At 42.1% G+C, this 57,671-nt stretch carries 60 protein-coding genes (2 of these 60 cut by a window edge); 22 read left to right on the forward strand and 38 right to left on the reverse strand.

All coding sequences use genetic code 11. From position 1 onward, the window contains the following. Both V1500_RS21335 and V1500_RS21340 read right to left on the reverse strand, forming a co-directional pair. Nucleotides 1–1,937, reverse strand: partial view of a hypothetical protein gene (locus tag V1500_RS21335; protein WP_409302406.1) — the 5' portion only. It extends 28 nt beyond the left edge of the window; 1,937 of the gene's 1,965 nt are visible here — the first part of the coding sequence; its start codon is at nucleotides 1,935–1,937; its stop codon lies off the left edge, out of view. A 15-nt stretch (nucleotides 1,938–1,952) separates the two neighbouring features. After that, nucleotides 1,953–3,179 carry an acetyl-CoA carboxylase biotin carboxylase subunit family protein gene (locus tag V1500_RS21340; RefSeq protein ID WP_409302408.1) on the reverse strand — a complete coding sequence of 409 codons (1,227 nt, stop codon included), beginning with the start codon at nucleotides 3,177–3,179 and terminating at the stop codon, nucleotides 1,953–1,955. Between the two features lie 205 nt (nucleotides 3,180–3,384). Between V1500_RS21340 and V1500_RS21345 the strand changes: the two genes are divergently transcribed. From V1500_RS21345 to V1500_RS21355, 3 genes are all read left to right on the forward strand, one after another. Then, nucleotides 3,385–3,951 carry a GNAT family N-acetyltransferase gene (locus V1500_RS21345; protein WP_409302409.1) on the forward strand — a complete coding sequence of 189 codons (567 nt, stop codon included), beginning with the start codon at nucleotides 3,385–3,387 and terminating at the stop codon, nucleotides 3,949–3,951. 266 nt (nucleotides 3,952–4,217) lie between these two features. Continuing rightward, nucleotides 4,218–4,436, forward strand: a complete 219-nt coding sequence (locus V1500_RS21350; RefSeq protein WP_409302411.1) for a DUF3006 domain-containing protein — start codon at nucleotides 4,218–4,220, stop codon at nucleotides 4,434–4,436. 100 nt (nucleotides 4,437–4,536) lie between these two features. Further along, the gene (locus tag V1500_RS21355; RefSeq protein ID WP_409302412.1) at nucleotides 4,537–4,680 is read left to right on the forward strand and encodes a hypothetical protein; all 144 of its coding nucleotides are present in this window, start codon (nucleotides 4,537–4,539) and stop codon (nucleotides 4,678–4,680) included. Between the two features lie 159 nt (nucleotides 4,681–4,839). Here V1500_RS21355 and V1500_RS21360 read toward each other — a convergent pair whose 3' ends face one another. The 5 genes from V1500_RS21360 to V1500_RS21380 form a co-directional block, all read right to left on the reverse strand. After that, nucleotides 4,840–5,013 carry a hypothetical protein gene (locus tag V1500_RS21360; RefSeq protein WP_409302414.1) on the reverse strand — a complete coding sequence of 58 codons (174 nt, stop codon included), beginning with the start codon at nucleotides 5,011–5,013 and terminating at the stop codon, nucleotides 4,840–4,842. A gap of 186 nt (nucleotides 5,014–5,199) precedes the next feature. After that, nucleotides 5,200–6,453, reverse strand: a complete 1,254-nt coding sequence (locus V1500_RS21365) for a methyl-accepting chemotaxis protein (RefSeq protein WP_409302416.1) — start codon at nucleotides 6,451–6,453, stop codon at nucleotides 5,200–5,202. A 213-nt stretch (nucleotides 6,454–6,666) separates the two neighbouring features. After that, nucleotides 6,667–7,128 (reverse strand): GtrA family protein, encoded by a 462-nt coding sequence (locus V1500_RS21370; RefSeq protein WP_409302418.1) that lies wholly within the window; start codon nucleotides 7,126–7,128, stop codon nucleotides 6,667–6,669. Further along, nucleotides 7,082–8,044 carry a glycosyltransferase family 2 protein gene (locus V1500_RS21375; protein WP_409306072.1) on the reverse strand — a complete coding sequence of 321 codons (963 nt, stop codon included), beginning with the start codon at nucleotides 8,042–8,044 and terminating at the stop codon, nucleotides 7,082–7,084. The genes V1500_RS21370 and V1500_RS21375 overlap by 47 nt, the downstream gene beginning before the upstream one ends. Before the next feature lie 85 nt (nucleotides 8,045–8,129). Then, on the reverse strand, nucleotides 8,130–9,803 hold the full coding sequence (locus V1500_RS21380; protein ID WP_409302420.1) for a DUF6044 family protein: 1,674 nt from the start codon (nucleotides 9,801–9,803) through the stop codon (nucleotides 8,130–8,132). A gap of 359 nt (nucleotides 9,804–10,162) precedes the next feature. On the opposite strand from V1500_RS21380, the gene galU reads away from it, so the two are divergent. Beyond that, entirely contained in the window at nucleotides 10,163–11,023 is an 861-nt protein-coding gene (gene galU, locus V1500_RS21385; RefSeq protein ID WP_409302422.1) for a UTP--glucose-1-phosphate uridylyltransferase GalU, read from the forward strand. A gap of 34 nt (nucleotides 11,024–11,057) precedes the next feature. Here the strand turns inward: galU and V1500_RS21390 are convergent, their stop codons facing one another. The 4 genes from V1500_RS21390 to V1500_RS21405 form a co-directional block, all read right to left on the reverse strand. Next, on the reverse strand, nucleotides 11,058–12,260 hold the full coding sequence (locus V1500_RS21390) for an MFS transporter (RefSeq protein ID WP_409302424.1): 1,203 nt from the start codon (nucleotides 12,258–12,260) through the stop codon (nucleotides 11,058–11,060). Nucleotides 12,261–12,602: 342 nt separating this feature from the next. After that, nucleotides 12,603–13,397 (reverse strand): class I SAM-dependent DNA methyltransferase, encoded by a 795-nt coding sequence (locus V1500_RS21395; RefSeq protein WP_409302426.1) that lies wholly within the window; start codon nucleotides 13,395–13,397, stop codon nucleotides 12,603–12,605. Nucleotides 13,398–13,507: 110 nt separating this feature from the next. Further along, complete coding sequence (locus tag V1500_RS21400) at nucleotides 13,508–14,152, reverse strand: Type 1 glutamine amidotransferase-like domain-containing protein (protein ID WP_409302428.1); 645 nt, start codon at nucleotides 14,150–14,152, stop codon at nucleotides 13,508–13,510. A 349-nt stretch (nucleotides 14,153–14,501) separates the two neighbouring features. Next, nucleotides 14,502–15,323, reverse strand: coding sequence for an undecaprenyl-diphosphate phosphatase (locus tag V1500_RS21405; protein WP_409306073.1), 822 nt, complete (start codon nucleotides 15,321–15,323; stop codon nucleotides 14,502–14,504). A 150-nt stretch (nucleotides 15,324–15,473) separates the two neighbouring features. On the opposite strand from V1500_RS21405, the gene V1500_RS21410 reads away from it, so the two are divergent. The 3 genes from V1500_RS21410 to V1500_RS21420 all read left to right on the forward strand — a co-directional run bounded on the left by V1500_RS21410 (nucleotide 15,474) and on the right by V1500_RS21420 (nucleotide 19,061). Beyond that, nucleotides 15,474–16,202: a glycerophosphodiester phosphodiesterase gene (locus tag V1500_RS21410; protein WP_409302429.1), complete on the forward strand. Its 729-nt coding sequence runs from the start codon at nucleotides 15,474–15,476 to the stop codon at nucleotides 16,200–16,202. A 455-nt stretch (nucleotides 16,203–16,657) separates the two neighbouring features. Continuing rightward, complete coding sequence (locus V1500_RS21415; RefSeq protein WP_409302431.1) at nucleotides 16,658–17,944, forward strand: glycosyl hydrolase family 18 protein; 1,287 nt, start codon at nucleotides 16,658–16,660, stop codon at nucleotides 17,942–17,944. A 139-nt stretch (nucleotides 17,945–18,083) separates the two neighbouring features. Further along, nucleotides 18,084–19,061, forward strand: a complete 978-nt coding sequence (locus tag V1500_RS21420; protein WP_409302432.1) for a potassium channel family protein — start codon at nucleotides 18,084–18,086, stop codon at nucleotides 19,059–19,061. A gap of 7 nt (nucleotides 19,062–19,068) precedes the next feature. Here V1500_RS21420 and V1500_RS21425 read toward each other — a convergent pair whose 3' ends face one another. The 3 genes from V1500_RS21425 to V1500_RS21435 form a co-directional block, all read right to left on the reverse strand. Beyond that, complete coding sequence (locus V1500_RS21425) at nucleotides 19,069–19,473, reverse strand: YugN-like family protein (protein ID WP_409302434.1); 405 nt, start codon at nucleotides 19,471–19,473, stop codon at nucleotides 19,069–19,071. Between the two features lie 127 nt (nucleotides 19,474–19,600). After that, a complete protein-coding gene (locus V1500_RS21430; RefSeq protein ID WP_409302436.1) occupies nucleotides 19,601–20,953 on the reverse strand; it encodes a glucose-6-phosphate isomerase in 1,353 nt (450 codons plus the stop codon). Nucleotides 20,954–21,355: 402 nt separating this feature from the next. Further along, nucleotides 21,356–22,519, reverse strand: a complete 1,164-nt coding sequence (locus tag V1500_RS21435) for an iron-containing alcohol dehydrogenase (protein ID WP_409302437.1) — start codon at nucleotides 22,517–22,519, stop codon at nucleotides 21,356–21,358. Nucleotides 22,520–22,671: 152 nt separating this feature from the next. Here V1500_RS21435 and V1500_RS21440 point away from each other — a divergent pair, with 152 nt between their 5' ends. From V1500_RS21440 to V1500_RS21450, 3 genes are all read left to right on the forward strand, one after another. Beyond that, a complete protein-coding gene (locus V1500_RS21440) occupies nucleotides 22,672–22,905 on the forward strand; it encodes a DUF378 domain-containing protein (protein WP_409302439.1) in 234 nt (77 codons plus the stop codon). Nucleotides 22,906–23,197: 292 nt separating this feature from the next. Further along, nucleotides 23,198–24,637: an FAD-dependent oxidoreductase gene (locus V1500_RS21445; RefSeq protein ID WP_409302440.1), complete on the forward strand. Its 1,440-nt coding sequence runs from the start codon at nucleotides 23,198–23,200 to the stop codon at nucleotides 24,635–24,637. Then, nucleotides 24,634–25,200: an MFS transporter gene (locus tag V1500_RS21450; protein ID WP_409302442.1), complete on the forward strand. Its 567-nt coding sequence runs from the start codon at nucleotides 24,634–24,636 to the stop codon at nucleotides 25,198–25,200. The genes V1500_RS21445 and V1500_RS21450 overlap by 4 nt, the downstream gene beginning before the upstream one ends. A gap of 83 nt (nucleotides 25,201–25,283) precedes the next feature. Here V1500_RS21450 and V1500_RS21455 read toward each other — a convergent pair whose 3' ends face one another. The 4 genes from V1500_RS21455 to V1500_RS21470 form a co-directional block, all read right to left on the reverse strand. Further along, nucleotides 25,284–26,483, reverse strand: a complete 1,200-nt coding sequence (locus V1500_RS21455) for an ornithine--oxo-acid transaminase (RefSeq protein ID WP_409302443.1) — start codon at nucleotides 26,481–26,483, stop codon at nucleotides 25,284–25,286. A gap of 162 nt (nucleotides 26,484–26,645) precedes the next feature. Then, nucleotides 26,646–27,056 (reverse strand): S1 domain-containing post-transcriptional regulator GSP13, encoded by a 411-nt coding sequence (yugI, locus tag V1500_RS21460; protein ID WP_409302445.1) that lies wholly within the window; start codon nucleotides 27,054–27,056, stop codon nucleotides 26,646–26,648. 297 nt (nucleotides 27,057–27,353) lie between these two features. Continuing rightward, entirely contained in the window at nucleotides 27,354–28,622 is a 1,269-nt protein-coding gene (locus V1500_RS21465; protein ID WP_409302447.1) for a hypothetical protein, read from the reverse strand. Further along, nucleotides 28,615–29,172, reverse strand: coding sequence for an RNA polymerase sigma factor (locus tag V1500_RS21470; RefSeq protein ID WP_409302448.1), 558 nt, complete (start codon nucleotides 29,170–29,172; stop codon nucleotides 28,615–28,617). The genes V1500_RS21465 and V1500_RS21470 overlap by 8 nt, the downstream gene beginning before the upstream one ends. 942 nt (nucleotides 29,173–30,114) lie before the next feature. On the opposite strand from V1500_RS21470, the gene V1500_RS21475 reads away from it, so the two are divergent. Continuing rightward, nucleotides 30,115–30,963, forward strand: a complete 849-nt coding sequence (locus tag V1500_RS21475) for an alpha/beta fold hydrolase (RefSeq protein ID WP_409302450.1) — start codon at nucleotides 30,115–30,117, stop codon at nucleotides 30,961–30,963. A 41-nt stretch (nucleotides 30,964–31,004) separates the two neighbouring features. Here V1500_RS21475 and V1500_RS21480 read toward each other — a convergent pair whose 3' ends face one another. Further along, nucleotides 31,005–31,265 (reverse strand): DUF1871 family protein, encoded by a 261-nt coding sequence (locus V1500_RS21480; RefSeq protein ID WP_409302452.1) that lies wholly within the window; start codon nucleotides 31,263–31,265, stop codon nucleotides 31,005–31,007. A gap of 132 nt (nucleotides 31,266–31,397) precedes the next feature. On the opposite strand from V1500_RS21480, the gene V1500_RS21485 reads away from it, so the two are divergent. After that, nucleotides 31,398–32,567, forward strand: coding sequence for a MalY/PatB family protein (locus V1500_RS21485; RefSeq protein ID WP_409302453.1), 1,170 nt, complete (start codon nucleotides 31,398–31,400; stop codon nucleotides 32,565–32,567). Between the two features lie 44 nt (nucleotides 32,568–32,611). Here V1500_RS21485 and V1500_RS21490 read toward each other — a convergent pair whose 3' ends face one another. The 6 genes from V1500_RS21490 to V1500_RS21515 all read right to left on the reverse strand — a co-directional run bounded on the left by V1500_RS21490 (nucleotide 32,612) and on the right by V1500_RS21515 (nucleotide 37,040). Beyond that, entirely contained in the window at nucleotides 32,612–33,385 is a 774-nt protein-coding gene (locus V1500_RS21490; protein ID WP_409302455.1) for a TraR/DksA C4-type zinc finger protein, read from the reverse strand. Between the two features lie 103 nt (nucleotides 33,386–33,488). Beyond that, entirely contained in the window at nucleotides 33,489–33,734 is a 246-nt protein-coding gene (locus V1500_RS21495; protein ID WP_409302457.1) for a hypothetical protein, read from the reverse strand. Between the two features lie 439 nt (nucleotides 33,735–34,173). Continuing rightward, nucleotides 34,174–34,776, reverse strand: coding sequence for a hypothetical protein (locus tag V1500_RS21500; RefSeq protein WP_409302459.1), 603 nt, complete (start codon nucleotides 34,774–34,776; stop codon nucleotides 34,174–34,176). A gap of 297 nt (nucleotides 34,777–35,073) precedes the next feature. Further along, a complete protein-coding gene (locus V1500_RS21505; RefSeq protein WP_409302460.1) occupies nucleotides 35,074–35,688 on the reverse strand; it encodes a PH domain-containing protein in 615 nt (204 codons plus the stop codon). Between the two features lie 335 nt (nucleotides 35,689–36,023). Further along, nucleotides 36,024–36,239, reverse strand: a complete 216-nt coding sequence (locus V1500_RS21510; protein WP_409306075.1) for a hypothetical protein — start codon at nucleotides 36,237–36,239, stop codon at nucleotides 36,024–36,026. Between the two features lie 207 nt (nucleotides 36,240–36,446). Continuing rightward, nucleotides 36,447–37,040 (reverse strand): peptidylprolyl isomerase, encoded by a 594-nt coding sequence (locus V1500_RS21515; RefSeq protein ID WP_409302462.1) that lies wholly within the window; start codon nucleotides 37,038–37,040, stop codon nucleotides 36,447–36,449. Nucleotides 37,041–37,229: 189 nt separating this feature from the next. On the opposite strand from V1500_RS21515, the gene V1500_RS21520 reads away from it, so the two are divergent. Then, nucleotides 37,230–37,616, forward strand: a complete 387-nt coding sequence (locus V1500_RS21520) for a kinase-associated lipoprotein B (protein WP_409302464.1) — start codon at nucleotides 37,230–37,232, stop codon at nucleotides 37,614–37,616. 50 nt (nucleotides 37,617–37,666) lie between these two features. Here the strand turns inward: V1500_RS21520 and kapD are convergent, their stop codons facing one another. Next, nucleotides 37,667–38,290 (reverse strand): 3'-5' exonuclease KapD, encoded by a 624-nt coding sequence (kapD, locus tag V1500_RS21525; RefSeq protein ID WP_409302465.1) that lies wholly within the window; start codon nucleotides 38,288–38,290, stop codon nucleotides 37,667–37,669. Between the two features lie 401 nt (nucleotides 38,291–38,691). Between kapD and V1500_RS21530 the strand changes: the two genes are divergently transcribed. After that, nucleotides 38,692–39,903 (forward strand): MFS transporter, encoded by a 1,212-nt coding sequence (locus V1500_RS21530; RefSeq protein ID WP_409306076.1) that lies wholly within the window; start codon nucleotides 38,692–38,694, stop codon nucleotides 39,901–39,903. A gap of 38 nt (nucleotides 39,904–39,941) precedes the next feature. After that, on the forward strand, nucleotides 39,942–41,816 hold the full coding sequence (locus V1500_RS21535) for a transglycosylase domain-containing protein (RefSeq protein WP_409302467.1): 1,875 nt from the start codon (nucleotides 39,942–39,944) through the stop codon (nucleotides 41,814–41,816). A gap of 116 nt (nucleotides 41,817–41,932) precedes the next feature. On the opposite strand, the gene V1500_RS21540 is transcribed toward V1500_RS21535, so the two are convergent. Next, the gene (locus V1500_RS21540) at nucleotides 41,933–42,490 is read right to left on the reverse strand and encodes a DUF5366 family protein (RefSeq protein WP_409302469.1); all 558 of its coding nucleotides are present in this window, start codon (nucleotides 42,488–42,490) and stop codon (nucleotides 41,933–41,935) included. A 169-nt stretch (nucleotides 42,491–42,659) separates the two neighbouring features. On the opposite strand from V1500_RS21540, the gene V1500_RS21545 reads away from it, so the two are divergent. Then, nucleotides 42,660–42,872, forward strand: a complete 213-nt coding sequence (locus V1500_RS21545) for a DUF378 domain-containing protein (protein WP_409302470.1) — start codon at nucleotides 42,660–42,662, stop codon at nucleotides 42,870–42,872. A gap of 93 nt (nucleotides 42,873–42,965) precedes the next feature. Here the strand turns inward: V1500_RS21545 and V1500_RS21550 are convergent, their stop codons facing one another. Beyond that, entirely contained in the window at nucleotides 42,966–43,367 is a 402-nt protein-coding gene (locus V1500_RS21550; RefSeq protein WP_409302472.1) for a hotdog fold thioesterase, read from the reverse strand. A 125-nt stretch (nucleotides 43,368–43,492) separates the two neighbouring features. After that, nucleotides 43,493–44,995 carry a leucyl aminopeptidase gene (locus V1500_RS21555; RefSeq protein ID WP_409302474.1) on the reverse strand — a complete coding sequence of 501 codons (1,503 nt, stop codon included), beginning with the start codon at nucleotides 44,993–44,995 and terminating at the stop codon, nucleotides 43,493–43,495. Nucleotides 44,996–45,376: 381 nt separating this feature from the next. Here V1500_RS21555 and V1500_RS21560 point away from each other — a divergent pair, with 381 nt between their 5' ends. Then, nucleotides 45,377–45,853: a divergent PAP2 family protein gene (locus tag V1500_RS21560; RefSeq protein ID WP_409302476.1), complete on the forward strand. Its 477-nt coding sequence runs from the start codon at nucleotides 45,377–45,379 to the stop codon at nucleotides 45,851–45,853. A gap of 16 nt (nucleotides 45,854–45,869) precedes the next feature. After that, nucleotides 45,870–46,658: a cobalamin-binding protein gene (locus V1500_RS21565; protein ID WP_409302478.1), complete on the forward strand. Its 789-nt coding sequence runs from the start codon at nucleotides 45,870–45,872 to the stop codon at nucleotides 46,656–46,658. 65 nt (nucleotides 46,659–46,723) lie between these two features. Here V1500_RS21565 and V1500_RS21570 read toward each other — a convergent pair whose 3' ends face one another. The 5 genes from V1500_RS21570 to V1500_RS21590 all read right to left on the reverse strand — a co-directional run bounded on the left by V1500_RS21570 (nucleotide 46,724) and on the right by V1500_RS21590 (nucleotide 50,262). Beyond that, nucleotides 46,724–47,416: a 3D domain-containing protein gene (locus V1500_RS21570; RefSeq protein ID WP_409302480.1), complete on the reverse strand. Its 693-nt coding sequence runs from the start codon at nucleotides 47,414–47,416 to the stop codon at nucleotides 46,724–46,726. Between the two features lie 307 nt (nucleotides 47,417–47,723). Continuing rightward, nucleotides 47,724–48,050 (reverse strand): YuiB family protein, encoded by a 327-nt coding sequence (locus tag V1500_RS21575; protein ID WP_409302481.1) that lies wholly within the window; start codon nucleotides 48,048–48,050, stop codon nucleotides 47,724–47,726. A gap of 101 nt (nucleotides 48,051–48,151) precedes the next feature. Further along, nucleotides 48,152–48,274, reverse strand: a complete 123-nt coding sequence (locus V1500_RS21580; RefSeq protein WP_409302483.1) for a YuiA family protein — start codon at nucleotides 48,272–48,274, stop codon at nucleotides 48,152–48,154. 162 nt (nucleotides 48,275–48,436) lie between these two features. Continuing rightward, nucleotides 48,437–48,919, reverse strand: coding sequence for an NUDIX domain-containing protein (locus V1500_RS21585; protein ID WP_409302485.1), 483 nt, complete (start codon nucleotides 48,917–48,919; stop codon nucleotides 48,437–48,439). A 131-nt stretch (nucleotides 48,920–49,050) separates the two neighbouring features. After that, nucleotides 49,051–50,262: an NAD(P)/FAD-dependent oxidoreductase gene (locus V1500_RS21590; RefSeq protein ID WP_409302486.1), complete on the reverse strand. Its 1,212-nt coding sequence runs from the start codon at nucleotides 50,260–50,262 to the stop codon at nucleotides 49,051–49,053. 516 nt (nucleotides 50,263–50,778) lie between these two features. Here V1500_RS21590 and V1500_RS21595 point away from each other — a divergent pair. After that, nucleotides 50,779–51,780, forward strand: a complete 1,002-nt coding sequence (locus V1500_RS21595; RefSeq protein ID WP_409302488.1) for an NAD(P)/FAD-dependent oxidoreductase — start codon at nucleotides 50,779–50,781, stop codon at nucleotides 51,778–51,780. Nucleotides 51,781–52,362: 582 nt separating this feature from the next. Here the strand turns inward: V1500_RS21595 and V1500_RS21600 are convergent. After that, nucleotides 52,363–52,725 carry a HesB/IscA family protein gene (locus tag V1500_RS21600; protein WP_409302490.1) on the reverse strand — a complete coding sequence of 121 codons (363 nt, stop codon included), beginning with the start codon at nucleotides 52,723–52,725 and terminating at the stop codon, nucleotides 52,363–52,365. Between the two features lie 212 nt (nucleotides 52,726–52,937). Here V1500_RS21600 and V1500_RS21605 point away from each other — a divergent pair, with 212 nt between their 5' ends. Further along, complete coding sequence (locus V1500_RS21605) at nucleotides 52,938–53,642, forward strand: DUF2225 domain-containing protein (RefSeq protein WP_409302492.1); 705 nt, start codon at nucleotides 52,938–52,940, stop codon at nucleotides 53,640–53,642. A 213-nt stretch (nucleotides 53,643–53,855) separates the two neighbouring features. Here the strand turns inward: V1500_RS21605 and V1500_RS21610 are convergent, their stop codons facing one another. After that, the gene (locus tag V1500_RS21610; RefSeq protein WP_409302494.1) at nucleotides 53,856–54,095 is read right to left on the reverse strand and encodes a YuzB family protein; all 240 of its coding nucleotides are present in this window, start codon (nucleotides 54,093–54,095) and stop codon (nucleotides 53,856–53,858) included. 655 nt (nucleotides 54,096–54,750) lie between these two features. Here V1500_RS21610 and V1500_RS21615 point away from each other — a divergent pair. Then, nucleotides 54,751–55,818 carry an NAD(P)/FAD-dependent oxidoreductase gene (locus V1500_RS21615; protein WP_409302496.1) on the forward strand — a complete coding sequence of 356 codons (1,068 nt, stop codon included), beginning with the start codon at nucleotides 54,751–54,753 and terminating at the stop codon, nucleotides 55,816–55,818. Between the two features lie 445 nt (nucleotides 55,819–56,263). Here V1500_RS21615 and V1500_RS21620 read toward each other — a convergent pair whose 3' ends face one another. Beyond that, the gene (locus V1500_RS21620) at nucleotides 56,264–56,593 is read right to left on the reverse strand and encodes a YuzD family protein (protein WP_409302497.1); all 330 of its coding nucleotides are present in this window, start codon (nucleotides 56,591–56,593) and stop codon (nucleotides 56,264–56,266) included. A 143-nt stretch (nucleotides 56,594–56,736) separates the two neighbouring features. Here V1500_RS21620 and V1500_RS21625 point away from each other — a divergent pair, with 143 nt between their 5' ends. Then, complete coding sequence (locus tag V1500_RS21625) at nucleotides 56,737–56,973, forward strand: NifU family protein (protein WP_409302499.1); 237 nt, start codon at nucleotides 56,737–56,739, stop codon at nucleotides 56,971–56,973. A 102-nt stretch (nucleotides 56,974–57,075) separates the two neighbouring features. On the opposite strand, the gene thrB is transcribed toward V1500_RS21625, so the two are convergent. Further along, nucleotides 57,076–57,671 carry the 3' portion of a homoserine kinase gene (gene thrB / locus V1500_RS21630; protein WP_409306077.1) on the reverse strand. It continues 322 nt past the right edge of the window, so the window shows 596 of its 918 coding nt (coding positions 323–918); its start codon lies beyond the right edge, outside the window; the stop codon is at nucleotides 57,076–57,078.

Here is a 57,671-nt window from a genome sequence, read left to right on the forward strand (position 1 = left end):
CTTTCTCTGGATAATGCTTCTACCCTCTGCACCAGTTCATCGTCCACCATATACGTATCTCCCTGTTCATAAGGATTATAGTGGAAGGCGTACATCCTTGCGACGAATTGATGGAATGGCAGGGATGCCTCACCCTCTAATTCGCCATGGCCGGAAACGCTTGGTTCAATTTCCTGACCCCAATTCTGTCCGCTATCATTATTAGGATTATAAAAGTAAATGCGATATTCTCCATCTGAATCCAGATCAATTCGCTGAATAGATACAGCGTGCAGTCCCAGCAGCTTTCCGTGTACATTTGTAATGAAGATGCCTACCGGATTTGGATAGATGAGTTCATATCCTTCGTTATATTCTGGATGATGGGTCGCATAGAATAAACGGACAAAGGCTGGATAATCGGTAACATATCCAGTAACGGAATCAATCGCATTGAGAAAGCCGCGAGGAATCCATTCTCCGTAAAACTCGGGATTCACCCATTTATGGCCGTCCTCTCCGCGCAGGAGAGTCCTTTTCATCATTTCGTTATAAATTTTATCCAGATGCGGGACAAGTACAATTGAAACAGGATCCAGCTCTTGATGGATTTCCCCTCCGGCAACTCCGCCCTCCAGTTCAATGGAATGAATGACTTCTCCTTCAAACGTCATATCTACATCTTGGTCGCGTGCGGCCCGTGCGATATATTCAAGGAGCTGGCCGATTCCATGCTGTGCCCAAAGGCTGATGGCTCTAGCGGATTGGCATGTAGGGTTTAATCCCTGCCCGACTCCAAGAGGCTGGCCTAGAACACTTACTGTTCCAGCAACCAGAACACCGTTTGCTGTTATTCCGTTCCTCTTATGCTCAGGCTTAAGGAGTGCCTTTTTAACCGCCGGATGAATATCCAGATCCAGAAGCCTGCGGATGGCAGGAAGCAACGGCTCCTGTGTTAAAACTCCCCGGTCCAGCATATTGGCAAGTCCATAGACAGACTGGCATGTCTGTGGATGGATTGATAATTGTATAATGTCATGAATCAGATCTGTGTTTGCATTAAAGCTGGCTGTGCCGGTCTCGGATAGATTCAAGGCAACCGGGATCAAATCAGTATTAGCACGATTCAGGTACCGGATAAAAGTAGCGTGGAATGGAGAAACAAGGCCTGTTTCTTTCATGGACCTGGCAAACGATTCAGCCTCTTCCCTTAAATCGCTCTCCTCCACTTGTTTAAGAAAGCCCTGGTACTTCCTGAAGTCTTTAAATTCATTACTTAATTTTGTGGGAGCCGTCATGGCCCGTTCAAAAGCCCTTAGAGTTTCTTTTGTGTCGTTTTCGATATCAGACTCGACCATATTCTTAGCCATTTCAATCATCTTTTTGATGCGATCCACCATGATTGGCCTCTGTACGGTCAAACGTTCGATTTCCCCGACAATTTTATCAGAGATTGCGTTGTAGGAGAGCTCATTGCCTAAGTATTGAAACAGAAGCTCGGCTCGCTTAAGATGCGGGCCCGCTTCAACCCTGGCTTCCTCTGTTTCAGGAGGAAACAACAGGTCAAGATTAAGTGCCAGCACTTCATTCAAAAAGGAACGCGCATCTTCCTGGGAAAGGTCGCTGTGCTGATAATCCCCCTTTGCAATGGCGAGCATTCTCATTTCACTCAATATCTCGATAATGGAATTGACGCCCTTTAGCCGCAGCGATCCTCCCACAAACGGGGGTTGGAGTTTAGAGGCATCTTCCCATGGGCCGCCGTGGAATACGCCAATTTCATCGAATCTTGGGGCGTTTTCATATAGAACCTGCATCCCCTCTTCACTGTTAGCCAGTTCAATTGCCAGCTGGAACACATTTGTCTGATACATGCTTTTCGCAAATGGCTTGGCACTGTTTAGCGATTCGAGTGCCTGTTCAAATTTATCCTTCAAAGAAGCTGTTTCTACAACCATTATTTTCCCCACCTATCATTGATAAAAATCAAAGTCTTCATATTCTTTCAGCAACTCGCGCATTCTTTCACTGTCTTCTCCAAAGAAAAAGATGGTTCCATAGTGATTTCCAAAGCCAACACGCTCAGCTACCTTTGACGTAACCGGAATAAACATGTCATGCTTTTCGAAGTAAGGGTCGTTTTTCAATTCATCTGGAAAGTTCAGCTTTTCAATCAATTTAACTCGCGGATAAACCATTAGGCTGCCTGCATAGCCCTTTGCCGATGTAACCTCTTCAGGGAAAAATTGATCCAATTCCTCCTCGGTAGTATCAGGGTCACTGCAAAGAATTTGTGCCTGGAATGCACTGAAGCCATATGCCCTCTCAATAAGCTCGAAAATGTGTCCTCCCGGGACCCTTGCAGCGACTTCCCCAAAATTCAATGACCCATCAGGTGAAATGAAGTATTCGGGATGGATTACACCGTACTTTATTTCAAATGCATCGACCAACTTTTGGATTTCCTTCCTGATTTGCGGTCTCCACTCTTCCAGGGATGGAGAGGCCGGGATGAAATTGGAATGCCCTAGCTGTACATACTCCGTAATGTTAAGGAATTTAACCTGACCGTTATGGATAAAAGCTTCACAAGAAAATTCCTGGCCATCAAGATGGCTTTCCATCAGGCAAGGGAATTCCTGGTCACTCATCAGGTCAATATCTCTTGCATCACGAATCAGCCTGTGGCCTACTGTTCCAGCCTTGTTCAAAGGCTTCACATGGATAGGATCATTCAAGTCCCCATCTAATTTGATCAAAGCTTCATTAACTCTCTTTAAAAATCGGGAAACATCCTCCTTTGAGTACGCTTCCTCGAAGACCCCGACTTTGATTCCCGCCATTTGGGCCTTCCTTTTCATCAGTCCTTTATCGCGCAGCAAAAGAGAGCGGTTGAAAATGCGGGGATCATCATTGAATTTGGCATTCAGCACGCCTGCCCACTCTACAGTTTCTTCATAAATCGGTACAGCTACCTTTACATTAAGCTTGGCAAGCTTCTCATACAGCTCATCAGAAACCTCATTTAGGCGTTCAAACTGCCAAGCCACAAAATTTATGTCATTTTTATCTGCAAATTCCTGGAATTCTGGTGGTCCTACAACCACATAAGGCCGGTCTAATTTATCTATTGCTTCAATCGCTTGCAAGCTCCAGCCGAGTAATGCAGTTAATTTCTGTCCATTCGTTTCATTGACCATTTTTTCTTTCCCCGCCTTTTAATAGTTTAAAAGTTTCATAAAGACTGATTTAAATAAATCAGCTTTAACGAGATATATATTTCCTATTTTTCAACAATTCAAACATTTTCCGGAAAATTGGTAGTTTAAGATTCATTATTTATTGGTATTAATATGTCAGATAAGATAACCATCTCATCTATCTATTAAAAGGAGCTGCCAAAACATGACTGAATGGTACAGTAAGCTTACTTCTTACTTTCCACCTAGAGAAATGAAATCGAAGGAACATATGCAAGTACTCTTTTCTGAAAAAGAAGATACCTATAAACGGGACGAGGGTCCAGAATTCATTGTCGTTTATTTTGAAAATGATCACAGCATTTTCGTAGACTATATACTGATCAGCGGAAATAACAGAGGGTCAGGCATAGGAAGTGCCTTGATCAATCGACTAAAAAGAAAAAACAAACCTATCATCCTGGAGGTAGAGCCGATTACTGATAAAGACCCGGATTCAAAGAAGCGGGTTAAGTTCTACGAAAGAAACGGATTCCAAAAAGCGGATTCCATTTCCTATGTCAGAGAACATATGGTTACTGGAGAATACAACGAAATGGATATCTATTACTGGTCTCCAACAAGAATAACTGAAGAAGAAATCTATGAAAAAATGAGGCATATCTATGAAGAAGTACATGCCTATAAAGCTGAGAGCATTTATGGTAAGCGCTCTCAAACAGCGGATGAAGTTCTTGATTTCAGAAAGAAAAGAATGAGCCGTGCAAAATAAATCCTTTTCTGGTTAACAATATATGGAACATGGTTTAACAATCTCATAGTGACGGGAATATCAACTCCAAACAAAAAGACATTGTGTCCTGCCGAAAAGCAGGAGAGAACCATATTTTTGGGAGCCTATATGAGTCAGCATTCTGCCATATAAACTCCAAACAACTCTTTTTTTGAGTCATATTCTGCAGACCAGGAAGCTGGCATCGAAAGGACGCCAATGAACTTAAGCCTTTAGAAAATTTTCCAATTAGGAGTGGCTAAACTATGGGAGAAATACAGAAAGGAATCATCGACCGTTTTGAAGGTGAATATGGCATTGTTAATATAAAAGGAGAACATGAGGGTATACCTATCAATCTATTCCCTGCAGAATCCAAACCGGGAGACCTGATTGAAATTGACGGCACCATGATTACCATTATTGACAATGAAACAGAACGGCTCGCCGCAGAAGTGGAAGAGCTGCTGGATGATGTTTTATAGAAATACAGCCGGCTCTTGCCGGCTTTTTATTTTGTTTGTTTTATTACATGCATAAGGGGTATATGTACACTTCATGATCTTAAATAAGGAGGAAATGAAATTGAGCGAAAAGAATACGGATTATCAAGCAGAGAATATGACAGATCTTGTACAGCTTATTAATACTAATAACAATAGCGGGAAAATGAAAAAGATTATTGACGAACACAAAAAGGCTAAAGAACAAAAACGAAAAGAGAAATAAAAAGTGCGGCGGCAGCCGTATTTTTTATTTCCCTGGCTGGTTATGGTAATCGCTAACCATCATACCAGTTGCACGGCTCCTACTAAGCCGTTCGTAATAATTCTGCCCATCTTTATCGCAAGGTCTATCATATAAAAATCCCTTCAGTTCATCTAGCATTCAGGCTGCAATTCCGACCCGATTCCCTGTTGTCTGTAGTCTGACAGTACCTCTGGGAAGAGGAATATATGCTGAAAATACTCCATCACTTACAGCAGCAATGAAACCTGCCACCTGGTTCGCCTTTTGCTCTATCGCCGAAATTACCCGATAACTGTCAGGGAGCAATTTCAAATGCTTTTCCCTGGATGACGGCCGGGGCCATTCATCGAAGCATCCGGCAAGCATATCTGGCAGAATTCCCGCTGTTGAACCCCTTTACTCTCACACCAAAATGATAAAAACCATTAGATGGACAAAGCTTCAAGCTTCATCGCCTGTCAAAAAAAGCTCCGCATAAAGCAGAGCTTCTATCTTCTATTAAATTTTGAACGTATGGATGGACTCTTCCATTTCTGCAGCAAGCTTCGTCAGGGAGCTGGCAAATGCACTAATTTCTTGCATGGATGCTACCTGCTGTTCTGTTGCTGCCAGTACACTTTGAGTAGCAGCTGCCGATTCAGCCGCGATACTTGAAATATGGTCCATCGACGCGACTGCTGTCTTCGTTCCAGCGGTCATTTGCTGTATAGCAGCGGAAACCTGTTCAATCTGGCGGGAGACAGAATTTACCGAAAGCTGGATTTGGCTGAATGAGTCACCAGCCTCAGTCATAATTTCAATTCCTTCGCTTACTTCATGGTTTACTGCACCCATCGTATCGACTACTTGATGGGTTTCCTTTTGTATTTGAGAAATGATCCCACTGATTTGCTGAGTCGCATTCCCGGACTGTTCCGCCAGCTTTCTGACTTCATTTGCAACTACCGCAAATCCCTTTCCCTGCTCCCCTGCTCTAGCTGCTTCTATGGCTGCGTTCAAAGCGAGCAAGTTTGTCTGGGCAGAAATGCCGGTAATTACTTCAACAATTTTGCCGATTTCGCTTGAACGCTCCCCAAGTCCCCGTACAACCCTTGCTAACTCATGTACATTGTCATGGATGGATTGCATTTGATTTCCAGCCTGCTGTATGGAACCAGTCCCGGCATTGGCTTTTTCCATCGATTCATTAATGCTTTCTGTTACATCGGTTGCACTGGCTGCCACCTCTGACAGGCTTGATGACATCTGGTAAATAACATCTGAGGTTTGACTTACCCCACTCACCTGGCTTTCGGCGCCCCCAGCAACATCTTCAATCGTATTGGAAATATGATCTGTGGCTTTAGTAGTTTGTTCTGCGCTCTGGGAAAGCTGTACCGAATAATCATTGATTTCTTTTGACGCCTTTTGAACATTCACTAGCACCCTGCCCCAGGTATCGATCATGCCGTTTAAGCTGGCTGCCACAGACTTCAATTGGCCAAGGTTATCTTCCCTGAGCCTTTTTGTCATGTCACCCTCAGAAAGCTTTAATAAAAATTTATTAATAGTGCCAATCGGCTTGATGAACCTCTTGTGATTAAGCACAGAGGATAGGACTCCAACTATGCAGCCAAGCACTGTCGTCATCCCAATATTTCCCCAAAACTGCATGGCTTCAAAATCGTTCACTATGCCGACAAGAACACCAATCAAGGCTGTACAGGGAATGACCACTATACTTGTCCTGATAATATAGCTTAATAAACTCATATGTATCTCCTTTTTCAGTACCGGAACATGCCAGAATGTCTAGTCTGGATATTTTTGGTACCAGCTTTTTGCCTTTTATATCGGCTGCTTTATCAAATATATAAGCCTCTCCTGTTGAAATTATAAGAAATCCTTTATTTTTTTGCATTGAGGTGCCGAGGGGTCTCTAAAATAAAGAGGGGCCGGATTATTACAAATGCCGGCCCCTGTTCATTATTCATATTGAAGATTGGATTTGGATTTATGGAATACAAAATGCTTTTGGCCCATATAATTGGAAACTGCGTATATTCCAGTTCCAAGCAAAATAGAGAGATTATCATTGTCAAGCATCAAGGGTAATTGATGCCGCCCTATCATTGCCTCAATAATCAGGGAGCTTGTCTTATACGAACAAACATAGCAAATGCTTATGACCATGATAAATCGCGGCATGCTTGCTCTTAGTGTTGAATGGTTATCAAAAGTAAATGTTTTATTCAAGAAAAAGCTTAAAACTGCACCACATACATTTCCTGTAAGTGTCGAAACCCAATAAGAAACCCCTAAGATATTTGCCATAAAAAACATGAGAGTAAGCCCGGCTAAAGTATTCACTAACCCGACCAGTAAAAAACTAACAAATGAGTTAGTTGGTCTCAGGCAACTTGTTAACAGGCATACTATACGATTCATATGGGTTTCTTTCCTTCCCATTTATTTTGAGAGGGTCGAACAGGTCAACGTCAATAATATATTTTGGCCTTCTTTTAGATTCTTTATAAACCTTTCCGATATACTCCCCAATCAACCCGATTGCAATCAGCTGCAGCCCGCCAATGAGCCAAATCGAGGTGATCAAGGAAGTCCAGCCGGCCTCCGTGCTGCCAAAAAACTTTAGGGTCAGAAAATAACCGCCGAATATCAGGCTTACAAAAAAAGATATGAAGCCCAAAAGCAAAACAAGCCGAATGGGCGTAATGGAAAATGAAGTAATGGCATCAGCTGCAAAAGCAAGCATCTTCTTCAGGGGATATTTCGTCTCCCCCGCAGCCCTCTCTTTGCGGTCATAAAACACAGACGCCGTTTTAAAGCCAATTAAAGTAACTATTCCGCGTAAAAACAGGTTAGTTTCCCCAAACCTCAACAGTTCATCAACCGCTCTCCTGCTCATCAGACGAAAGTCCGCATGATTATAGACCAGCTCTACTCCCATCTTGTTCATGAGCTTATAAAAACCCTGTGCGGTCGTTCTTTTAAATACTGTGTCTGTTACCCGTTTATTTCGTACTCCAAAGACTATTTCATTCCCATCGGAATATTTGTCGAGAAAATCCGGGATAACAGCGATATCATCCTGTAAATCCGCATCGATTGAAATAACACAGTCGGCGACTTTTCTGGCGGCATCCATTCCAGCCAGCAATGCATTTTGATGCCCGACATTGCGGGACAGTTTTAACCCTCTTACATATTCGTTTTGCAGGCTTTCTTTATATATGATTTGCCAGGTAGCATCGCGGCTTCCGTCATCTACGAATAACAGCTTGCTGTATTCTGAAACTATCTTTTTGGATATCAGATTTTTCAAGAGTATCCCAAGTTCCTTCATCGTCCAGGGGAGTATTTCTTCCTCGTTGTAACAGGGCACAACAATGGTTAACAGTGGCGGTTTCGACAAAATGGTTACCTTCCTTTCATTTAATTTTATATAAATGAATTTTCCAGGCTGATTCCTGGCCAACAAATACTTTTTCCAGAATAAGACCATTATCTGAGGCATTTTCAATGGGAACTGCTGAAAAAATATAGGCACCGTCCATCTTTTTAAAGGCTTGAATGTCCAGCTGCAGGTTTTTCACGCGTTTGTTTGAATCCTTTTTGAACATATAATGCTTGCCTAATTCTGCTGCGAATAGATAGCACCTGCCGCCCCAGTGATCGAAATAGCGCCTGATGGTTTTATTTTTGGCTAATTCCTTGTCTATTATTTTTCTAAATTCATGCTTATATGTTAGCGGATAGAAATTATTATATGTATCTAGCGTGTAGAACCCGTTATACTGGGCTATCGCCGGATGAAGCCCGATGCTGCCGACACGGTATTCAGCCTGGGGACGCCCTATATACTGTTTAATTTCGTTAAACTGCTCAACAGCATAAAACTGCTTAAAGTTAGGTTTATTTCGGTAGATAATTTCGTCATTATAACAGAGCAAGATTACTATTTGGGCAATCAGAAAAGTGGTCACAGATTTTTTGCTGAAATCACAGTGGACAATGATGATTTTTAAAGCAAGCGCAAAGCCTATGTATATCACCATGGGCCGCAGGAAATGAAACCTGGCAAAATTAAAGGTATCCAGAAAATGAAACCGCTGGGTCAATGGCAGCCAGCCTTTAAAAAACCAGAAGGCATACCAGGCTGAGAGCGCAAAATTAAATACGAACAAAAAGAGGAAAATCCTTTCCTTATGCCATAGCCGCTTGCTTGTAATAATATAGACTGCAAAAATAGTGATGGGCAGAATAACCAGTGAGTGAAGCGACATCACGTGCGTATGGCCGAGGATGAAATTTTTGAAGGTTAATCGGACTACCCTCCATAAAGGCAGACTGGCATGAAAGTATTCATCCCTGCTATTGGGTTCGGCTTTTAGAAAGAAGGAAGATATCAGACGATATTCAACCAGCGCATAAATTAAAGACATATATATGACGGAAAATAAAAATGGCAGATTCCATCTCCTTTTGCCGATTAGATCGGCGAGCCAAAGGATGCCAATCGCAAATAAAAAAAAGAAAAAGCCCAATACAATACTTGAGTAAAAGGGTAACATCGTCAGGACCAGGTAGTTTTTCCATGATCTGTTTCCCTTTCTAATATTCAAAAACGCCCATAACGCCAACGGCATGCCCAGGGTGCTCAGCATCCCGGACGGCCAAAAGGGAGTAAGCGAAAATGCCAGTGCAGCTCCAACACGGATAAATCCATACCGTTCTTCTGGAAGGAAGTGTGTTTTAAGGAGCAAATACATTCCAATAAATGCAAATACACGAGTAATGGCCTGGCTCAAGGCATATGCCGCCATTGGAGGGAACAAAGTATAAAGCCATACGATCAGACTGTATTCAGTTCCAAATGCATTCCTTGGCACTCCATTTATAATTTGTTCGATTCTCGCATCCAGCCTGCCGTTCATTTCACCGCTTTCTGCAAGCACCTTATACCAGGCTATATTAGAATCCAGATTGTCGTGGACACGTATATGCGCATTCTCCCCTAAAATTGCCAAGGGAGAAAGGTATATAGCTATAACAATAAATGCAAGAAATAGCAATCTTTGCTCACCGTTTTTGAATAGCAGCAATTGTTACACCTCATAGATTTAATCATTAGTGAACCCTTTTTTCATTTCAGCATTGCCCTGTGGATTCCTAAATTCCGTTTTGCTTGGTTCCAAATGTGTCGAGCTCCAGTGCCTTGCCAGCCTGCATATATTAATCTTTACTGAATGGATGATTATATTCTTTTGTCACCCATTTTTAGCAATTATGAAGGAACCCTATCTTTTGCGGCATCCGCATCGAACCTGCTGAATTATGTTCTTGAATGCACGGAGTCTCATCCAGCCAGCGGAAATAGGCCAAACCCTGGCATGCATACATTGTATAAGGAGAACCATATTCATCAGATTGTGTCTTACTATTTCCTAAATGGGGTGAGTATATGATTAAGAAAGCGGTCATTCCTGCTGCCGGATTAGGGACCCGATTCCTGCCGGCAACAAAGGCACAGCCAAAAGAAATGCTGCCTATCGTGGATAAGCCGACAATCCAATATATAATCGAAGAAGCAGTTGAATCTGGAATCGAAGATATTATCATCGTTACGGGGAAAAACAAACGTGCCATCGAGGATCATTTTGACAAGTCGCTCGAACTGGAGTTTTTGCTTCGTAAAAATGGCAAAGCAGAGCTGCTTACCATGGTAGAGGATATATCGAATATGGTGGATATACATTATGTAAGACAAAAAGAGCCGCTTGGGCTGGGGCATGCCATATTATGCGCAAAGAAATTCATTGGGGACGAACCATTCGCTGTCCTTTTGGGAGACGATATCATCGACAGTGAAAGACCTGGACTAAGGCAGATGCTCGATCAATACAACAACGCAAAGGCGAGCATCATCGGATGCAAGTATGTACCGCCGTCAGAAGTCCATAAGTATGGAATCGTAAATTTCACGCATTGCATCGGTGATCTATTTACGGTTGAGAACCTTGTAGAAAAACCACATGTCACAAAATCCCCCTCCAACCAGGCCATTATCGGAAGGTATATCCTGACTCCTGCCATTTTTTCCATCCTTGAAACAATGGGTCCTGATCATAACGGGGAAATACAACTGACTGAAGCTATTGACAGTTTGGCAAAAAAAGAACCTGTCTATTCTTATATATTGGAGGGAAAACGATATGACGTTGGTGACAAATTCGGCTTTCTAAGGGCGTCCATCGATTTTGCAATGAAAAGGCCGGAACTGCATACCAAGCTTCAAGCGTACTTAAGAGAACTTACAAAGTAACCTGAGAACTGAGGATTTCCGTCACTATAAATTATTACAGCCTAATCTGATGGATTGTTCCTTCCTTTTCAATCCTGCCTGATATAAAAATGGATATGACAAGAAGTACAGATATTAATCCAATTACACCAGTCCATCCAAACTGATGAAGAAAGAGTCCTCCTCCTGCTCCAACAAGACTTGAACCTGAATAATAGAACAACAGATACATGGAGGATGCCTGGGCCTTTTCGGAACGCTCAGCCAGCAGCCCCACCCAGCTGCTTGCAATGGAATGGGAACCAAAAAAACCAAATGTGAACAGCGCGAGTCCTGTAATTTTTACTGCAAGAGGGTTTAATAAGGTCAAACCAGCCCCACCTATCATTAAAAGGATTCCTGACAGCATAACCTTCTTGCGAGGAATCCGGTCTGCCAGCCTTCCCATCCATGCTGAACTAAAGGTCCCAACAAGATAAATGAGGAATATGAAGCTCAATATTGTTTGTGATAGATTATATGGCTCCTCCATCAAAGGGATACTGACATAATTATAGACCGTCACGAATGATCCCATAAAAAGAAAGCCCAGCCCGTACAGTAAAAGCAAGTCATGGCTCCGAATATTTTTCAGCAGGGATGCGATGATACTCTTAGCGGAAATGGTTTGCTGCTTTTGATTTTGCGGAGCAGGCAGCATAAACCAAAATAGCAGGCTTATCAACAGGCTAATCAGGCCAAGGCAAATAATAGCTGTATGCCAGGAAGCAAAGTCAGATATAGTTCCAACGATTAACCGGCCTGCAAGCCCTCCTATACTTGAACCACTCACATAAATGCCGATGACATATCCCAGGCTTTTCGGAGTGAACTCTTCATTTATATAAGCCATCGCAATAGAAGGGAAACCTGCAAGCACAGCTCCTTGAAATGCGCGCAGAACCATCAGGACTCCCAGATTGTCTGTCATCCCTACAAGGACGGACAACAAAGCAGATAAGGACAATGCTGTACCCATCAACCTTTTTCTTTCAATGGCTCCGGACATGAAGGAGGCCACCAGCAAAAAAAACGCCAGAGCTCCTGTGGAAAAGGAAAGAGTGAGGCTCGCAACAGCAGGAGTCACATCAAATTGTCTGGCGATCAATGGAATGACTGGCTGGGTACTGTACAAATCTGCAAATGTGACAAAACTGCCAAGAAACAGGGTAATCAACGTTTTCCGGAATCTCTGGTCATGCGGCTCTATGTAATTCATATTGTTCAGACCTTTCATAGTTGCAAAATATATTTTTATGTTAGTACGATGTTGTGTGCAAGTCTATTATTCTGTTTGATATATTAGACAGCCTGTCCATAAAACAGGTAGCAAAGATCATTGGCCTATGGCCATTAGGACAGGCTTCATCCCACTTTAAACAGCTTCGTTTTTCAGTACCCTTGGTCCCATTCTCGCTATACCGAAAGAGAATAGAGAATCAGGCGCTGCTGTGTATTACTCCATCAGGCTTACGCAGTGGATTACACCCAGTCATGAGGATTCGCAAAGATTTTTCTTTTATTTTCCGGGCGGCATATTGGCAAGGAACCTCGCAAGCATTCATTGTTCGAGCAAGGGCGGGGGCATTTTATGATTTTTACGGACGACATAAATCATTTCCTGGCTTTTGTCATGGATCAAGGATTTATCCCAGTCTCCAAAAACAGCTTCAATGTGAAAATTCTTTGACTCAAGAACTCTCTCCATTTCTTTTGGGAATACATAACGGAGTGCAATATGAGTCCTTATTTCGGATTGGCTTCCGCTGTCTGTGTGGAATTTTCTTATTGTCGTATAATCCTGGATTTGGGATAACGGGTCATACTGGCTGATTGTATATACATCAATCTTTTTTCCTCCATACATATAGCTCCGCCAATACTCCTCGCCGGCAGGCTGCAATAATTCATCAGCAGCAGGGAAGCGGGTGTTAAAGACAAACCTCCCTTTATGCGTCAGATGCCTGTGAACAGCATTCAACAGCATATCCTGCGATTCGTTTGTCAGAAAATGCTGAAATGAATTCCCGGCCATAAAGATTAATTCGCTTTGCTCAAGTATGTCCATCTTCGTGATATCCTGGAGCACCCAGTCAATTTCCAACCCCTCACTCTTTTGCTTTGCCTGTTCGAGCATCTCTTCACTGATGTCCACTCCTATAAGCCGGTAACCATTCTTCGCCAGAGGAATGGCCAGCCTGCCCGTTCCACACGCCAGGTCGATTATTGTCCCCCCTGTTTCGGAAGCGTAATCCAATAAGAATTCTAACTCCTTGGTATGAGTATTTTCCATATCATATAAATCGGCATCCTCATACTCCTCAAGATTATCGGGAAAGATATTGTCCTTCTTCATTCATTTTCACCGTCCTCCGATTTAGAACTTTTTTGCCCAAAAATCAGCCGCCATTGTGCCGGAACATTCAATCATCTTTCAGAACATCATACGGCAAAGCAGAAGAAAATTTATCGCTTGGCCTTGAACCCATCCCTAAATTCATATATATCGCCAAAAAAGTCCATTTCCCCTCCATCCAGGACAATCCCACCCCCATCCGGACAAGCATAAATAACATGATCTCCTGTTTGGGAATGGGATTTTAATTTCTCCGTTAAGGGGGCTTCGTTTTTCCAGTGCGGCATAAAATGAAAATCTACCAGATTCATTGAATCGAGATCTTGCAGTGCTATTTCGTTTTCGTCAATATAGCTTGCCATCGCAATATCCTTGGCCATCATGATGCTGCCAGCGCTTATTCCAATCAAGACTCCTCCATTTATTGCATATCTTCGTAATTCAGATAGCATTCCTGTTCCTTTTAGACAGTTTAAGAAATAAAAGGTGTTGCCTCCGGATAGATGAATGGCATCACATTGAAATATATCCTCCGTTAACGACTCATTATATTGCTTGTCTATATCATAATAAACAAAATTCTTAAAACCCAATTGATCAAAATATGGTTTAGCCGCGTTAAAATACCTCTTGTCATAATCCGGCTGTGAGGGAATATACCCTAGAAAAGTATTATGGCTCTTAAACAATTCTCTTATTCTCCTATCCAGCATTTCACTATTATTATGCTGGTCGCTTAACATTACCAGTTTCATCAACATATCACCCTGCAAATATTGTAAATTACCATCAGTTTACCCTTTTTTTCCTAATTGAGAAGGGTCTGTGCCAGGCAATCCGGATATAGTTGTGCAAGGTTAGCTCTTGTTGTTTAAAGCTGTTGGGTATACATAAATCCAGTCTAGCATTAGAAATGTCTCGTCCTTATTTGGCAGTACCGTAAAAATATCGTGCCAAAGAACAAAAAAAGTGCGCCCCCATTGAGAGCGCACATCCCTTATGCGAAGTCTTTAAAAACTGAACCATATGAACTGGCGACTGATTTTTATACCGGACAAGCTTCCCTGATCTTTTTCCATAAGGCCGAACCATTTTGTTCTAATGTTATAGATAAATAAAAAGAAGAATAACTGCCAGCACAATTCGGTAAACTGCAAATGGTGTAAGCTTAATTTTTTCAATAAGTTTCAAAAAGAAACGGATACAGATTAATGCGAAAATAAATGCACTGATAAATCCTGCAAGAAAGAATGGCAGAACCTCCGGCGTAAAGTATTCCCAGTATTTGACCGCTTTAATCAATGATGCACCAGCCATAATCGGCACTGCCATGATAAACGTGAAGTCAGCAGCAGCGCGGTAACTCATTCCAAGCAATACACCGCCTGAAATAGTCGAGCCTGATCGGGAGAATCCCGGCCATAAAGATATACATTGTATTAACCCTACGCCCAGTGCTTGCTTGTATGTGATTTGATCGACAGTCTCCGCTTTTACCTTTGGCTGGAACTTATCAGCAGCTATCATCAGGAAAGCTCCAACAAGCAGCCCTGCCGCAACCGTAAGCGGGGAAAATAGATACTCGTCAATGAAATCCTCAAATAGCACCCCAATGATTCCCGCAGGCAATAAACCGACTATTACCTGAAGAAGATTTAACTTGCCGGTCTTTTCACCATGGATTCTGTTCATTTTCCTGAGCCCTAGCAAGTCCATGAACCTGCCCCAGAACAAAACCACCACAGCCAATATCGAGCCGAGCTGTATAATGACCTTAAAGGCATTTGCCACCTCGTCCCCAAAAAGTTCATTTGACTTGAATAGCAGATCATCCGCTATAATCATATGACCGGTTGAGGAAACAGGGGCAAACTCAGTCAGCCCTTCCACTAGTCCAAGAACAATTGCTACAAAGATTTCCCAGATATTAATAATGCCACCTCATTTAATCCTTTTCAATTACATTGATGATTTTACTCTGCATCGATAGGTTTGTCTAATATATATTAGTGAAAAAATAGAGTAACATTATTACAGGTATTCTTTCTTACTAATGAAGCTGAGGATGTGAAACCAATGAAAGACGTAATGATCTTCGCCCACAGAGGCTCTAAAGGCACGAGACCCGAAAATACAATGGCAGCTTTTATGGAAGCAGAAAAAAGCGGGGCTGACGGGATAGAACTGGATGTACACCTCACCAGTGACGGAGTCCCCGTTATTATTCATGATGAAACCCTTGACCGTACCACTACAAGTACAGGGAGGGTTGAGAAACTTACCCTCGCTGATATAAAAGAGGTCGATGCCGGCGTAAAATTTTCCGGCGAATATTCCGGCGAACGTATTCCTACATTAAAGGAATTCTTTGATTGGATTTATAATAAAAATCTGCTCATTAATGTTGAACTGAAGAATGATGTCGTTGCGTATAAAGAGCTAGAGGAAAAAGTAATCCGACTGATACGAGAATATAACCTGGAACAAAGAACCATTCTTTCCTCCTTCAATCACGAGTCTATCAGGAAATTAAAAGCGCTGGCCCCCGATATCGAGAGGGCCCTTCTATTCGAGAATCTTCCAGATGACTATGAACGATTGCTGACTGAAGCTAAAGAAGCAGGATTTCATCCCAAAGCCAAGGGACTAACAGCTGAAATAGTATCTGCTGCCAAGAAACAAGGTTATAAAGTACGGCCATGGATCGCGAATAAGCCCGAAGATATGAAGCGGCTGGCCGAATACGGTGTAGATGTCATTATGACTGACTTTCCTGCCCTGGCAGTAGCGACACTAAGACAATAATAATCAATTATTATATCAAGGGGAGCCGGGACAACCGGCTCCCTCTGATTTTGATTAACCTATCCCTTTATTCACTATCTCCATCCATTGAGACTGCATGTAAATTGCTCTTCCTTCTTTTTTAACTTGGCAGGCCATAGAATGCATGTTCATTATTTATGATATGCCTCTTTCCACAAGACTCATAGTTCAATTGCCATCTGAACCTTAAAGGTGTGATAACCGCTTAACACAGAGAAAGAGGTTATCCAGGTTATACATCGTTATATTGCCTATTTATCATTTATACCGAGACTCTAACATACAAATGTTGTAGTGCACCATTTTCACGATGCAATATATCGGATTTCTTTCAAACAGTTGATGTTTTCCTGCAGCTGAGCCTTATCTGTCTCGCTTTCCCATTCATGAATCGCCGAATCGTCGCCTGTATACTTATTAAAGGAGGAAAGGAATTGCAAATACATGTTGTTGCCCGAAACCAGACACTGGAAAGCATTGCAAGAACTTACGATGTAAGTGTAGCTGAAATTATCCGCGTCAATGATCCGCCTAATCCTAATGATCTCGTTATAGGCCAAGCACTGGTCATACCTATCACAGGGCGATATTACTTCGTGCAGGAAGGAGATAGCCTTTATGCCATCGCAAGAAGGGTAGGAGTTTCCTATGAAGAACTGGCCAGGATCAATGGTATTTCAGCTGATCAGCCCCTTGCTGTAGGATTTAGGTTATATATCCCGCCAAGACCGAAAATACCGGCAGAAGTCAATGCCTATGTAGAACCAAGAGGCAGAAGGGTAGCCCCTGCATTAATAGAGAGCGCGCGTGAAGCAGCGCCGTACCTTACTTATCTGGCTCCATTCAGCTTTCAGGCCCGGCGGAATGGATCCCTTAGGGCACCCCTTTTGGACGACTTTCCCGCCATTGCAAGGGCAAATCGCAATGTATTAATGATGGTCATAACCAATCAGGAAGAAGACCAGTTCAGCGATGAGCTTGGCAGGATCTTATTAAATGATATGACCATCCAGACTCGATTTCTCGAAAACATTGTGACTACGGCACGCAGATATAATTTCAGGGATATACATTTTGATTTTGAATACCTCAGGCCGGCCGATAGAGAGGCCTATAATCGATTCCTTCGAAGGGCCAGAGATCGATTCCGGCAGGAAGGATGGCTTATATCGACTGCATTGGCTCCCAAAACAAGGGCGGACCAGCCAGGGCGATGGTATGAAGCACATGACTATCATGCACATGGGGAGATTGTAGACTTTGTTGTGATCATGACTTATGAATGGGGATATAGCGGCGGCCCAGCTATGGCCGTGTCGCCTATCGGTCCCGTAAGGAGGGTATTGGAGTATGCCATCACCGAGATGCCCTCCACCAAGATTATGATGGGACAAAATTTGTATGGGTATGACTGGACCCTCCCGTTTGTGCAGGGAAGTGTTGCAAGGGCTGTCAGTCCCCAGCGGGCCATCCAAATTGCTGCCGAGCGAAATGTCGATATTCAATATGATATGAGAGCACAGGCTCCACATTATAATTACACCGATGACCAAGGCCGGCGCCATGAGGTCTGGTTTGAGGATGCACGTTCCATTCAGGCTAAATTTGATTTGATTAGGGAACTGAGGCTGCGGGGAATAAGCTATTGGAAGCTTGGATTGCCTTTCCCACAAAACTGGCAGTTAATTACTGACAACTTCAATGTCAGAAAAAGAGGCTGATGTATAAATACTCCCTGGACAGAAGCGGCAATCGCTTCTATACAGGGTTTTTTCTTCTTAAACAATCTTATTGACCAGCTTTGGATTATGGTTCACCCCTTTTTTGTCAATAATGGATTAACGAAAGAGGGGATGCTAGATGTTAAGAATTAATCCTATGACGTCGCGGTTCCCAAGCTGGCTCCGTATCGTTCGGCTTCTACTGGTTATTATTGTTTTCCTTACTGGCTTTGGCTTGCTGATCCATCTGGTTGAACCTGATACGTTCCACTCCCCATTGGAAGGAATTTGGTGGGCTATCGTTACAATTTCTACTGTCGGCTACGGTGATTTTGCCCCTCAAACCACTGCTGGAAGAATCATAGGTGTGCTATTAATTTTTTCCGGAGCAGGTATTGTTACAGCTTATTTTGCAACTGTATCTTCTGTTGCCGTTTCTTCCGAACTGGCCTATATGCAGGGCAAGAAAGCATATCACCATAAAGGCCATGTTATTGTCATAGGCTGGAATGAAAGGTCCAGGAAAATTATTGTCGAACTGCTTCAATTATACCCTGAACAGCATATTGTTTTGATCGATGAATCGCTTGAAGGCCATCCCCTTCCTATATTCAATGTTCATTTCATTAAGGGCAAAGCACATACTGACAGTATCCTGTTGAAGGCAAATGTAAAGGATGCAGATAAAGTAATGATTACCGCTGACCACCGCCAGGATGAACATCAGACTGACATGTTCAGCATTCTGACACTTCTTGCTGTCAAAGGACTGAATTCATCTGTATTTTGCCTGGTAGAGATATTGACAAACGATCAAACATCAAATGCATATAGGGCGGGGGCCGATGGAATTATCCAAACGAATACAATAGCGAGCCAAATGATGGTCAGAAGTTTATGCGAAAAGAGAATGTTTGACCTGCAAGCGCAATATGTACAAATATACTCTTCAGAATTGGCAGCTCATTTGGAAAATCAGACTTTTGGAGACTTATGCAGATTGTTCCTTACTGCGGATAAAATATTGGTGGGCATAATGAGGGACGGCAGCCTGCAAGTAAAACCACCCGCAGATTCCGTAATAAAATCCATGGATAAGTTAGTTTTTGTCAAATAAATGATAATTAATCCAGGAGTACTTTTTCTGCCTCATGGACAAGGGCGATACCAAGCGACACATATTGTTCAGGAAAATCAGCATCCGGATGATCCGGCTCTTGAAACTGATTGAATGGAGCAGACATATTTCCCGCTTTAGCATGTTCATCCAGGCCGATTTTATATTCATGAGATAAGAGAAATGGTGTTCCAAACTGAATATCCACATCTCCTGAATCAAGTTCTCCCTTTTTTGCTGCAAAGGGGATTCTTACAAATTGATAGCCCTGCTGGTCATCGATCTTATAATCGAAATATCCGTGGGTGTACTCCCAGTTCCCGCCCACCACAAAGCCCTTAGTCTTAAGCCTTGATTCTGCGTCTCGCATTGAAAAAATGGTTCCTTCCAGTTTAGATGGAATTTCAATCATTCCGCGCCCCCCTTTCCAAATGTCTTGCTTAGCTTAACTCAATTTTTTGCCATTTATCCAGACCCGGCTATTTCAGCACAAAAAAACCCGGTATCCTTCAAGCAGGATTACCGGGTGTAACACATGTCTATTTTTCCAGACGCTTTTCAAGCTCTGCTTTTTTCTCTTCAAAGCCTGGCTTTCCAAGCAAAGCAAACATATTTACCTTATATGCCTCAACACCAGGCTGGTCAAACGGGTTTACGCCTAAAAGATACCCGCTCACCGCACATGCTTTTTCAAAGAAGTATACCAGGTAGCCGAAAGTATATGCATCCATCGCTGGTATCGAGACAACCAGGTTTGGAACACCGCCGTCCGTATGGGCAAGTAAAGTACCTTCAAAGGCCTTGTTATTTACAAAATCTACAGTTTGGCCAGCAAGGTAATTTAAACCATCAAGATCGTTAGCTTCTTCTTCGATTGTCAGTTCGTGGCGTGCTTTACCTACCTTGATTACTGTTTCAAATAAATCCCTGCGCCCCTCCTGTACATATTGGCCTAAAGAATGCAGGTCAGTAGAAAAGTTGGCTGAGGATGGATAGATACCTTTTTGATCTTTCCCTTCACTTTCCCCGAACAATTGCTTCCACCATTCTGAAAAGTATTGTAAACCTGGCTCATAATTGACCAGCATTTCAATCGTTTTTCCTTTGTTATACAATACATTGCGGACTGCGGCATACTGGTAGGCCGCATTCTCGGAAAGATCCGCTGAACTGAAGTCTTCACGCGCCTTGGCAGCACCCTGCATCATTTGCTCAATGTTTGCCCCTCCGACAGCAATCGGCAGCAAGCCTACTGCTGTAAGAACGGAATAGCGCCCTCCGACATCATCAGGAATCACAAAAGTTTCATAGCCCTCTTCATTTGCAAGAGTCTTTAATGCTCCTCTTTCCTTATCTGTAGTGGCATAAATACGCTTGCGGGCTTCTTCTGTGCCATACTTTTCTTCCAGCAGCTTTCTGAATATACGGAATGCAAGCGCCGGTTCAGTCGTTGTTCCGGATTTGGAAATCACATTGATGGAAAAATCTTTTCCATCCAGCAAGTCCATCAAGTCCTTCATATAGGTTGAGCTAATATTATTGCCGGCAAATACAACCTGCGGCGTCGTCCGTTTTTCCTTTGGAAGCGCATTATAGAAGCTGTGCTGAAGCATTTCCATGGCAGCACGGGCGCCGAGATATGAACCGCCAATGCCAATTACAAGGAGGATATCGGAGTCATTTTTGATTTTCTCCGCAGCTTTCTGAATTCTTGAAAACTCATCCTTATCATAATCCACCGGAAGGTCTATCCACCCTAAGAAGTCATTTCCGGCGCCAGTTTTTTCATGCAAGGAATTATGTGCCGCTCGAACTGCATCCTGCAGATATGTAATTTCGTGTTCTCCAAAAAAAGACAATGCTTTTGAATAATCGAAACGAATATGTGTCATGTAATTTCCTCCATGTATTAGATTCATTACCACTTTAACGAATGCCGCCATGATAATCAAGGAAGTCCCGGGTTGTAAGCGCACCCATAATCAAAATTATAAAATTCAGTAATAAAATGGGAGCTTGCAGCACAATTAATCTCTGTAATTGAAAGGGTGAAAGGTCTAAACAAATTGTTGATAAGTATGCTGTGCCATAGCTAAGATAAAGCCATTCGACAAGAAGCAGGCTAAATCAAACAAACACTCAATTCAGTCATTAAAAACCGAACCGAAACAGCACCTGGGTTTGGACTCACCATTATATTTTTCCCGCGTTCGCATATGGTAAACAGCAGACTTCAGAAGTACGTTAAAAAAAGAGGAAGCTTAAAATCCAGCTTCCTCTAGTTTACCTTATCATTACAGCGATGCTCGTAATATAGCAAGCACATCTTCGCGGTTTAGTTTCTTAAAGTTTCCAAACTCTCCATTGACCATTGCTTTATCGGCCATTGTTTCGATTTGGGAATCATCAATATCATAGTCCGCCAATCGGGATGGGGCTCCAAGGCTGCTCCAGAAATCGCGAAGGCGGCTGATCCCCTCAAGAGCTGCTTCTTCATCGGATTTACCCTCAGGATCAACATCGAAAACACGGATTGCCAATTGCTTGAACCGTTCTACATTTTCAGAAAGAACATGTTTCATCCAGTTAGGGAACAGGATCGCAAGTCCTCCTGCATGAGGTATATCATATACTGCGGAAACAGCATGCTCGATATTGTGAGTAGCCCAGTCGCCGCGGTACCCCATTTGTAAGCTGCCGTTCAGTGCAATGGTGCCCGCATATAAGATGGTTTCCCTAAGTTCATAATTCTCCAGGTCCTCAATCATCTTCGGCGCTGTCTCAATTACAGTCGTTAGCAGCGATTCACAGAAACGATCCTGCAGAGGAGCATTCGTCGGCTGATGAAAATATTGTTCGAAGACATGGCTCATCATATCGACCATTCCATAAATCGTATGATCTTTTGGAACCGTAAATGTGTTGGTTGGGTCAAGGATGGAAAACTTCGGGAATGTAAGCGGGCTTCCCCAGCCATACTTTTCCTTAGTCTCCCAATTTGTGATAACAGACCCGGAATTCATTTCTGAACCAGTTGCTGCCAGTGTAAGCACTGTGCCAAAAGGTAGTGCATCCTCCACCTGTGCTTTCCTGATTACCAAATCCCACGCATCGCCGTCGTATTTCGCTCCGGCAGCAATAGCCTTGGTACAGTCGATGACACTTCCTCCCCCGACTGCCAATATAAAGTCAATATTTTCAGATTTGCAGATGTCAACACCCTTGCGCACGGTCGAGATACGCGGATTAGGTTCCACTCCAGCCAGTTCAAATACTTCTACGTTGATTTCATTAAGCTGCCCAAGAACCTGGTCATATAATCCACTTCTCTTAATGCTTCCGCCTCCATAAACTAGAAGGACTTTTTTTCCATAGTGGGGGACTTCAGTTTTTAACTGTTCCACCTGGTCTTTTCCAAAGATAAGCTTCGTCGGATTTACATATGTAAAATTTTGCATAGCAGAAACCTCCTTTATTTCATTATGGCTTATTGTGGACGTAAATTTCAAAATTTGTGATTGGAAAATGGAATTTTTTTTATTAATACACTGCATAACTTTTCACTCTTTTAGAAAAATATGAATGAGCAACAAAAAAGGAGGCAAATACAATGAGTGGAATACAACGGACTGCATTGATTCTTACTATTATCGGAGCAATCAATTGGGGCCTGGTTGGTTTTTTTCAATTTGACCTGGTAGCAGCAATATTTGGCGGTCAGGATTCTGCACTATCTAGAATTATCTACGGTTTGGTTGGGATTGCCGGATTGATTAATTTAGGACTGTTATTCAAGCCTTCCGAGCAGCGCGCTGACCAGCCAGAAGCAAGACCAACAAGGTAGTATCGGGCAGCCTGTACACTTCTTATACCCTAATAGTTAACATGCGAAGCAGCTTGGCGTAAGCCGGCTGTTTTTCTTTTTATGTCCTAATTAAAAGGCTTTGTTAAACTTGGTTGTTGGTTTTCGCTCCAGATGGTTCGCCTTCCGCTCCAATCAACTGGATTACAAAAATGAACATTGCCTCAAACACAGCCGATCAATAAAAAAATCTTTATAAAATTATACAAAAAGGGTAAAATTACACTATAATTTCACATGAACGTGTATCCGATCTTCTAAAGGAGGGATAGAGTTGAAAAATAAATGCATAGTATTGATTGTCATTTCGTACCTGCTGGCTGCTTCTTGCTCCATTTACGGATATGCGTCGCTGCTATCAAGCCCTATTGCCGATGATCGGGGTCATCTTCTGCCGGTAAAAGTGAAAAGCATAGAGAGCGCAACTGGAGAATCGCAGCTCGTGGACATCGTAAATAAAGCTAGTCGGAATGGCGATAAGCTGACGATAGCAGGAATGCAGCACAGCCAGGGAGGACACACGTATTATCCGAACGGCATCATGATAGATATGAAAAAGTACAATAAAATATTGGCCTTCGATCCTGCAGGCAAGAAGATTACTGTCCAAAGCGGAGCGACGTGGGATGATATACAGCGATATATCAACCCATATGGATTAGCCGTTAAGGTAATGCAGTCCCAAAATATCTTTACCATCGGAGGTTCGATGAGCGTTAATGTCCACGGCCGTGATATACGGAACGATGCTTTAATCGATACGATTCATTCTTTTCGGCTGCTCGATGCAAATGGAGAAATCCTTAATGTCAGCCGGACAGAAAATAAGGACCTATTCCCTTTGGTGATCGGCGGCTATGGATTATTTGGAATCATCTTGGATGTTTCCCTTTATCTTACCGAAAATGAGCTGTACAGAATCAGGAGTTCATCCTTGAATTACAAAGATTATTCAGCTTATTTCAAGAAGCATGTAAAAGGAGACGCTGAGGTTAAAATGCATCTTGCCAGGATATCCGTTGCTCCCGAAACGTTCCTTACTGATATGTATACTTCAGATTACATCCTTGCTGATGACGAGAGTTTGATGGACGATCACCTGGTTCTTAAAGAAGACAGCGCCATTGCGGTCCCTAAATTTTTTATGGGCCTTGCACGCTATAGTGACTGGGGCAAGGATTTATTTTGGAAGAGCCAACAAATGTATATGAAACAGCTAGAAGGCAGCTATGAAACACGCAATAATGTTATGAGATCCAATACAGCCTTTATGGAATATGAAAATAGCGGCAAGACAGAGGTCCTGCAGGAGTTCTTTATCCCTGTCGATAGATTTTCAGACTATATTGATGGCTTGCGGGATATTTTAGAAGCGGATCCGCAATTCAACATACTGAATATAACTGTCCGATATGTGGAGACGAATGACCATGCATTTATGTCTTATGCAAAAGATGACATGTTTTCCCTCGTGCTATTGATCAATCAGAAGCGGACAATGGAGGATACAGAAAAAACAAAGGAAACGATCAGAAAGATGATTAAAGTGACACTGCAGAATAAGGGCAGCTATTATTTGCCTTACTATCCGTATGCCTCCAAGACCCAATTAAATCAGGCTTATCCCCGGGCAGAAGAATTTTTCAAGCTGAAACGAAAATATGATCCTGAAGAACGATTTGTAAATTTATTTTATAAGGAGTATGGGAGATGAAAATTAGAAGCTTCATATATTATCAAAGCATTATGACCGTAGCATCCAGCATGATATTCCCTTTTTATATATTGATGCTAAAAAATGCAGGCAATAGCTATGCCCAATTTGGCTGGGCGTACGGATTATATGCCTTGACTTCTTCCATCGCATTTCCGGTAATTGGGAAATTATCGGATAAAATCGGGGACAGAACATTATTGATTTTGCACTCCTGGGGCATGTCTATTATTTTATTGTTTTTTCCAATCGTAACTGAAGTCTGGCAATTCTATATCCTTCAAATGCTCATGGGCATTCTTGGTGCAGTACAGAAAAACACAGAAAAAACCTCGCTTACAAGACATATTCTAAAAGAAAATGCCGGAAAAGAAATAGGGGACTACCATTTCTGGACTGCCTGTGCCGGTGGAGCAGCTGTCATATTAACAGGATATCTGGTGGATTTTTTGACGATTGGGAGTATTTTTTATCTGGCTTCAATTATATACTTTGCTGGAGGATTCATCTGGTTTAAAAAAGAATCCAGACAGAACCTGACATCTCATACAACAGGTCAATAGGCCCGTTACTTATCCGCTCTTATATTTGTAAGACAAACTGACAAAGGGAGCCCTCAAGGGGACTCCCTTACTCATATACTCCATTAACCCAGAACCTTATGAATTCGTTCCAGAGCCCAATCGATTTCTTCTTTCGTAATTACTAAAGGAGGCGCAAAGCGTATGACGGTGTCGTGGGTTTCTTTGCATAACAATCCTTCTTCTTTCAGCTGCTCGCAATATTTGCGGGCTGGCTCATGCAATTCAACGCCTATAAATAATCCCCGTCCGCGCACTTCCTTTATGGCCGGATTCTTAATTTCCTTTAGTTTCTCCATGAAATATGCACCAAGCGCGAGGGATCGGTCGGCAAGCTTCTCATCAACCAATACATCCAAAGAAGCTATGGATACGGCACAAGCCATTGGATTTCCTCCAAATGTAGATCCATGGGAGCCTGGATTGAATACTCCCAGTATATCTCTGTTACCGACAATGCATGAAATTGGGAATACTCCTCCGCCCAGCGCTTTCCCGAGAATATATATATCAGGAATTACTTCGTCCCATTCACAAGCAAACATCTTTCCAGAGCGGCCCAGACCCGCTTGAATTTCGTCAGCAATGAAAAGGACTTCATTTTCTTTACATACCTCAGAAGCTGCTTTTAAAAATCCGTCACTTGGGATAAGAATTCCTGCTTCACCCTGGATTGGTTCAATTAAAAAGGCAGCAGTGTTCGGTGTAATTGCAGCTTTTAAAGCATCCAAATCACCATACGGGATCAGTTTAATGCCTGGAAGCATAGGACCGAATCCTCGCTTATATTCAGGATCTGATGATAGCGATACAGCCGTCATTGTCCGTCCATGGAAATTCCCGACGCACGCAATGATTTCAGCCTGGTCTTCGGCCACTCCCTTGACATCGTAGGCCCAGCGTCTCGCAGCCTTGACAGCTGTTTCTACCGCTTCTGCCCCTGTATTCATTGGCAAAGCCATCTCTTTTCCTGACAGCTCGCAAATTTTCTCATACCAAGGCCCAAGCTGGTCATTATGAAAAGCGCGCGAAGTTAATGTTACCCGATCCGCCTGGTCTTTTAGCGCCTGTATGATTTTCGGATGGCGGTGCCCCTGGTTTACAGCGGAATAGGCGCTTAACATATCCATATATTTTGTGCCTTCAGGGTCCGTGACCCACACTCCCTCCGCTTGCGAAATGACAATTGGCAGCGGATGATAGTTATTGGCACCGTATTTTTTTGTTTGTTCAATCAATTCATTTGTTTTTGTTTTTACTGACATCTTTAAATCCTCCTGTCCTCCCTTGTAGGTACACTTCTATTCTACAGGTTTTAGTGTTGATTAACATTAAAAATCGGAAAATTGACTTCATAGGCGTTTTTCTTTTTTATGCATAAAAAAAGAAAGCTCCGCAAACCGCGGAACTTTCGATCTTGTTTCCTATTATTTTTTGATCAGGTCTTGACGCTCAGATTGTTCAATCCATTCTTGAAGTTTATCTTTTAGCGTATTAAAGCCTTCAGCTGAATCAGTGGTAGCAGTAGTTTTTACAGCTGCCTGGCGCTTCTTCGCAGGGGCCTTTTTAGCAGGCGCTGCAGGACGTTCTGGCGCTTCCTCTGTCGCTCTGATAGATAATCCAATTTTTCCTGCTGCTTCGTCAACAGAAAGAATTTTAACCTGGACTTCATCTCCGACCTTTAAATGTTCGTTGATGTCTTTCACATACCCGTGAGTAATCTCAGAAATATGAACCAAACCTTGAGTAGACTCATCAAGAGCCACAAACGCACCGTACGGCTGAATGCCAGTTACTTTACCAGCAACTACTGCTCCAACTTCAAATTTTTCCGACATGGTAACACTCCTAAATTAATTAATTTTTTTCGTCTTTTTCACACAATAAAACATTATACCATACAACCGGACAATAATCAAAAACGCAAAATATATCTCTATCTGCACTCAATCCATTTTTATCTTTCCTCTGATGCCTCGTCCTCATCCTTGTTTTTTCACACAAAAAGGAAACTGCCTTATTCCTACAGTTTCCTCTTTTCCTATTTGTTCAAACCTGTTCGTCCATCGCTGATGTTTTGCCATAAATGGGTTAATCATTTAAAGATGTTCGTTTGTTCTAAATAAAAATATTATCTATTCCTCTTCCCCATCTTGTGCAAATACCGGAAATATAACCTTGTTATGCTGAAAGTCATCTCCAATTACAAAATTCATGGATTGCAGCCGTTCATATTCTTCCCTTACCTGCTGCGCTGTTTCAGTTTTGGGGTAGGCATCCATCAGCCTTTTCCACCTCTGCTTCAAGTCCTGTGCCAGATTGCCGGCATCATCCCTTGCAGAGTTATTGTCAATCCCCCTTAAAAATACCGTATATCTTTGACGATAATCTTCAAGCAGCTCCTTTTTGATATTACCATCACGTATAGATTTGATTGCCATTTCATACTTGATCAGAGACTGTCCAAGCAATTCTGGGCTGATGATTAACGAACCGTCTGCCATGAAACGGACATCTTTTTTCAGATTCAAGAAGATTTCCGCATCCCTGCTCATGCGCTCTTTCTCCTGCTCCGCTAAACCTTGATAACTGATTTGTATTTCAATTGCTCCCTCTGGATGAAAATAGAAATGGTAGCCGGACTGAACGACTCCCTGTGCCAATGTATCGAACTCGGCATTCCCTGTTTTCTGGCCTTTATTTAATATTTCTACGGTCCTTGCACTTAACAACCCATTTTGGCCAGCGAACATGGTCATTGCACTACTTTTATCCTGAAGCTCAGGCAAGAAGGCAATCAGCTGATCGATATATCTGGAAAATTGAAGATTGTAAGCTCCTTCCCCTTTCTTAAAAGCTTCAGCGAGGCCATCACGCAGCTCCTGTGGTGTGATCAATTTCTTATCAATCTCTATTCTTGCAAGTTCCAGATCCTTCAAGAGGGCATCGCCTTTCAAGCCTTCCTTTTCAGTCTTTTTTTGCTGCTCTGCTGCAATCCCTTCCGCATCCCTTGCCAGAGAGGTTTTTTCGAATTCCTTTAAACCCAGCATTTCACCGGACCTCTGAATTCTTTGTTGGAGATACTGCCTAAGTTCTTCAACATTTTTAATTTGATAATTCTTTTCTTGTTCAGGCTGCTTCTGCGTTTCTTCCATTTCAGGCTTGTCTGCCGGCCTATTTTTTTCAGTTTCATATTTGTTGAAAGCAAACATAATTAACATTCCCGATATGACTCCGACCAGCAGGAAACTGGCTACATAAGGAAAGGAGAAGATCGGGCGTTTCTTTGTCCGGGAATCCTTTTTGATCGCCTGGAGGATTTTATGCGGGTCCGATTGAACTGGTGTGTTGTTGTATGCCTGCTTCAGAGAATCCAGTCTTTCCTGCAGCTTAATATCATCCAATACTTTCACCCTCCTTGCCTTCCATTCGTTCCAGTTGTTTTTTCAGCATTTCCTTTCCTCTCAGCAGCCTGGTTTTTACAGTTGATAAATTTTGGTTCAATATTTCGGCAATTTCGTCATATTTTCGGTCATGAAAATAATAAAGAATAATAGGTACACGGTACTTTTCGTCCAGCCTTTGAATACACTCATGCAGCTTCCTGTCCTGCTCGTTCCTCAAGATAAAATGCTCAGTGTAAGCTGGCTGTTCCTGCGGTTCTTTCTGAAGGGACAGGATCCGTTTTAAATGACCCGTCTTTTTTCTAGCAAAATCGCGCGTTACATTCAAAGTGATTTTATAAAGCCAGGTAGTAAATTTCGCTTGGGAAAATTGATGGATAAATCGGTATACACGGATGAAGACCTCCTGGGTAATATCATCTATATCATCCACCCTGTTACCCATCTGAATAGCGAACCTCTCCACAACCGGCGAATATTGCTTAACCAGCTGGCTGAAAGCCTGCATATCCCCCGTTTGAGCGCTCTTAATAAGCTCTTCCTCGTTCAAACTGCTGCCCCCCTAACCCTTAAAGCGTTCCATTTATTTGTTAAACTCACGATTGCAACATAATGTTTCAATTATATAAGCTTCTGGAAAACTTTAGCTGCCACATATAATCCATAATAAACCATCCTCCTAAGGAAAAGGGAGAGCATATAAGGAATCAGCCCTATGATATTTCAAAGGCTTTTTATCTTCATATTGCCGAAACTTCCGCTTTCTTTCTCGACTAACAAGGCTCGATGCTCGAAATCCTAATCTTATGCTCGAGTCGGTCACCGACCCCTTTTTAAGCAGCATACCGATTTATGCATCATTAAAAGTATATAAATCCTTCAGTAAAAATACTTTAGGAGAACAGCATATTGGCAAATTAAATACAATTATTTATCTGATAGTCCTGAATTTTCATTGCGGTATGAGATTTCAAAGACTTTTTATCTATATATGATCGAAATTTCCGCTTTTATGCTCGACTAGCAAGGTTATTTGCTCGAACTACAGAATTTATGCTCGGAATGTACCGTTCTATGATCGAAATCCTTGATTTATGCTCGAACCGGACTATGGTACTTCATAATTAGCAGATCTCTTCATGCAGCGAGTCATAAATTGTCAATCATCAGTAAAAATAGTCATAAGAACAGCATATCGGCAAAAGGCACAAAAAAATTTTCTGCAAGCCATAAATTTTAAGTATTTCTGACTGCATGTATAAAAAAGATCAATAATGACCATAATGGTCATAAGTCTTTCAAAGGATTATCAATAAACTGATATCCTGAAACAATCTAAGCAGTTTGATTGTTTTTCGAGTATTCCCCCTTTTTTTGAACAGAATCTTTCCTGATTCTGTTTTTTTGTTTTCTTTTGTATATGGCCGGAGAGGTTTTATCTATTTATTGATAAAACGGGGTATATATAACATAAAAATCGGAGGAGCGCTCCATGCTTAAACACCTATCAGGGAAAATCGATATTTCCGGAAATGCGGTCTATTTTGAACAATACATAGCCTCTCCTGCTGCTCCCACATTGGTTCTGCTTCATGGTTTCTTATCTTCGGGATTCAGTTATCGGAGCCTGATCCCCTATTTACGGCAGGAATACAATATCGTGTCAATAGATACACCGCCCTTTGGACAAAGCGGCAAATCTCACAGGTTTTCCTATTCCTATAAAAATTTGGCTTCCTCAATATCAATAGTTGTCCAAAAACTGGGCATCAGCACTTGTACGATTGTAGGGCATTCAATGGGTGGCCAGCTTGGCCTGCATATCATGAAAAACCACCCAAGCCTTGTAAACAATGCAGTCTTGCTATGCAGCTCGGGTTATATGTCAAAGTCGAGCAAACTGCTTCGAACTGCTTCATATGTTCCATATTTCTCAAATGTGGTAAAACGCCGGCTCGAAAAACAGGGAGTAGACAAGAATCTCGAATATGTAGTGTATGACCAGGGTCTAATTAATGATGAAATGAGAGAAGGATATCTTCGCCCTTTCCACAACGATGAAATCTTTCGGGCACTCTCGAAAATGATACGGGACCGTGAACAGGACCTATCTGCTTTGGAACTGGGACATATCTCTCAGCCATGCCTTCTCATCTGGGGAAGGCATGACCATGTGGTACCCGTCCAAGTTGCACACAGACTGAAGAGAGATTTGCCAAACGCCGAATTGGTGATCATGGAGGATGCAGGCCACCTGCTTCCGGAAGAGAAACCGAAAGAGGTAGCGCAACTGATAAAGGGCTTTTTGAGGGAAGAAACCTCCAAACAAAAAAAGGATTGAACCACCATACTCCTTACCGGTGGAACAACCCTCATTTGAATTTAGAAAGAACAGCTGGCATTATTCTTGATCAAAAGAAGCTTCTCGGCGATCTGCCTGCACCGGCTGATATCGATAATTTCTTCAAAAGAGAATTCGTAAATGCCCTGTATCTTTCTTGCCAGATTATCTGGATCATCTATTTCATCAAGTGCTATGATGCAATCAACAATTTCTGTTTCGTATGCATCCCGTCCCCAGCCGAATGGGTCCCATTCCTGGAGGACAGCAACTAATTGCAAATTCATTTCTTGTCTTTCCATATATGATCACCCTCCCTTTTCGTGTAGTCATTTGCAAAAGAAGCTGATCTATATCTTTAGTTCGTTAAGTTAGGCATACTCATCATATAATAGTATGCTTAATATGAAAAGTATAATTAGGTGGTGACCGTTTTGGACAGTAGATATATCGAGGAAATCTTCGAGAGAAGGAATACAGGATCAGTAAAATGGGATTATACGGATAAATTCTTTTCAGACAAGGACTTATTGCCCATGTGGGTAGCCGATATGGATTTCCCGTCCCCTGAACCTGTCCAGCGGGCATTAACGGAAAGAATCAAGCATCCTTTGTTCGGATACACTGGTGCACCGCAATCTCTATATGAAAGCATCATTAATTGGATGAACAAACACCATAGTTGGGAAATTGATAAACAGTGGATCCTGTTCAGCCACGGAGTAGTCGCATCGTTAGCAACCGCGATACAGGCGTTGACATCGCCCGGAGATCAGATTTTGCTTCAGTCGCCGGTTTATACTCCTTTTTTTGATATGATTAAGAGCAATGAAAGATTAGTTGTAAACAGCGAACTGCTCCTGCAAAACAACCGTTATATGATGGATTTTGAGGATATTGAAAAAAAGCTGCAAGGCGGGGTTAAATTATTCCTGTTGTGTAATCCGCAAAACCCAAGCGGAAGAATTTGGACAAAAAAAGAATTAAACACACTTGGCGAGCTTTGCCTTCATTATGGCGTTAAGATCGTCTCAGACGAAATTCACGCTGATTTATACCTGCATTCGCATAAACATACTCCCATCGCGTCCCTGGACGAAAGGTTTTCAGAAATTACCGTAACCCTTGCCGCCCCAAGCAAGACCTTTAATCTGGCTGGCTTGCAATCCTCCTTCATCATTGCCGCTAATGGCGAGATTAGGAAAAAGCTGGAGGAAGTCCAAAACCGTAATGCTTTTCATGGATTAAACCTCCTCGCTTTGACTGCCATGGAAGCAGCTTACTCCCATGGTGAAGAGTGGCTGTCTCAGGTTATACTCTATTTAGAGGAAAATATTAAAATCTCCTTGCAGTTCATTGAAGAAAATCTGCCACAAATCAAATGTATCGAGCCGGAAGCTTCCTATTTGCTATGGCTTGACTGCAGGAATCTCGGGCTTACTGATGCAGAGCTTCGACGGGCTCTGATAAAGAAAGGGAAAATAGCCGTGGAACCCGGGAATAAATATGGGCCTGGCGGCGAAGGCTTCATAAGATTGAATATAGGTTGCCCAAGGCCAATATTGATGGACGGGCTCAACAGACTAAAGCTGGCACTGGGCTAATAGCCAGCTCTCAAGAGTACAAGAGCAATTGCTCTTGTGCTTTTTTAATCCCTTTCGCTCTCCTTAGCCTCTTCTTCAGTATATGGGTCATGCTCGGCTGCCGGCAGGTCGCCGAACACGGCCATGATGCCTTCAGCATCCAGTTCATCCTCATACCGTTCGTGCTGGATATTTGGATAAATTGTAATATGCTTTCCTGTTATGTCTGTGGCGACGAAATTCTCATACGCCTCTACATACCCCATTTTATCTTCTGCTTCTTCATACATATCGTTGTAATCATCCTTTGGCCAAGTCAAATCTGACGGAGATTCCGAAGTGCCGTAGGCAGCCACGGCCTGCCATGTATCTTCCGCATCATAAGCAACATTTTCGTCCTCTCCGGTATCTTTTTCAAACTTGCCAAACGGAGGCATCAATACTCCTTCCTCGACAGGACGATTATGTGAAGTATCCTGGGTACCGGAATGTTTGATACAAAAGAGAGTTGTCGGGAGAGCCTCAAGCCTTTCAAACGGGATATCCTCCGAACAAACATGGCACTTTCCATAGGTACCTTCCTGCATCGCTTTAAGAGCTTTATCTATCTCGCTTATTTCATTTCTATAATGTTCATATAGTCCTATGTCTTTTTCGCGTTCATATAAGGATGTAGCTTCATCTCCGGGATGATTATCATAGCTGGACAAATTCCCAGTAGCTTCATGATAACTGTGCTTCAGCCACAAATCCTGATTGTCTGACAGCCGGTTCAGCAAATCCTCTTTCGTATCATTTAATGTATCCCTGAACTTCGCCAGGTCTTGGTTTGAAATCATGCATATCGTCCTTTCATAACCTTCTCGATAAATCCTCATCTGTTCTTTGGTAGTATCTCACTTTCATACTATCTTAATCAGAAAAATTGAGGTCCTGCATTTTTCAGGTTACAGCCCGAAAATTAAAAAAACGGAAGCGCCCTAAATGAATGACCCTCGGCAAATTACTGCCATGTGTTCGAGGCTCAGCTAAGAACGCCACGACTGGAAGGTCAGCTAAGAACGAAACATGTTGAAGGTCAGCTAAGAACGCCACGACTGGAAGGTCAGCTAAGAACGAAACATGTTGAAGGTCAGCTAAGAACGCCACGACTGGAAGGTCAGCTAAGAACGCCACGTCGTGTGGCAACGCTGACGACCCACTTCCTGTGGGCCTGGCAACGCTGACGACCCACTTCCTGTGGGCCTGGCAACGCTGACGACCCTTTTCCTGTGCGCCTGACAATGCTGACGACCTCTTCCTGCGGGCATGGCAATGCTGACGATCTCTTCCTGTGGGCCTGGCAATGCTGACGACCTCTTCCTGTGGCCTGGCAATGCTGACGACCTCTTCCTGCGGGCCTGGCAACGCTGACGACCTCTTCCTGTGGGCCTGGCAACGCTGACGACCTCTTCCTGTGGGCTTGGCAACGCTGACGACCTCTTCCTGCGGGTCTGTCAATGCTGACAACCCTTCCTGCAGGCCAGGCAATGCTTACCGACCCACATGGTGTGCCCTGGCGAAGCCGACACTTAAAAGTTATACTTTCTTATTTAATTAAAAAAGATTACAGGAGTACCTGTAATCTTCATTGCTGGTTTTGTCCCAATTCTGACGGCTTGCTTTGCTCCTGCAATTCATCAGCGTTTCCTTCAGAAGCAAATTCATTCTGGAATGATGGAAACTGATTGCCTGACTGATATTGGTGTACCGGTGCAGTGGACGGATATTGATTTGCTCCTTGAAATTGCTGGGCGGAGGCAGCTGATGGCAGCTCCTTTCCTGTTTGGTATTGCCCGGCAGAAGCAGCTGAAGGCAGCTCGTTTCCAGCCAGGTATTGCTGGCCAAAGGGGGATTCAGGAATTTCGTTCCCTGCTTGAAACTGCTGCATTGACGCGCCTAACGGAAGCTGGCTGTTTGACAGGAACTGAGGCATTGACTGTACTTGCATGCCGTTCCTCAATTGATCTTGCAGAGCCTGGGCCAACTGCTGGATTTGCTCAAGCTGGTTAGCGGCCATCTGTTCACGCTGTGCAAGCGTTGGGGCATAAGCAGCCATCTGCTGCTCGGTGCTTCGTTGGAGCTGGATAGCATTATTCCTTTCATTTTGTGCGAGCACTTGGGCAATTTGCTGGATTTCCTGCAAAGCCTGTTGAGCCTGGCCCGCTAATTGTTGGATTCGTAATGGCATGTAAATTACCTCCAATTTTATATTTACTGTTTATATCTTCTTCCAATTACTCAAAAATATTCCATTTAATCTCAAATACTTCTCTCCTGAGAAAAAAAGCGGCTTCAGTATGGATCCCCCCACAGACACACAAGCGATGGTACCGGACCTTTCACGGAAACCAGCATCAGGAGCCACGGAAATCATCAACCGATTTTTAAAGACTAAAAATAAATAAGACTGCAGGCAAACCCTGTGTTACCAGGGTTTGCCTGCAGTCTGACCCATTTCGCTTATTTACAGAAAGGATTAATGCAATTAATTGTTGATATATTTCTCAAAAACAAAACCGAAATCTTTTAATTGATACTTTTTGCGGCTTTCCATAAGCCATTCAAATGCGCTTTCATTGAGCTCCTTAAAGTTTGCTACAAGCTGTTCTTCAGGAGAAGATACTCTGCTTAGTGTATTGGAGGCAAGATCAAGGCTGGACCGGGCAAAATTTAATGCCTGCTCATTTTCATGGCTTATTTCGGCGATTTTGACTAAGGCCTTATATAAGTCTTTAAGCTCTTCGATAAATTTCTTATGTACATCAATGGAGAATGGTGTGCCTCCCAAAACAAATTTAATCTCAACGTCAAGATCGACCGTTCCCGCGGTTTCGAGGGATACATGGGTAATCGCATGTTCACGATAATTGTAGCGTCGAAGCGTGCGTTTTTTGCTGACCGCACTTGTTCCATCTAAATGAATCAATGCCTCGTTCGTAAAACAATATTCGTCGGTTTTCGATTTTATTAAAAAGTAAATCTTTTCTTGGTCTTCATGCATCACATAATCGTCGGCATCCACCTTATCATAATCAGCAGGCTTGATGACACTTCCCACATCACTCAATCCAAGCATATCGGCTGCAACCTTTTTAAACATACTTTCACCTCGCTATATTGGATATACTAATTTTAACATATTATGGTAATTAATTTAATTCATTCTCCTTATTTTGTAAACAAAGATTTGCTGTCCTATTTCTAAAAAACATATAATTATTGTAGATTCACTTTAGTGTCTAATGTGTTTTCTATAGGCTTCAAAAAGAATATAAACTCACATTTTCTTTGAAAATGGATTCCCCTTTCAAATAAACAAACGGAATCACACCTTAAATTTACCATCCTTGGAACAAGAAAGGGTAGAATTTTTCACGAAAATAAATAAAAAAAAAGCTGTGAATCTGGCGGATTGCAAGGTTCACAGCTTCTTATTTATTCGACTGGACTGTTTGTGTTTTGGTTTTTCTGTAAAATCTTTTCTTCTAAATCTTTCGCCTTCATTGCCTCTTTGCGGGAATAACGGATAATAAACCGCATGGTAAAAATGGCTGCAATCAGGAAGATTAAACAGGTAATCGCGGCCGGTATGTACTCGGATTTATCTTCCGGGAAATATAGAAACAATGCAAAAATGATTTCAAAAGGCATGCTCATGCGTTACATCCTTTCTGTTAAAATCCGGCTATGAAGCTATACTTGAAATACCAAAAAATATCTTAAACAATACCTTATTATAACAAGCATGAAAACTTTCATCTACCTTATTCTTGCAAAGCAATCCGTATTCCCTCTTATGTTAAAAAACCCCTTACCGGCACTTTCTAGAACATTGCCGTTGCAATTCTGCCATGAGTGTCATGATTGAATCTTGATTGACTTAATCACTACATCTTCTACCGGCTTGTCGCCATTGCCCGTTTCAACGTTGGCAATCTTGTCTACAATGTCCATTCCCTGGGTGACCTGACCAAATACAGTATGCTTGTGGTCCAGCCAAGGAGTACCTCCCCTCTCCTTATAGGCATCAATAATTTCCTCCGGATAGCCAGCCTGCTTCATTTGGTCACCCATTCGGCTGTCCAGATTCTGAGCCTGAACGATAAAGAATTGGCTGCCATTTGTGCCAGGACCCGCATTAGCCATGGACAATGCTCCGCGCAAATTAAAAAGCTGCATGGAAAACTCATCTTCAAAGGTTGATCCCCATATGCTCTCCCCGCCCATACCGGTTCCCTGAGGGTCGCCGCCTTGGATCATGAAGTCTTTAATGACTCTATGAAAGATTACACCATCGTAGTAACCATTTTGCGCATGAGTAAGAAAGTTTTCAACCGTCTTTGGAGTTAAATCCGGAAACAGCTTTATTGTGATATCACCCTGGCTGGTTTCCATTACTACCGATTTTTCATATTCCAGCACTTCATTTGTGAGCTGTGGATAATTAGCCATTTTATGCCCTTCTTTCACTGTTATAGATTTGGAAATAGCTATGCAGCATGACGCATACTGTCTATTCATTGCCTACCTTTGTAAACTTTACACAATTTCTATAAAAAAAGCATCTTCTATCTTCTGCTTTAAATAATCTCTTATGATAATGTATCATTATGGATAAGAATAATTGGGGAGGCATCATAAATGACCGAAGAACAGTTCAGTGTAGGCGACAAAGTGACAGCGATTTATAAAACAGGAAAGTATATCGGGGAAGTCACAGATATACGGCCAAATGCATATGTTGTAAGAGTGCTTGCCGTAGCGAAGCACCCGATGCAGGGAGACTTGCATAATCCCAAACAGACGGATGTAGAGATGTTCCATCAAAGACGGTCCCTCGCATACAGGGAACAAACGAATGTACCCAAAAATATGGTCCGGCCTTATGAAGGGGAAATCCCTGATTATCAAACGTCGTTAAAGCAAGCGGTGGAGCATATGAAGAAGCCGCTTCAAGAGGAAGATAAAGAGTGGAATAAGATGAGCCTTAAAATGGTGGAAGAGCTTGAGGCAGATTATTTCAAATAACATTCCAGATCAAATCGTAAAAGCCAAATCAATTTAAAATGATTTGGCTTTTATAATGCTAGATTATTCAATACCTTTGATAAATCGATCCGATCACCGATGGTTGTCGGCTGATGATTTTTCATATAGCTCTTGTCTTTTTCAACCAGCTTAAATATGTTAAAAGTCGTTAGGGCATCATCTAATGCACGATGGTGCTTTCCGGTACCTTCCTTGCCATAAGCCTGTACAGCCTTCCATAATCCTGTTTGATTCTGGTCTCCAAAGAACCGCTTGTATTCCATCGAAAGATCTGTTTGCTTTCCTTTGAACGGAAATTCCACGCCCGCTTTCTGGCAATTATGCCGCAATACCTTCATGTCCATATTCCCCCAGGTTACAACCGTCGTGGCCATTCTTTCATCTATACCTTTTAGATGTGCAACCAGCTCTCCAAATATCATGCCTTGGTCCACCTGTTCCTGGGTGATATTTAAAAAACTTTTACATCTGGCTGTCAATTCTAAAAAATGAGAGGGTCTTACAAATGAAGAGAATTGCTCTTTTATTTCGTCTTTTATTACTGTCACGAATCCCACTTCAATGATTTCTGGATAAAAGCCATCCGGCCTAGATTTTCCTTCAGGCATCGTAAATTCAAAATCTATAAATAAATATTGCTGTTCATCGTCCATTTTCAATCCTCCTTTTATAAAAAGTGCTTTTCCCAACTCCTTCATGCGCCGATGACCGCACCATAGCTTTAAAGCTCAAAATATATGGCCGTTATCATAAAACGCGCAGACAGTGATCCAAGCTTTGAAGAATAACAAAATAGCGTCATTTTGTATGGAAGAAGGCCGTGTCTGACTGCCTGCCGGTAAACATTGTATAACTTTTAAAGCACGTTATATACCACAGGTTTTGAATCTTTATCACACATTATAGCAGAAACATATATGATATACTGACTTTTTTTGCATTTTTCTGAATCGTTTACTTTTCAATTATGAAAAATGGGTATAATATTTAGGGCATCGAAATAACTGTTTTTATAGCCCGGCCAGAAAAATCACATATAAAGAGGGTGTTTACGATTAAATCCGAGAAACGCAACCTTACGGTTATGTGGATTGCAAATTTCCTCGTTTCCGGAAGTGCAACCATGATCATCCCATTTTTGTCTTTGTACATCGGCACACTTGATCACTACAGCCCAGAATTCATTCAGCGATGGGCAGGATATGTTTTCTCAATCACTTTTTTAACCGCTTTCCTTTTCTCTCCCATTTGGGGCAGATTCGGTGATAAATACGGATATAAGCCAATCCTTCTTATTACCGGCTTTGGCATTGCTGTCAGTATCTTTTTAATGGGATTCTGCCGTTCTGTATATTCCCTCTTCTTGCTGCGCCTGCTAATGGGCGTTGTAACGGGCTTTATCCCTACCTCCATGGCCCTTATTGCTTCACAGTCCCCCAAGGAGACGGCAGGTCGGACTTTGGGAACCCTCCAAACCGGCACGGTAACCGGCGGTTTGCTGGGACCGCTTATCGGCGGCGGACTTGCAGATACTTTTGGATTTACATATACCTTTATCATTACGGCTGCAGGCATATCGATTGCAGCAACCGCTGTAGCCTTGTTTATACGCGAGGACAGAAACAAGCAAAAGAAGGCAGGCAGCTCTGCACCAAGCAGGATACAGGTCTTGAGACATATCACAAGAAAACCTGTATTACTGTCAATCATGCTCATTTCACTCTGCATACAGGCGGCCAATTTTAGCATACAGCCACTGCTTGCATTATACGTGAATGAATTATTGGGATCCCATTCCATTGCCTTTCTATCAGGTCTTGTTTTTTCTTGTGCAGGTATCGGAAGCCTTTTGTCTGCAAGGCATTGGGGAAAGCTTGGAGATACAGTCGGCTATGAAAAAGTAATGAAGGGTTTATTGTTATCGGCTTCATTGATTGTGATACCGCAATCATTCGTTACAGAACTATGGCAGCTCATGGCATTGCGGCTCTTACAGGGAATTGCATTCGGCGGGCTTTTGCCATGTATCACCGCCTATATAAGACAGGCAGCTCCTATATCCATCCAAGGTGAGATTCTTGGTTATAATGTAAGCTTCAGGTTTCTGGGAAATGTGCTGGGTCCAGCTGCAGGCGGCTGGATAGCTGCATTTGGCGGAATTTCTTCCGTATTTTTCTTAACAAGTTCTTTATTCCTATCAGCTTTTGGTCTATTATGGTGGAGTAAATCGAAAGAATCATATAGTGGCGGACAGCCTTCGAGGTAAACTGCCTTACCAAAATATATTAGATAGGAAGTTGGCTTATGCGAACATTTCTCGGCTATGTCATGATTGCCTTTCTCATCCCCTTGTTGTCCATTCTGTTTATCTTGCTGTACGGTGAACTGGACAAAGCCGAAGGAATCCATACAGTTCTTCAGGAAAAGATACCAGTGGACTCCATTGAACTGCCCCAGACAAGCTATATTGCTGCTGCAGATGGAACTGTCATTTCCGAAATTTCCGGACCTGAAAAAAGAGTATATCTTCCCGGGAACAATATCCCGACATTTTTGAAAGATTTATTTGTCACTATTGAGGATAGACAATTCTACCATCATTCCGGTATAGACGCTGCGGCTATTAGCCGCGCACTTGTCGCGAATACCAGGAGCAATTCCATCGAACAGGGCGGGAGCACAATCACCCAGCAGCTGGCACGGAATTTATTCCTGAGCCCGGAAAAGTCATATAACCGAAAACTGACAGAGCTCCTATATTCATATCAGCTGGAAAGGACTCTCTCAAAGGCTAAGATTCTTGAATTATATATTAACGCAATCTATTACCAGAATGGGGTGTATGGGATAGAGAGTGCGGCAAGATTTTATTTTGACTCTCATACAACGGATCTATCTAAGGCGCAGCTTGCCTTTCTTGCTGCGATACCAAATAACCCCAATTTATATAATCCGCTTAAGCATTTTGATTCCACCAAAAAAAGGCAGGAAAGAATACTTGATCAAATGGTACAGACAGGCAAGCTGTCGAAAAGTGAATATAATAACTTTGTCAAAGAACAAATTATCTTAAAGCATCCTGATTTCGAGGATCACTACCCGGATTATTCCGATTATGCACTGGCGGAACTTAAGGCATTGATAGCCAGCTCTGAGGGATATGAGAAAAAGCTTGAAAATCCGAATGAAAAGGTTCGGGAGGCCGCTTTGAAAGAATTGAATACCAGGGTCGGCCGCCTGCTCGAATCGGGCATTACCATCCACACTGCGCTTGACAAAAACATTCAGCGCCAGGCCGTTCAGTCTGTAAACGGCCAATTGGGCGGGGCTTCCATTGAAGGTGCAGTGGTGGTTATACAGCATAATATGCACGAGCTTGTCTCGGTGGTTGGGGGAAAACATTATAAAAAGAATTCTTTTAATCGAGCCTATCAAAGCTTCCGCCAGCCTGGTTCCGCGATTAAACCTTTATTGGTATATGCTCCCTATATTGAAGAAAATGACGCAGCGATTTCACAACTGGTAAGCGGAGCAGCATATTGCCGGAATGGCTATTGTCCAAAAAATTACAGCGGCAATAATTATGGAATGGTCACTCTTCAGGAGGCTTTGGCCAAATCCTATAACACTCCTGCCGTTAGGCTTCTGGAAGAGACGGGGATTAAAAAAAGCTTTGGTTACCTTAAGCCCTTTCAATTTGAAATGGTTAACCAGAAGGATCACCATCTGCCTGCAGCAATTGGGGGATTCAATGTAGGAGTCAGTCCAATCGAGCTGACAAATGCCTTCACTTCTTTTAACGATGGTACATATGAGAAAGCGCGCGCCATCCGTAAAGTGACCGGAAAAGACGGGAAAATACTATACAGATGGAATGACAAACCGAAGATGGTATGGGACGGATCGACCGTCTATAAAATGAAGATTTTATTAAATGGGGTAGTGACGTCCGGAACGGCGAGAAAGGCGTACTTTCCATCCAAATACATTGGAGGGAAGACTGGTACGACAAATGATTATAAGGACATGTGGTTTGTGGGGCTGACGGACCGGTATACAACCGGTGTGTGGGTGGGGAAGGACCAGCCTGGGAGCATTGAGTATTTGCAAGCAAAATCCCCTGCCCTTCAGATTTGGAAACAAATTAACCAGGGTATAGATCAGGTTGGCAGTAAATGATGGTTTATGAATTGATTTGCACTATATAGGGAGCCGCCAGGAGTGTGAAACCCTTAAAAAAATCGACGAATGAATTAGTTCGATTTAGAACATGTTCATTTGCCGATTTTTCCCTATTATATTGGCAAGCTTGCAACTATGCTGTTATAAAGCTTGATCAAGGAATATCCGACTGTCAAAAACAGGCAGGACCATACAAATGTATGAAAGAAAATTAGGCCAACAAGCCCTGGATTACTAAGACTCGGGCTAATTTTATAAACAAAATAAATGAATGCGGCCAACGATGTTCCAGCAAAGACGAAGAGGATCCCAATTATGGAAAAGATGAAAAACAGTGATATTGCCCCGCCAACGAAGTAAATGACCGCTCCCATCCTAATCTGTTTCAATACTTCCCCTTCAGAATCCTTTGAAAAAAATAATAATGATAGTTCAATGATGGTGTCCGACATCAGCTTAAGCGCTGCAAGAATCATAAAGAAAATCAAAAACATCACAATCAGCAAAGCCATCTTGATTCCTGTTTCAGAAAAGAATTCCAGCATGCCATTATATATACCAATACTCTTAAATAATATAAGTGCCTGCATTTCTCCGTAAATAGCAAAAGAAAGGCTAAATAACATGATTGCGATTAATGGGAAATAGCCAATTAAATATGTATTTTTCATTCTGAAGCCCCATTTGCGAAATAGTCCTTTATCATTATGCAAGAAGTATGCCTATTAAACAACCATTTTTGGATACTCTCTGCGATGTGCTGGATTTCGTTTATTCGGTTTATAAAACAGGTACTAGATCATTGAATGTGACTCGTGAGTGAAGAGGAGGTGACAAACCTTGAATGGATTAAATACAACGGCACTCGTACTCCTTATAATAGGTGGAATCAATTGGCTGCTGGTCGGACTGTTCCAATTCGATTTGGTAGCCGCACTTTTCGGAGGCCAGGATGGCATTATTGCACGTATCATTTATGTCATAGTTGGAATTTGTGCACTCTATGCTTTTACTTTCATTCCAGCTGTTAAAAGGCGCCATGCGGTAGAATAGTATTATAAACCATCGGAATCCAAAGACCAGCTAAGGCCTCTTCCTTTGGAAGGGGCCTTGAATTAAAGAGTATCCTCATACTAAATATTTAAGTTATTGATCGGCTTGTTCTTTTTTTCTTTTTATGACTGCAAGAGTACAGCGGGATACGCAAATCAAGTTTTCTTCTTCATCGCGTATTTTGATATCCCAGACCATAGTTGACTTCCCTCTATGCAATATATTCCCTTCTGCTGTCACATATCCATTTCTTTTGCCGCGGATGTGGTTCGCATTGATTTCCAGTCCCACGACTGCTTCATCACTCTGATTAACCAATTCAAAGCCCCCTACACTCGCCACTGTTTCCGCAAGTGCCACAGATGCCCCCCCATGCAGCAGGCCGAATGGCTGCCAGGTCCTTTCATCAACAGGCATCGTTGCAATAACTTTCCCTTTTCCTAATTCCTTTATTTCGATTCCCAATGAATTCATTAACGTTTTTTCTAAATTCATCTTTTCCATCTCCCATCTTTTAATCGTCTGTTTGCGCAGTATATATAAAAAACCGAAGCTTTATTCTTTCTTCTATGCTTCGGTTCTGGTTGTATAGTTCGGGATTTTGTCAGTTTACGTTTTTGTCACTCATCCATATCGAATCTTTCAACTAGTATTGCAAGAGTCCTTGCCATAACTCCAGTCCCTCCGGCTGTACCGAGGTCGGTTGCTTTTTCTGAAACAGATGTCCCGGCAATATCTAAATGTACCCATGGGGTGTCTTCTGCAAATTCTCCGATGAAGGCACCGCCCATGATCGCGTGCCCTGCACTGCCAGGTGAGTTGTTTAAATCTGCAATTTTGCTTCCTCTTACACGCTCTTTGTCCTTTTCAGTGATTGGAAGACGCCAGATTGGTTCCCCGGCTTCATAGGAAGCCTCCAAAACCTGTTCAAACAGCGCTTCATCATTCGTCATCGCACCTGTCATATCATATCCCAGTGCAGTAATGACACCGCCTGTCAAAGTTGCAATATCTATGATATAGCCTGCACCATGCTGCTTGGCATATGTAACGGCATCCGCCAGAACCAGGCGCCCTTCCGCATCTGTATTTAATACTTCAATCGTCTTTCCGCTCATTGATGTTATGACATCATCCGGTTTGAACGCATTGCCGCTGATCATATTATCAGTAGAAGGAATCACGGCAACTACATTTTGTTCAGGACGCAATTCACCGATAATTTCCATCGCTCCAAGAACGGCGGCTGCACCGCCCATATCCGTTTTCATCCCCACGATACCGGTTTTTGTCTTTAACGAATAACCGCCAGTATCAAAGGTGATCCCTTTTCCTACCAATGCGATTGCATCCTTCCACTCTTCCTTGCCCTGATGCTTTAGGACAATCAATTTTGGCGGCTGCTCGGATCCTTGATTGACGGCAAGTAAAGCCCCCATGCCAAGCTCAATCATATCCTCCTTCTCCAGGACTTCCAACTCGAACCCATACTTGCTTGCAAGCTCTTTGGAATAATTAGCCAAATCTGTCGCTGTAAGCAAATTCCCCGGGATGTTCACCAGGTTCCTGGCAGAGTTAGTTGCTTTCCCAAATATCAATCCAACCTGCATGGCTGATGATACCTCTTCCGGTTCGGAGTCACTGTATACAATGATTTCACTAATTTCCTTCTGTACTTCATTTGACTTCTGTTTATATCCGGCAAATTCATAGTTCGCCAAAGCAAAAGCCTCTCCAAATGCGTGGCCGGTATCGAGCACATCTAATTCATCAGTGATGAAGCTGTCAATGAGAACGGAAACCGAAGTCAGCCTGGCATCCTTTAAAGATTTGAGCGCTTTGCCGAATGCTTCCCTTAAGGATTCAAACGTTAGCTCCTTTTCTTTGCCAAGCCCGACAAAAAGCAATTTTTTAGTACCTAAACGGCCTAGAGTATGTATGCGGGAAACTGCCTTTTTCTTCGATGATATATCTCCATCCTTTACAAGCGCAGTCAATTGTCCATCAAGTTTTTCATCAGCCTCCTTTGCCAGGCCCACAAGTTTGGCCGGCTTATCAAAAACGCCAATTATCAAACATTGATGTGGTTCATTCCAGTTTATATCTTTACGGATCGTAAACATGTTTTCCCTCCCCTGTTATTTGTTCTTATTATATAGAATCTTTCCTTATTTTTCGAATTTATTAATATAAAAGGCCGATATCTTGAAAACCGATGCTTTGCTATTTCGGTCTGATTTGTATCGAAGGCATCAAATATTTACGGGTAATCCTATACGATACGTACGGATTTTCTTTTGTCTAAATTCGTGACATACAATCGATATTAGCGCCGAAAAATGTGAATTCGGGTTTACCGAAGTCCCAAAAGGTTTAAAAGACAAATATAATTTCCACTCACGCCTATCACCGCTTAAAGAACAGCAGAGGCGGCAACACTAAAAATAAGGAGGACGGAACAATAATGACAGTTCAGTCCTTTACGAGGAAGAGAGTGATACCCATTGGAATTACTGTTTAATTTTCCGCTAATTGCTTCATTGATCGCAATCTTTTTTGCACAATTCATTAAAGTTCCTATTCAATATATCGCACTTAAGAAATTGGATTGGTCCCTGCTGACTTCTACCGGAGGAATGCCAAGCTCTCATTCAGCAGCGGTTACAGCTTTGACTACCGGAGTGGGGCTCGAAACCGGAATGGACTCACCCGTGTTTGCAGTTGCCTTGATTTTTGCGATTATTACCATGTTTGACGCAACAGGTGTAAGAAGGCAGGCGGGAGAGCAGGCAGCTGTTCTGAATAAGCTTGTGGCAGATTTTAATACATTTGTCTCCGAAGCAAAAAACTGGCAAAATAAAGAAGAGAAACAGAAGCAGCGCAAGCTTAAAGAACTGCTTGGCCATAAGCCTGTAGAAGTTTTTTTCGGAGGATTAACCGGGATACTTGTTGCCTTGATCCTCGATTTATTAGTTTTTTAAGATTAGGGGGATCGCTTTGAAGGTTATTTCAATTTGCCCTAGCAACACGGAATTATGCGCTTATTTGGGGATAGAATCTGATTTGATAGCCATTGATGATTATTCCGATTATCCCGACACCGTTACTTCGCTGCCGAGACTGGGCCCTGACCTTTCGATCAACATGGATTTAGTGGAAGAACTGAAGCCTGATATTGTATTAGCCTCATTAAGTGTTCCGGGAATGGAAAAAAATGTGGAAGAGCTGAAAAAACGGGGAATTCCCCATATTACCCTTAATCCCCAATCGCTGCAGGATATCGCTGCCGATTTAGTCACACTCGGCGAGGCAGTTGGAATAAGAGAACGAGCAGAAGAAAGGGCTGCCTATTTTCTTGATGCCATTCAAAAATTCAAGGATATTTCCGAAACGATAGAATACAGGCCCTCCCTTTACTGGGAGTGGTGGCCGAATCCGCTGTTCAGCCCCGGCGGCATCAATTGGCTCACAGAAATCAGCAGGCTGGCCGGGGGATACAACATTTTTGAAGACATCGAGCTAGCCAGTATACAGATTCCTTCGGAAGATGTCATCAGGAGGAATCCTGATTACATTTGCCTTGCCTGGGTAGGTGTACCCTTAAAACGGATCAATCCAGCCGTGGTAAAAAAACGGCATGGCTGGTCACATCTGTCCGCTGTAGCAGAGGACAAAATTCTTATCATGGAAGAACCGCTTTATTGCAGGCCATCGCCCAGGCTGCTGGAGGGCGTTGAAAAGCTCGCAAAGCTGCTTCATCCAAATGAATTTGCCCACATCCTCTAGCATTAATGTCTGAACCCAAAAAAGCAATCCTTGCATCAAGCAAGGATTGTTTATGTTATGTAGTATTAATCTTTTTCTTTGGCTGTATATTGCTGGCGGAATATTTGCATCGATTTATTTTCATTTAAAGCCGTCAGCTGACTTTCTGTTAATTCCCCATCGCCCTTTTCGACTATGTATACATCCAGTGTCTTCTTGCCCCAATGGTCATAAACATCTGCAACGGTATCATAAAACAAATCCAGCTCATTTCCTTTTATTGCACTGCCTTTATCTGCAACGACACCATAGCCATAGCCAGGGATGAAAAGTATCGTACCAACAGGAAATACATTCAAGTCAGCCGCTACTGTGGAGTACAAGTCCCGCTTTACTCTAACCCCTGAATATGTTATCCCATAGGATGGGCTGCCTGGATTCTTTCCGGTAGACTCGTATCCTGCAGTATATCCTGTAGCCACGATTGTTGCTTTTGGATACTTGCTAAAATCAATTTGATCTTCAAGCGCTCTCATCTTCGAAGCACCAGTATGATCTGAGGAAATCATAGTGGGATGGTTTTTAGTCTTCAAGGATTTATAATCCAGCAAAATAGCTCTTCCGCCTTCTTCTATCATTTTGCTTGGCAGACCGTTATCCCGCCCCTTGAAAATTATAGATGAATTTATCCCGGTAATATGTACTATAGTTGCATGGAGCGCCAATATAAACAGCAAAATGATAGCAAACCTTTTGAAGATTTCTCTTTTATTTTTCAAACGGTTATTTCACTCCTCTCACAAACATATTTCTTTCCCAAAAAAGAGGAATGTATGCCAAAATGAGTAAAATAACAACAAAGTTTATCTTCCTTAAAAAACTTATCTTGCAACCGAGTGGTCATTGGACCCTATATTTCATGTAATCCCGCTAAGTATGCGCATATTTATATTTATGAGATTAATTCAGCAGCCCAATAGTAAAGCCGACCAAAAGTTGAAGGCGTAAGCTGTGCATTCATAGCAAAAGCCGCCATTGAAATTAGTACATAAAAAAGAGCATGCACTTAAGCTTGTGCATACTCTTCTAAAACATTCTATATCCCCGGTTACGCAGCATTTTAATTACAATCCCTGCGCCAATCGCTCCTGCCAAACCTCCAGACAGGATGATAACATCAAAAGAACCCAGGCTGGTTATATTTTCTCCAAGCCTCCCAAAGGTTTCACCAGGTCTTTGGAAATACTGGACTAGTTTGGCTTTATTGACAAAGTATATTGCAATAAAAGGAAATAAAACAACCATAATCCAGGAAGATCTGAAAAGCATATTTAATAGGAATCCAATCCCAAAAAATAAGACAAAAAATAGGACCACTGAAATAATGAGAATTGGTAATGACGGAAGCATCATAGTAATAGCCCTCCTCAGCTAAGCATCATGTTTAGTGTACTTAATGAGGAATATTCCGTCAATAATTATTGAATAGTCAAACAATAGAATCTGTAAACTATCTATTTGTTTTCTTCGGCTTTCCCGCTTCCCCCGCAGCAAGTACAAGTTTCCGATCCGCCCAAAAGGAGCTGGAAATAACCAATTCCTGAACAATACGCACACTCTTTTAGTTTATTTGCCATTAAGAGCACCCCATTTTCTATTTATTTGAATTTTCTGATAATATACTTATAACAAATCCTCTATAATTTGAAAAACGCGCTGAAAAGCAAAATAAGCCTATGTAAACGGATACATAGGCTATTTTCTCTATTTTACTTTTATTTTTATAAAGATAACGAAGATTATAAAAATATTTTGTATGCAGTATATCCAAATTGTTCGCCCGGATTAATCCCATCTAAAACTGTCTGCATCGTTTCTTTCTTATATTCAAGCAATTGCTCTAGCAATACAGAATGGTTCTTTTCCTTCATGAGTTGTACGGGATCATCGAACTTCGCTTCATAAAGCTCCTTATTCTGCACCGTTACCTCAAGACTTAATGGTTCTAACAAGAAGACAAGCATATTGTCGCTGATCTCTCCCCTGATCACTCCGCTCCGTATCCCAACCAATCCTTTAACCTGAGCCTGTATTCCCGTTTCTTCAAGGACTTCCCGCACTACCGCTTGGTCAACGGTCTCATTTGCCTGAACGAAGCCGGCCGGAAGTGACCACATGCCCTTTAGTCCCCCATATTTCTTCTTGACAACCAGCCATTCCCCATTTGCTGTGACGACCAGCCCGGCAACAGCCAGCCATACGTCTTTGCATCGCTCCGTCATCTAACCACCCCGGTTTACAATTTCCCTTCATTTTTATCATAACAACACAATTGAAAAAAATCTGGAATTAACATTGAAAGCCATGGTAATGGTACAAAAAAAAGCTGCCAGATAACCGGCAGCCTGCTTTATTAAAGGATATTAAATTTTCCCTTTTTCAATACTGTAGAAGTACCGCCAATCATGAACAATGCACGGTTGTCTACCATTTTCTTCATAAAGGATGCTTTCTTGCCAACCAATTTCTTTCCGAACACAACGCCAATGGCGTCGTCATGGCCAAGTGAACAAACTGTTCCTTTAATATCAGGAGTAAAGCTTTGGAGATTCGTTTCATTACGAATCAAAGCAGTCAGATTTTTTGCCACGACCTCACCCTGCTGCATAGCTATTTGAGCTGTCGGCGGATATGGACGATTGATTTCTTCATTGATAACCAAGCTTGAGTCACCAATTACAAAGATGTTATCATGCCCTGGAGCGCGAAGGTCTGGATTCACTTTAACACGTCCGCGCATTGCTTCGATTCCGGATTGTTCAATGACAGAACTGCCTCGAACACCGGCAGCCCAAACGACGGTTTTAGCCTTGATCTCTTCGACCTCGTCTTCTCCTTTAGCTACTATAATTCCGTCCGGATTGCAGCCTTTGATAGCTGTGCCAATTCTGAACTCGACACCCTTCTTCTCAAGAGTTGATACCGCATAATTTACTAACTCAGGGTCGAATCCTGGCAATGCAGTCGGAGCTGCTTCTACACAGATAATGCGGACCTTATGGAAATCGACATCATATTCTTTACAAAGTTCCGGAACACGGTTCGCTAATTCTCCAAGGAATTCGATCCCTGTGAAACCGGCACCGCCAACTACAATAGTCAAAGGCTCACTATTTCCAATTTCGTTATATGTGGCGAATTGATATTCGATGTGGTCACGCAGTTTACGTGCGGTATTGACATTTGTAATGGTGAAGGCATGTTCTTTTAAGCCCTGGATACCGAATGTCTCGGATTCTCCTCCAAGTGCAAACACCAAATAATCGTAGCTGATTTGCCCATCTTCAAGCAGTACCACTTTTTCATCCGTTTTGATATCAGTTACTGTTCCCTTCACAAAGGCCACTTTATTTTTATCGATAACATTGCTGATATCATAGCGGACACGGTCGTGATGAAGTGTGCCTGCTGATGCTTCATGCAGCCATGTTGTTTCGTAGTGATAATCATTTTTATTTACAAGAACGATCTCAGCTTCATTCACGCCTAAAGATTTTTGAAGACGTGTTGCAGTCATAAGACCGCCATAGCCTGCTCCCAATATAACAATTTTCGGCTTTCTCACGTTATTTCCACCTTTACAAATTATTCTTGAGAAGTGCTTTTATAATGCTAGTATTTCACTAGCTAATGAATGTAATTATAAAAAGCAGCACTAAACTTTGTGAACTACTTCACGAAGTAGTTCAAAAAAATGTTTAAAAAGTGTCACAAAATATTAACAATAAGTCCTACTTAAATATTATTCCTTTTCATTTCCTTTTTCAAGTGAGAAACTGATTATTTTCTTACATTTCTTTGGATAAATAGTGCGTTGATACTATCATGTTACAAATTTAACCATAATACAAGTGAATCTCATACATGACAAATAATGCTAGAATACCACCCTGGATTTCTTATTTTGTGAAATATTCCAAAAAATATGCTGAAGCGCTTACTTTATTGGTGAAGTATTGTTTTCCCTCCCGTAAGATACACTTATGGCGAGCGAATTTTTGCCATCAAGTTTTTTAACGGTTTCCTTTCAAATATTTATGGTAAAATATACAGAGGAAATCACTATATGGGGGGACTTATATTGCAGGAAGATCAAAAGATTTATGACATAACAATTATTGGCGGAGGTCCTGTTGGATTATTTACTGCTTTTTATGGCGGGATGAGACAGGCATCAGTCAAAATTATAGAGAGCCTTCCTCAATTAGGAGGACAACTAACAGCCTTGTATCCGGAAAAATACATATACGATGTAGCAGGGTTTCCAAAGGTTCGAGCACAGGAGCTGGTGGACAATTTAAAAGAACAAATGGCGAAATTCGACCCGGCAATCGCTCTTGAACAAGCTGTTGAAAAAGTGGAAAAACAGGATGACGGTGTTTTTAAAATCACCACAGATAAAGAAACACACTACTCAAAAACCATTATTATCACTGCCGGAAATGGGGCATTCCAGCCTCGCAGGATTGAAATAGAGGATGCAGCCAAGTATGAAGGACATAATTTACATTACTTCATCAATGATTTGAATCAATTTGCAGGGAAGAAAGTCGTAGTATTCGGCGGCGGAGATTCTGCTGTTGACTGGGCATTAATGCTAGAGCCAATTGCAGAAAAGGTAACCATCGTACACAGACGCGATAAATTCCGCGCCCATGAACATAGCGTGGAAAATCTGAAGAATTCTAAGGTAGAAATAAAAACGCCATTCCTGCCATCTGAATTAGTCGGTGAAGGGAATCAGGTCAAGCAGGTTATCGTGGATCATGCCAATGGCGAAGGAAAAGAAACATTTGATGTAGATGCAGTGATTGTAAACTATGGCTTCGTTTCCTCACTTGGCCCTATCAAGGAATGGGGACTGGATATACAGAAGAATTCCATCCTAGTCAATTCCAAGATGGAAACAAATATCCCGGGAATCTACGCTGCAGGAGATATCGCAACCTATGACGGCAAGGTGAAATTGATTGCCAGCGGGTTTGGCGAAGCGCCAACTGCGGTAAACAATGCCAAGCAATATATGGATCCAAAAGCAAGGGTCCAGCCACTTCATAGTACATCGCTTTTCGAAGGAAAATAAGCAAGAAAGGTCCATACATTTGTAAACACAGATGTGTGGACTTTTTTTGTGGATTAATATGAATGAGAAAAAGTCATCGCCATTACCTTTATTGCATCCCCTATCAGAGAATACAAAAATTCCAAACAGTAAAAACTGCGGCAGGAATGTTTCGAAATATAGTTGAAGTAAGGAATTAATTGACCTATACGGCAGCTCTGCCGAGTACTATTCCCCAAACATAAGGCTGATTGCAAGAGAATATACAAAGGGCTGCTTGGATTATGAATTAATAAAATTACGATAAGTGGTCCAGTCGGAAGTCATGTTTTTGTTCGGTGTAAAAATGTCCAGACTTGAGTGGAGCATCGCAACCGTAAAATATATCGTACGACGTGGCAGCTCGAAGTGGTGCAAACACCCCTCAATGAAATTACAAAAATAAACGGCCTCTTTTAAACAATGCAAATCGTTAAAAGAGGCCGTTTTTCTGAATCTATGTTCTTCTGACCGCCGACTGTTTTATACTGCCGAGGCAACATTTTCTCACTGATTGGACACAGCTGCCGCTTCCGTATATATTATCGGACTAACATCAAATCATTAACAATTTTCCGGATTCCCGGCATTTGCAGCCGTACGGAAAGAAGATCCACAGCCACAAGCAGCAATAGCATTTGGATTATCGATGGTAAAACCTCCGCCCATCATGGACTGTTTATAATCGACAGTTGTACCGTTCAAAATCGGAGCATCACCTTTGGCAACCAGAACGCGGATGCCAAATTGCTCCAAAATTCTATCGTCATCACCCGCTTCTTGCTCAAAACCCATTCCATATGACAAGCCGCTGCAGCCTCCTCCCTTAACCGCAACTCTTAGGAAAGAACCTTCTTCATCATTGTGCTTCATCATTTCTTTTATTTGAAAAGCTGCTGCTTCTGTTATATTTACTACTTCACTCACAGATACCCCTCCCATTCTCATTAATGTGAGCTGTTTCTATTTATAGTATATACTAAAAATTTCACTATGCTCAACTTTCCAACTCACACAATATATAAAGAAAATTGATTTATACTAGCCTTCCGTCTTTTTTCATATATAATGTTTATATAGGTAATTTTATCTAAAAATAACCAGGTATATAGTAACGTCCTTTAGAGAAGGTGAAAAAAATGGAACAAGTTGAGCCTCTTTTCGACAGAAATGTTGAATGCATTCATTGCAAACATAAATTCACCTCAAAAAAGATTCGTTCCAGATTTATAAAAGTGTTGGAATACGATACTGATTTTTATCCTCGTTATGCGAATCCGGAAATAAACTCTTTATTCTACAACATTCTTGTTTGCCCTTCCTGCGGCTTTTCATTTACAGATGAATTTAATAAATATTTTGCTCCGGGTACCAGGGAATTAATTGAAGAAAATATAACAGCTAAATGGGGCTCTCATAATTTTGGAGGCACCCGAACCATTTATGACGCTATAAAAGCGTATAAGCTTGCCAGCTATAGTGCCACTCTAAAAAAAGAAAAACATGTGACTATTGCAGGAATTTATTTGCGAATAGCGTGGCTGTACAGGGAGCTGGGAGATGACAGTCAGGAAATTCGCTTCTTGAAACTCGCTCTCCATCAGTATGAGAATTCTTACTCCACGGATGACTTTAAAGGAACACAGATGTCCGATGTGCGTTTGCTATATTTGGCGGGAGAGATTTCGCGCAGAGTTGCAGATCATTCTGCTGCCGCAAAATATTTTTCTAAGGTAATTGAGAAGCAAAAGCAGACAGTAGAAACAAAACTAGTGCAGATGGCGAAAGAGCAGTGGCAATTAATTCGTCAGGCAAAGAAAGACGAATCCCACCAGGCCGGATAAGCAGAAGAGCTGAAGTGCCCTGCTCGAACGACCCTCGGCTATTTCTTTCACATATGGAAGGCCTGCTAAGAACGCCACATCGTGTGGGGACTAGGCGACGTCGGCAATTGTACATGGAGTACTCAAACCTTGACATCAGTCTAAGGGAATAAATCATACATACTTATTCTCATTAATAAAACCGCAATTGCTCAGGCAAATTGCGGTCTTTTATTAGAACATTGGATTTTCTTCAAGATATTTATATATATTTTCCACAAGCTCTTCAGGTGTCTCACCTGTTACCGATTCTCCATTCACTAATGCAAACATGCTTCTTGCACACATTCCGCAGTAGCTTAGGCAGCCATATTCTACAATATCGAGATTTGGATCTCGCTCTAATATTTCTAATGCCTTCTGGGATCCGCTTGCCAGGTTGCTGATACAAAATTCTATGATTGGATTCATCAACTCACCCCATTCACTAATAAAATATCCTACCTTTTTTCTTATAAACCGTCAATTGCTATACATTTTCACATCCAGTCAGTGGAAATCCCGAACCTGCCGGGCATATTCAGAAGAAGTTTGTAATATGAATGTTATTTCATTCAATATATAAAGCCAATCTGCCAATCCTATTTAATTAAGCATACCTTCTATTTTATCCATATAAAGCTAGAGTCCGTTGAGTGGACACTTTTCCTCGATTCAGGATTCGCTTGCAAGAGATTAAATAAACCTATTCCCACATGAAAAGAAATTATACAAATTTTTGCGGCATGGCCGCAACCCATTCTCTAACATTATTCTCCCGCACGGTCTACGATTGAAAGAATACATTATACTTACTATTATGGTGTTGTAGTTTTGTCGCTATTTAGTTATACTTTTTTATGGAAATATTAAAAATTCAAGTAAATTGCCTGATGAAAATTTTATATTAGAATAAAATTTTATGTGAGAATGAAAAACGTGAAAAGCATATGGGGATGTGTAGATATACACGTGTTTGTGAATTCGTTTTCAAAGTTGTAAATAATGGGTAGTGAAATATAAACAAACCATTGTAACGGATGGGAGGTTTTTATTTGACAACCTTGATCAAACAAAGGGGTAATTCATAATGAGAAACTTAGTGATACTTGGCGGCGGATACGGCGGACTTAGGATTATTCAAAGATTAATTGCGGAAAAACTTCCGGAAGATTTGATGATTACTTTGGTCGATCGCAATCCATACCATAGTTTAAAAACTGAATACTACGCGTTGGCTGCAGGAACCATTTCCGACCAGCACATTAGAGTTCCCTTTCCAGAACATCCTCGCTTGAAGCCTGTATATGGTGAAATAGTAAGTATAGATATGACCAATAAACAGGTTATCATGAAGGATAGAGAACCCATTCCATATGATGACCTTGTCATTGGGCTGGGCTGTGAAGATAAATACCATAACGTTCCTGGCGCTGATATCTACACGTACAGCATCCAAACCATAGATAAATCACGCAGGGCATACCAAGCTCTGAATAATTTGTGTGAGGGTGCCACTGTTTCGATCGTCGGAGCGGGACTGAGCGGAGTAGAACTCGCAAGCGAATTGATTGAGAGCCGTCCTGATTTAAAAGTTAAGCTCTTCGACCGTGGCGACCATATTTTATCAGCTTTCCCAACAAGACTCAGCAAATATGTAGAATCATGGTTTAAGGAACATAATGTTGAAATCGTCAGGAGATCAAATATTACTAGAGTAGAAGAGAATCTGCTCTATAATCATGACGAATCAATTAAATGCGACGTAATTGTTTGGACTGCAGGCATTCAGCCAAATAAAATTGTCAGGGATTTGGAAATCGAAAAGGATAAGCAGGGAAGAGCGATCCTGACACCGCAGCATTTTCTGCCAACTGATGACAGCGTATTTGTGGTTGGCGATTGCGCAAGCCTGCCTCATGCCCCAAGTGCACAGCTGGCGGAGGGACAAGCGGAGCAAATCGTCCAAGTCCTATGGAAGAAATGGGCCAATGAACCGCTTCCTGAAAGCTTTCCACCAATTAAACTAAAAGGGATCCTTGGCTCCCTTGGAAAGAAGCATGGCTTTGGACTTGTTGCTGACCGGGCTATCACGGGGAGAGTTGCAAGACTGTTAAAATCAGGGATCCTCTGGATGTATAAGCATCACAAAGGTTGATTGAATACATTTTTATGTATGACTTCTCTGATGGATGAATAACAGCCGTTTCAGGTCACCGGTAAAATAAATACCTGTTTTGAAATATTATAAAGTTATAAAAAAGTTTTGAAGAAAAATCTTCAAAACTTTTTTTGTTTTCGTTCTAGACTTGTTCCTTCATAAAGGACTCGTCTTCCCCTCTGGCATGATTTTTGATCTTCATCCTCTTAAAGATAAATTCCCCAGCCCTGCCATGGATTTTTGTTCATCATCCCTTCTCTGGACTTGATCAGCTATGGTTCTAATTTTTACTTTTCACCGATCACATAAATGATTGTTTACAGAACGGGAACTGGCACGTCATTCCGTCCCTCTTCGCATTTATAATAGACTTCTTTCCTTTTAATAACAGATTGCCAACAATGAAAAAAGGTTTTGAAGAGAACTCTCCAAAACCTTTTTGTCAGGCAGTTATATGATATCCGTACTTCTCCATTTCCTTCACGATGATTTTCAATTGAGGGCTGCCTTCCCCAATGACTTCATCATCAATGACGACCACTGGATAAAATAAATCTTCATCTATAACTCTTTGTGAAAACCGTAGCTTTTTCGGATCCGCAGGCGGGTTAAATATATCTATATAAGTAATGCTAAAAGGCTGGTCCGGAAACTTCCTCTCTAAGGCTGCCTGAAGCCATTCATAAGTTTCCCGGGATGAGGGAAGATTCACGCAGCTTGCGCAAATTTGTTCGGCACCGTATACCTGCAGCTCAATATGTTTTCTATCCACTGTTTCCCCTCCTGAAGCTTTTATTTTTATTGTAACTGATTTCTTCGAAAAGCATATAGGAGAACATTATGAAAGTAAAAGTTTCAGTTGGATTTTTTTTAGAAATGCCATTATAATATAATGTATGAAAGGAGTCGATTGCAATGTCTGAACAGGCTATGTTCGAACAAGTTCAAGAGGTTTTGGATAAACTTCGCCCATTTTTGCTTCGCGACGGCGGTGACTGTGAACTTGTAGATGTGGAGGATGGAATTGTTAAATTGCGTCTTCTTGGAGCATGCGGAAGCTGCCCTAGTTCCACTATCACATTAAAAGCCGGTATTGAACGCGCTCTTCTTGAGGAAGTTCCCGGTGTAGCTGAAGTAGAACAAGTATTTTAATATTTTCACCAATAAATAAAGCTGTCTGGTCGATTTGGATCCATCCAAAACACTGAGACAGCTTTTTTGCATGATATTCGTTTGTAACAAATCTGGAGAAACTTATTTTATTGAGAAATCCTTTAATGCGACATTACTTCCAATATTATCGATGGCTAGCTCGATGACCTGGAATTTTGGGAAAGCATCACAGAGAGCGCTAACCACATTTTGTGCGAGCTCCTCTGATACCAGGCATAAGACGGTTGGGCCAGCACCGCTTAAAGCTGTTCCGAATGCACCAGATTCAGCTGCAATTTTGACAACTGAGTCCAAATGGGGCACTAGACTAGAACGGTAAGGCTCGTGCAATTGATCCTCCTGCATCATTTTTCCGGCAAGCTCCCAGTTCTTTGTCAGCAACGCTGCGACCAGTACATTAGCTACTGCACTCGCTTGAACAGCTTGGTCATATTTTATTTCTAACGGCAGCACATTGCGGGCCTGCTCTGTCAACAGCTCATAATCAGGAATAATTGCGACCGCCTTGAGGCCCTCTAAAGGGAACGACAGCAATTCCGTACTTGCTGGTGAATGGCGTCCAATGACCAGTCCTCCGTATACGGAAGCACCAGCATTGTCAGGATGCCCTTCGAAGAGAGAGGCATGGCGATTCTTTTCCTCTTTAGTCAAATTTAGGCCGCCGACTAGATCTGCCA

Source organism: Peribacillus sedimenti, assembly GCF_046237635.1.
Classification (GTDB): domain Bacteria; phylum Bacillota; class Bacilli; order Bacillales; family DSM-1321; genus Peribacillus; species Peribacillus sedimenti.

What these genes read in the sequence shown, in the direction of transcription:
- V1500_RS21480 (WP_409302452.1), bottom strand. Translation starts at nt 31,265, where the DNA reads ATGGAAAGACAAGAAATGAATTTGCAATTAGTTGCTGTCCTCCAGGAA.
- V1500_RS21475 (WP_409302450.1), top strand. Translation starts at nt 30,115, where the DNA reads ATGCTTAAACACCTATCAGGGAAAATCGATATTTCCGGAAATGCGGTC.
- V1500_RS21550 (WP_409302472.1), bottom strand. Translation starts at nt 43,367, where the DNA reads ATGAATTTAGAAAAAACGTTAATGAATTCATTGGGAATCGAAATAAAG.
- galU (WP_409302422.1), top strand. Translation starts at nt 10,163, where the DNA reads ATGATTAAGAAAGCGGTCATTCCTGCTGCCGGATTAGGGACCCGATTC.
- V1500_RS21535 (WP_409302467.1), top strand. Translation starts at nt 39,942, where the DNA reads ATGCGAACATTTCTCGGCTATGTCATGATTGCCTTTCTCATCCCCTTG.
- V1500_RS21625 (WP_409302499.1), top strand. Translation starts at nt 56,737, where the DNA reads ATGTCTGAACAGGCTATGTTCGAACAAGTTCAAGAGGTTTTGGATAAA.
- V1500_RS21400 (WP_409302428.1), bottom strand. Translation starts at nt 14,152, where the DNA reads ATGAAACTGGTAATGTTAAGCGACCAGCATAATAATAGTGAAATGCTG.
- V1500_RS21425 (WP_409302434.1), bottom strand. Translation starts at nt 19,473, where the DNA reads ATGATTGAAATTCCATCTAAACTGGAAGGAACCATTTTTTCAATGCGA.
- V1500_RS21520 (WP_409302464.1), top strand. Translation starts at nt 37,230, where the DNA reads ATGACCGAAGAACAGTTCAGTGTAGGCGACAAAGTGACAGCGATTTAT.
- V1500_RS21430 (WP_409302436.1), bottom strand. Translation starts at nt 20,953, where the DNA reads ATGACACATATTCGTTTCGATTATTCAAAAGCATTGTCTTTTTTTGGA.
- V1500_RS21540 (WP_409302469.1), bottom strand. Translation starts at nt 42,490, where the DNA reads ATGAAAAATACATATTTAATTGGCTATTTCCCATTAATCGCAATCATG.
- V1500_RS21455 (WP_409302443.1), bottom strand. Translation starts at nt 26,483, where the DNA reads ATGTCAGTAAAAACAAAAACAAATGAATTGATTGAACAAACAAAAAAA.
- V1500_RS21450 (WP_409302442.1), top strand. Translation starts at nt 24,634, where the DNA reads ATGAAAATTAGAAGCTTCATATATTATCAAAGCATTATGACCGTAGCA.
- V1500_RS21375 (WP_409306072.1), bottom strand. Translation starts at nt 8,044, where the DNA reads ATGAAGGAACTTGGGATACTCTTGAAAAATCTGATATCCAAAAAGATA.
- V1500_RS21440 (WP_409302439.1), top strand. Translation starts at nt 22,672, where the DNA reads ATGAGTGGAATACAACGGACTGCATTGATTCTTACTATTATCGGAGCA.
- V1500_RS21435 (WP_409302437.1), bottom strand. Translation starts at nt 22,519, where the DNA reads ATGCAAAATTTTACATATGTAAATCCGACGAAGCTTATCTTTGGAAAA.
- V1500_RS21580 (WP_409302483.1), bottom strand. Translation starts at nt 48,274, where the DNA reads ATGGCAAATAAACTAAAAGAGTGTGCGTATTGTTCAGGAATTGGTTAT.
- yugI (WP_409302445.1), bottom strand. Translation starts at nt 27,056, where the DNA reads ATGTCGGAAAAATTTGAAGTTGGAGCAGTAGTTGCTGGTAAAGTAACT.
- V1500_RS21370 (WP_409302418.1), bottom strand. Translation starts at nt 7,128, where the DNA reads ATGAATCGTATAGTATGCCTGTTAACAAGTTGCCTGAGACCAACTAAC.
- V1500_RS21410 (WP_409302429.1), top strand. Translation starts at nt 15,474, where the DNA reads ATGAAAGACGTAATGATCTTCGCCCACAGAGGCTCTAAAGGCACGAGA.
- V1500_RS21500 (WP_409302459.1), bottom strand. Translation starts at nt 34,776, where the DNA reads ATGCCATTACGAATCCAACAATTAGCGGGCCAGGCTCAACAGGCTTTG.
- V1500_RS21575 (WP_409302481.1), bottom strand. Translation starts at nt 48,050, where the DNA reads ATGATGCTTCCGTCATTACCAATTCTCATTATTTCAGTGGTCCTATTT.
- V1500_RS21605 (WP_409302492.1), top strand. Translation starts at nt 52,938, where the DNA reads ATGGAACAAGTTGAGCCTCTTTTCGACAGAAATGTTGAATGCATTCAT.
- V1500_RS21390 (WP_409302424.1), bottom strand. Translation starts at nt 12,260, where the DNA reads ATGAATTACATAGAGCCGCATGACCAGAGATTCCGGAAAACGTTGATT.
- V1500_RS21615 (WP_409302496.1), top strand. Translation starts at nt 54,751, where the DNA reads ATGAGAAACTTAGTGATACTTGGCGGCGGATACGGCGGACTTAGGATT.
- V1500_RS21340 (WP_409302408.1), bottom strand. Translation starts at nt 3,179, where the DNA reads ATGGTCAATGAAACGAATGGACAGAAATTAACTGCATTACTCGGCTGG.
- V1500_RS21505 (WP_409302460.1), bottom strand. Translation starts at nt 35,688, where the DNA reads ATGTTTAAAAAGGTTGCAGCCGATATGCTTGGATTGAGTGATGTGGGA.
- V1500_RS21345 (WP_409302409.1), top strand. Translation starts at nt 3,385, where the DNA reads ATGACTGAATGGTACAGTAAGCTTACTTCTTACTTTCCACCTAGAGAA.
- V1500_RS21555 (WP_409302474.1), bottom strand. Translation starts at nt 44,995, where the DNA reads ATGTTTACGATCCGTAAAGATATAAACTGGAATGAACCACATCAATGT.
- V1500_RS21420 (WP_409302432.1), top strand. Translation starts at nt 18,084, where the DNA reads ATGTTAAGAATTAATCCTATGACGTCGCGGTTCCCAAGCTGGCTCCGT.
- V1500_RS21350 (WP_409302411.1), top strand. Translation starts at nt 4,218, where the DNA reads ATGGGAGAAATACAGAAAGGAATCATCGACCGTTTTGAAGGTGAATAT.
- V1500_RS21395 (WP_409302426.1), bottom strand. Translation starts at nt 13,397, where the DNA reads ATGAAGAAGGACAATATCTTTCCCGATAATCTTGAGGAGTATGAGGAT.
- V1500_RS21365 (WP_409302416.1), bottom strand. Translation starts at nt 6,453, where the DNA reads ATGAGTTTATTAAGCTATATTATCAGGACAAGTATAGTGGTCATTCCC.
- V1500_RS21510 (WP_409306075.1), bottom strand. Translation starts at nt 36,239, where the DNA reads ATGCCTTTTGAAATCATTTTTGCATTGTTTCTATATTTCCCGGAAGAT.
- V1500_RS21515 (WP_409302462.1), bottom strand. Translation starts at nt 37,040, where the DNA reads ATGGCTAATTATCCACAGCTCACAAATGAAGTGCTGGAATATGAAAAA.
- kapD (WP_409302465.1), bottom strand. Translation starts at nt 38,290, where the DNA reads ATGGACGATGAACAGCAATATTTATTTATAGATTTTGAATTTACGATG.
- V1500_RS21585 (WP_409302485.1), bottom strand. Translation starts at nt 48,919, where the DNA reads ATGACGGAGCGATGCAAAGACGTATGGCTGGCTGTTGCCGGGCTGGTC.
- V1500_RS21490 (WP_409302455.1), bottom strand. Translation starts at nt 33,385, where the DNA reads ATGATTTCAAACCAAGACCTGGCGAAGTTCAGGGATACATTAAATGAT.